Genomic DNA, 57671 nt, shown 5'->3' with positions numbered 1-57671 from the left:
GCACATACCTGTTGATCACCACGATCAGCACCGAGGCGCCGAGGTAGTTCGTCAGCCCCACCCTTCCCACCATTGCGATCTTGGACGCGACCGACCGGATAGGCGTCCGCATCACGAGTACCACGGCGATCATGTAACTGACCGCGGTCGCAACCCCTGCACCTGCCGCCAGCACCGAGTCCTCCGATACTCCGGAGCCCCATTGCCAGGCATCCAGCGCACCGGCTGTCGTCCCGAATATTCCGAGCCCCAGGAAGATGTACTTCGTGGGCAATTTCAACAGCCAGTCGATCTTACTTTCCATTGCCAGGCCGACCAGCAAGAGCCCTGGGATCAGCAGGGCACCGCCCTGAAGGGCCACGGCTGCCGCCGTTCCGGCGATCCCGAGCGCCAGCACGCCACCCGCCGGAAGGAAGGAAAGGGGCAGCACGACGAAGATTCCGATCACGCTGTACATCCGAAGTATCTCGTTCGGCTGCAGAACCTGATGCACCAGACCGAATGGCAAGAGGAAAAGCAGCCGGGAAAATAGCATGACCCGCGGATGCTGCTTCTTCTTTCTGGCGTTCCGCAAGATCATGCCGAAGCTCAGACCGAACAGAAGCGAAAAGATCGGAAAAAAGCGCTGATGGAGCAGCGTCTCGTATATCCAATATCCCGCCCCGCGCTGATGCTCTCCAGTCGGAACGGGCATGCGCGCGACACCTATCGTGTTAACGATGGTGATCCCGAACAAAGATACGCCTCGAATGGCGTCGATTTCAACGATGCGCGCGGTCCTTATGCGCTCGTCAGCAACGACCTCTGCCGCTTGCGGCGACGCCCGCACATGGCCTCCTTGTGTCCGGTAGGCCATCAAACCACATCTCATCCAACTCCGCCCGCAAAAGGTTACTCCGCACTAAGAGGTCGTGACAGAATCAGCGGACGAGGCGTCGCCGGCGGATAATGGCTGCGGCGAGGGGCATGAAGGCTTCGTGGATGTCCGTTGCGGATCTCCCAGCGGATGCGTGAGCGGCGGGGCCAGTGCAGCGGGCCGACCGTCCGTACGACAACGTAGCGTGGACGCCCAGTCCCGATCCGTGCGGGGTGCCACGGCGCGCGATGACCGGTTCGATGCCCTTGGCCCAGACCAGGCGCCGGTATTGATAACGGTCTGATCTTCGGCTAGCGGCGCAGGGGCCGCGCGCAAGGACGTCGGCCGGCTGAAGCCGCTGTCCACACGGAAGGACGATCAACGCGGTTATGGGCGAGTCAGCCGGGTGGGCGAGGGTCGGTGCGCCATTCCAGCAGCGCGCCGGGATCGTCACGCCGCGACAACCAGGTGATCAGCGTCGCCGGCCGCCATGCGCCGTCCAGACATCGGGGTGCCTGGGGCCGGGTGGCGGGCCCCGTCAGCTGGGAAGGTCTCTTCGCCGTCGCGGTGCGGCGCCGCTGCGTCGTCGGGGTCGGGCGCCGGAGGTGTCGGGCCGGGTGCGCTCTGGACAATCATGCGCCGTTCGCCGATGCCCGGTGCACGCTGTTCGATCACGGCATACCGCGCATGGGCCCGCGCGGCGAGGATCGCCTGCCCAAGCCCCCGTTCGGGCGGCAACTCACCCAGACGCGCATCCCTCACCCCGTCCGATGCACGGCAACGGGGAACAGCCGCCTGCTTCGCGTGGAGGTCCGTGGCGGGTGTTTCCAGCCGGCGACGCGCCCTACCGAGCCGAAGGCCAGGGTGATCGTCGGCGTGGCACCAGAAGGCGGCGGCGCTTCCGCACGGCCCTGCCCTCAAGGCGGCAGCGGCGGACTTCCACGCACCGGTCGGCCGCGCGGCCGGTGGGTCCAGCCCGCCGACCGTGCTGACCTGGGTGAGGTCGACATCACCGGTGACCATCCGTCCGTGCTCAAGCAGCTCCGCGCGGCGGTGGACACCCGGATCTCGGCCAGGTGCACGGCGCCGCCCTCAGGTTCCAAGGCACAAGCGCTGCGCCGACGAACCCGCTGCTGCTTTCGACCGACGTGCTGAAGGCCGATGCGATGAGCCCGGCCAAAGGCCGCCCTGTTCGGCCACGTTATGGCGCTGCTCGACACGCTGCTCCGCCCGGGCGACACCATGGAGCAGCTCCACCGGAGACTCCCTGCCCCGGTCCAGAGCCCGGCGACGCCGGGGCCGCTGATGCTGGGGCCGGTGATTCATAGTGGGTTCAGGTCGTGGCAATCTCGACAATCCGTACTTCCGCATTGGGGTGTTGTGACAGCCTAGACACGGGCTGTGCCCATGCGAGAGTACGCATTCATCAATGCTGTGATCTGCCGTCGACGCACCGAGGATGCCGATGCCCGATTTCCCTCAATCCACTGCCGGTGTCGACCGCCGTGATGTCCGGCGAACCGGCAGGCCAGCGGCCCATGGTATACACCCGCAGAGCAGAATGCGCGCCCTTCACCTATCCATTTCCCTGCTCCCGACGGCTGTGATGGGGTTTCTCGGTCTCGCCGCCGTGGCGGTTCTCTACGACGGCACCGCCGTGAGCCGGGGGATGCGGCTGGAGCTGGTCGTGGCGGCCGCGGGGGCCGTGATCACCCTCGGAGCCGCCCTCGTGGCGGCCGAGGCGGCGACCCGCCAGCTGCGGCGGCAGCGCACCGAGTCGGTCCTCCGCGATCAGGAGTACACGCAGGGGCGGCTCGGCGAGCTCGGCTTCCTGATCGTCCAGGGACGGCAGGACCTGCAACGGCTGGCCGAGCGGCTCCGCGCCGGTGGGACGGCCGCCCTGAGCGGCGAGGACTTCCCGCCCCCCGCCGGCGCCGACCCCTACCTGCAGCTCGTGCACGAGCTGCGGAAGGCGCAGAGCGCGGCCTGGAACGCCGTCGTCGGCGCCGCGAGCCGCGAAGCCGCCAGTGGAAGCAGCCAGCGGGTCGCGGTCTTCGTCAACCTGGCACGGCGGCTGCAGTCGCTGTCGCATCGGGCGATCCAGGGGCTCGACGAGCTCGAGAACCAGGTGGAGGACCCCGACCTCCTCAAGGGGCTGTTCAGAGTCGACCACCTCAGCACCCGCATGCGCCGCCAGGCCGAGAGCCTCGCGGTGATCGGCGGTGCCGCGCCGCGGCGCCGCTGGACCAAGCCGGTCACGGTGTACGAGGTGCTGCGCTCGGCCATCGCCGAGGTGGAGCACTACCACCGGGTCAAGGTGGTGCCGCCGGTCGAGGGAAGCCTGAACGGCGGCGCGGTCGCGGACGTCATCCACCTGCTGGCGGAGCTCGTCGAGAACGCCACCAAGTTCTCCCCGCCGCAGACGCAGGTGTTCATTCGCTTCGAGAGGGTCACCGCCGGCATGGCCATCGAAGTGGAGGACCGCGGCCTGGGCATCCCGCAGGAAGACCAGCGGCGGCTGAACGCGCTGCTCGCCGACCCCGAGCGGGCCGACACCGAGGAACTTCTGAAGGACGGGCGGATCGGGCTCCTGGTGGTCGCCGCGCTCGCTCACCGTCACAGGGTCCGCGTCCAGCTGCGAGGCAATGTCTACGGCGGTACGCAGGCCATCGTCGTCGTCCCGAAGGAACTGGACGGCGGGGAGGCGGAGGAGTCCGAGACAGGGCCCCAGGCGGAACCGGTGGCCGCCGCCGCGGCGCCACCGGCCGCGAGTCTCCCGAACCCGCAGCCGGCGCGTGCTTCCGGCTCCGGCCAGGGCGTCCAGTCCCGGCCGGGTCCGCCGCTGGATGGGCGCGACGCCCTCGGCGCCCCCATGCCGCCCCAGCCGGGCGCGGCCGAGAATTCCCAGCGCCGGCCCTCGCCCCCGCCCGCGTCCGGGCCGCCGGCGGCCGCGCAGGACTCCCGAACCGCGCCGGACCCCCTGACCGCGCCCGCCTTTCCGGGCGACGCCGGTGAGCGGCCGCCATTGCCGCAGCGCCAGGCCCAGGCCAGCCTGGCGCCCGAACTGCTCAATGCGCCCGCACTCGAGCAGGATGATCAAGAAGTCGAATACAATACCGGCTTCATGGCGGCGTTCAAGAAGGGTTTGCGCAGCGCCGAGGAGAATGACGGTCCTGCCGAAGACCTCGACCGTGCGAATTGACGAGAATCACCTATGACAAGGAGTATCCGTTGAGTGGCGTCTCCCCGAACCAGGTTCAAGATCTCGCTTGGCTGTTGCGAGGGCTGGGCGAGGAGGTTCCGTTGATTCGCGGCAGCGTGCTGCTGTCGTCCGACGGCATGATGAAGGCCGCCGACGGCTTCGACCGCGCCGGCGCCGAACATCTCGCCGCGCTCGCGTCCGGGCTTTTCTCCATAGCGCGCAGCGCCGGAACGAAGTTCGACGACAGCAATGAGGTGCGGCAGGTCGTCGCGGAACTCAAGTCCAGCCAGTTGTACATCTCCTGGGCAGGTTACAATTCAGTGCTCGCGGTACTGGCGGAGGAGGAGGCCGATCCGGCCGTCGTCGGTTTCGAGATGGCCCGGCTGATCAAGGCCGTCCGGCCGTTCCTGCACACCGCGGCACGGCCGGCGGCCGTGCCGAGCGACCGGAACCGAGCGTTTTGACAGCCGGAGACGACGAGGTCTGGGTCGACGACGACGCCGGGCTGCTGGTGCGGCCGTACGCGGTGACCTCCGGCCGCACCCATCCGACCGTCGATCTGAAGCTGCTGTCCTTGGTGGTGGCGGTCGGCACGCATCCAGGCGCGATGGACCCGGAGCACGCCAAAGCGCTCGAACTGTGCCGCACGCCGACCTCGGTCGCCGAGGTCGCCGCACATCTGCGGCTTCCCGTGGTGGTCACCAAGGTCCTCATCTCCGATCTGGTGGACAGCCGGGCGATGACCGCGCACGCGCCGCGAACCGCGGCCGATCCCACCGACCGAGCCCTTTTGGAGAAGCTGCTCGATGGCCTACAACAAATCTGAGGTGCTCCCCACCCAGGTCAAAATCCTCATAGCCGGCGGTTTCGGCGTGGGGAAGACGACGTTCGTCGGTGCGGTGAGCGAGATCGAGCCGCTGAGCACCGAGGAACTCATCACCTCGGCCAGCGTCGGAATCGACGACCTCGACGGGGTGGAGCACAAGTCCACCACCACCGTGGCGCTCGACTTCGGCCGGATCACCATCGGGCGGCACGGGATCGTCCTCTACCTGTTCGGGACGCCCGGGCAGCGGCGGTTCTGGTTCATGTGGGACGAACTGTGCGCCGGCGCGCTGGGCGCCGTCGTGCTCGCCGACACCCGCCGCCTGGAGGACTGCTTCGAGGCCGTCGACTTCTTCGAGAGCCGGGGAGTCCGGTTCCTCGTCGCGATCAACGAGTTCGACAACGCGTTCCGCTACGGATCCGACGAGGTGCGGGCCGCTCTCAAGCTCGACCCGCGCGTGCCGATCGTGCCGTGCGACGCGCGTGACCACGACTCCGCCGTTTCGGCGCTGCGGGCCCTGATCCGGCATCTCCTCGCGGCCGCCCCTTCTGTCTCCATCTGACAGAACCGCAGTACAAGCAGGAAGCCCGAGTCCGCGCCGAAGCCGCTTTGTCTCCGGATCCGGATTCGAATCCAGTGAATTCTCGCCCATCTTCGCACTCGGCCATATGGAGGCCCCCGTGACGTACCCGCCCAATGACCAGGCAGACGGATTCTCGGCTCGACCCTTGATGCCGGCCGATCACGAAGCGCCCCGGCGAGCGGCGCGCCTGCGAGAGCTCGGCTTGGGGCAGTCGCGGGAGCGCGAATTCGATGAGTTCGCCCGTAGAGTCGCGCTGGACGCGCAGGAGCTCGTGGGGCTTCCCGGCACACCGGTGGCCTTCGTGAACCTCGTCGGCGACGATCAGTTCATCTGCGGCGTTCACACGTCACCGGCCGACGCCGAGGTCGTGGGCGGCGTCCTCGATGCGAGAGTGCCCCTCGACGCCGGCTACTGCCCGCATGTCGTCGTCCGGCGCAAGGCCCTGATCCTGGACGATGTCCTCGACTATCCGCGTTTCGCCGGCAATCCGATCGTCGACGCGCTCATGGTCCGCAGCTACGCCGGGGCTCCGCTGACCGACCGCACGGGCACGGTTCTCGGCACGATCTGCGTCGTGGACAGCGAACCGCGCCCGTGGGGCAAGGCCGGACTGGATCTCATGAAGCGCAGGGCGGCCGACCTCGTCGACCTGATCCACCGCCGCGAGGGCCTGTCGCGCTAGCCGACGGGTCCGGTGGGAGGCCCGGGGAAACGGACCGGGGCCGATCCCGGCACCGCGCTCCAGGCCTCCCCGGCGAAGGGCCCGGTCAAAGGCTCGGGCTCTCCAAGGGAGGTTCCTGGAGGTGCCGGGGGCGGCACCGGCAGGTGAGGGTGAGCGGCGGCGGCCTCGGTGGCCGGATCTTGCGACCCGGGCTCGTCCGCGACCCCGGGTCGCGAGGCCCGATGCCCGCCCGCCGCGCCATAGGTGTCGAGTATCCCGGTGGCCAACAGGCGGAATTCCGCGGCGACACCGGCGATGTCGCTCCTGAGGAACTCGATGGCGGGCCGGACCCTTGCCGGATCGGCGCCGGTCTCGTCGGCCCACTTCAGGACCTGGGTGATCGCGAACAGGTAGGCGATGGCGCGGCCGGCGAGGACCTGCTGCGCCTGGCCCAGGCGCTGGTCGAGGAAGCTCAGGTCCGTCTCGAGCGTCGCGACCGCGGGCGCCGTGAGCGGCCACTCGGCCAGCAGTTCGCTGAGGGCCCGGCCGGACCGCCGGGTCAGGCAGTAGGCGGTGAGCTGCTGGCTGAGCATGTCGTTGTTGCCGTCGAAGATGCTGAAGACCCGCGTGTCCAGGAATGCCTGACCGGCGATGTTGGTGGGCGATCCACAGCGGTATCCCTCGGCGCCGGTCAGCTGCTGGTAGTGCTGAGCCGCGCTGATCATCCGCTCGGTGGCGACGGTCTTGAGAGCCTGCACCGCCGGAAACGCGGGGGTCATGTCGCCCTTGACGTCCAGCATCGTCTGCAGGTAATGGCTGAGCGCCTCGCAGATGGTGGCGGAGGTGTCGATGGCCGCGAGCCTGTAGTTGACGAACCCGATCTTGGACTGCGGCTTCCGCCCGATCCGGCGACCGTCCACGTACGTGTGCGCCTCCCGGCTGATGCGGCGCAGGAATCCCGACCCCGCCGCCGCCAGCAGCGCCCGCGACGCCAGGAAGACGTCCACCGAGTCCAGGTCCGCCTCCTCGGCGTCGATCCGCCGGTGCCGGGGAACGATCACATCGATGTCGTTGACGCCGTAGTCCAGCAGCTTCAGCCCGAGCGCCTCGTACAGCTCGACAGTGCGGAAACCCTCGCTGCGCTCGACGACGAAGTAGCCGTACTCGCGACGGTGTGCGTTCTTCGCAAGGACCAGCCACCAGTGTGCGGAGGAGCTGAGAGCCTGCCAGTGCTTGCGACCACGGATCCGGTAGCCTCCCTCGACCTCCTCGAAGGTGGTCGTCATGGCCGACAGGGCCGAGCCGGCGCCCGGCTCGGTCGCCGCGAGCCCGGCCATCACCGGGGCGTCGCCGGCGAACAGCGGCAGCATCTCCTGCTTGACCTCTTCACCGGCCCACTTCACCACCGGTAGGAGCGCCAGCGCCGTGTTGACGATCACATAGACGCCCAGCGCCAGGTTCCACTCGGAGGCCGTCTCGACGATCCGGCACATCTCGACGCTGCTGTCGCGCCCTCCGTACCGCCGGGGCAGAGTCGGAAGCCGGACCCCGGCCCTCACCAGGAGCGCCCAACTGTCAGGGGGGAGCTTCTGCTGCGGGAAGGTCGCGGAGTCGAACTTGGACGCGACCGCGTCGAAGCCGGCGATGAAATCGTCCGTCGACAGGGACAGCAAGTGATTCGTCGGCGGTAGATCATTCGTCATGGTGTCCGCTCTCACGGGTCGGCCTGCCAGGGGCAAGGGGGGAAGCTGCCAGGTTCCGGCGATCAAGGGCACGCTGGTGTTCGTTTCATCGCAGCAGCGGGCTTCGAACCATCTTCCGAATCATCCGGGTTTCGGGCATATGTCATGGTCATTCGGTCGAGCAACGAGTGCAAGGAACAGAATTCTCACCACAGTGCACGTGTCAATCACTCACCCCTCGCGTGAACTGCGCGAACTCGCGGATCGGCAGGGCTCGTCCTCCTCCGGCTGCGACCGGCGCCACAACACGATCGAAAGGTGCGCTTACGGCCCGGATGCAGAGGGACACCCCCGCAGGAATGCCAAGGAATCCCACCACCGACGGATCACGCACGCAAACCGACCGCAATGCTGATCAAGGTTACACGGACGCCTCTGGACCGCGATATGGCACCCTGTCCCCCTCCCATGAATGAGCCAATTCCGAACCGAGCTCATTGGTCGCAGGCCGCTTGCATCCCGCGCGACGTGGGCGTATAAGAGAGAGTTTCGTCCTGTATCTGCGGCGTCAATGCCGGCGCCGGTGGTCCGGCCATTCGGACGCCGTCGACGCCACCGACGGGGCCGGCCGGTCACCACGACAACGCTGTGGCCGCGGCTACCTGCCAGGTAATCGGCTTTGACAACCGGTCGCCCTTAGCGTCGAGGTCATCGAGGTCAACAACCCCGGAAACGGAGGACTCCGATGACCAACACGGCCACGAGCCACAACTCCGCCGGCCTGTTCGCCGATGCCGGCCGCTTGCTGCGTCTGGTGCTGCGTGCGGACGCCATCACGACCGGCGCCAACGGTCTGCTCTACCTCGCTCTTGCCGCTCCGCTTCAGGACCTGCTCGGACTCGACGCCACCACCGGACGGGCCCTGGGGGCGTTTCTCCTGGCGTACGCCGCTGCCGTATGGGCCATCTCGATGCCCGCCCGGCCCAGGCGGGTCGCTGTGGTGAGCGTGGTCGAAGCGAACTCGCTGTGGACGATCCTGAGTGTCCTCACGGTGGTCGTGGGCTGGTTCTCGCTGAGCACCGTCGGGGCCGTGTGGGCGGTGCTCCAGGCCATCGTGGTCGCCGGCTTCGCAGTGCTCCAGTACACCGCACTGCGCCGCGCCCGCTAACGGGCAGGCCGCGATCACTCGCAGGCGCGCTGGTCGGCTCCCAATGACACCCAGCCGCTGCGCCCCACGTCGTACGGACGGATGACCGCCTTCACCTTTCGGTTCGTCCCCGCTACGGTCTGGAAGGCCCTGGCGACCCGAGTCGCCAGCTCTTGCAGCGCTTCTTTGGTCCGTGCTTCGTGCTCCCACAGATCGACGTTGATCCTGGTCGTCAGGGCGTCGAACGAGTCCGGAGCCAGGACCGGGACGACGTCGATCTCGTGATCGTTTATCTGGAGTTCCGGCATGCTCGTCAGAGCGTGCCGGACAGCCTCCGCGATGTCGGGCAGCCGATCGGCTTCTTTCAGGTTGAAGATCGTTACCTGTGGCATGGGCAATCTCCGGTGCGGTGGGTGGCGGCCGCCTCGGGCACCGGCAGCGGGGATCGATAACGAGCAGTACCAGACCCCCGTCGCAGCGCCTTCCGTGCAGGTCAGACCCCGACCAGCCTCCTCGGGCGCCGGGGTCGGCATTGGTATTTCCCCGCCCTCGGTGGTCAGAAGTGTGGCTGGTCGTCGGGGAGGAGGTGCTTGAGCAACGTCTCGCTGATGTCGCCGAGTTGCTTGACCTCTTCGGGTGTCAGGACGTCGATCAGGTGGGTGCGGACGCTTTCGACGTGGCGGGGAGCCGCGGCCCGCAGGGCGGCCAGGCCGTCGTCGGTGAGGACGGCGAGCCAGCCGCGCCGGTCGGAGGCCAGGTGTTCGCGCCGCACCCATCCGGCCTTCTCCAGTTTGCCGATCGCGTGGGTGATGCGGCTGGGCTTGGAGTGGGTCCAGCGCGCCAGCTCACTCATGCGCATCGTCCGGTCGGGTGCCTCCGACAGCAGGACCAGCAGTTCGTAGTAGGTGGGCGGCATCCCCGCCGCCTCTTGCAGGTCGCGTTCCAGGCGGTCGAGCAGCAGCCGGGTGGCCAGCCCGAACGCCCGCCAGCTGCGCTGCTCCTCGGGGGCGAGCCATCGCGTCTCCGTCACGGGAAAAAGCTATCACGCTGAATAGTTGCGCACTGAATGATCTCGGGCTATCGTCCCGACCTGTTGTTCAGCACTGAAAGATCTATCGCTGAAGTAGCAAGGAGACCTACGTGCGTACCTCCCGATCCCTGGCCACGGCGGCGGCCCTCCTGGCCGCCGCGGGCATCAGCATGCCCCCTGCGCACGCGGCGGGCCCGGCGAGTTGGCGCGCCGTCTGGGGCACCGCCGCGCAGCCGGCCGTGCCGACCGCCGACTGGTACGGCGTCAACTGGTCCCAGCAGGGTTTCGCCGACGACTCGCTGCGGCAGGTGGTGCGGCTCACCGGCGGCGGCAGCAAGGTGCGCATCCGGTTGTCGAACGTCTACGGGACGAGGCCGCTGCGCATCGCCGGAGCCACGGTCGGCCGCGCCGGAACCGGTGCGGCCGTGCAGCCCGGGACGCTGCGACCGCTGCGTTTCAACGGCCGGGCCGCGACCGTGCTCGCGGCCGGCAGTGAGATCGTCAGCGACGCCGCCTCGCTGGCGTCCTCACCCCGCGACCAGTTGGCCGTGACACTCCGGCTGAACGCGCCGACCGGGCCCGCGACCTTCCACCATTTCGCGATGGCCACCTCCTACCGCGCGGCCGGCGACCACCTGGCCGACCCCCGCGCGACGCCGTTCGCCCAGCAGAGCGACTCCTGGTACTACCTGACCGGCGTCGAGGTCACCGGTCCCCACGCCGGCGGGCCTGCCCGGCGCCGCACCGTGGTCGCCTTCGGCGACTCCCTCACCGACGGGGTCGGGTCCACCAAGGGCACCGATGCCCGCTACCCCGACCGGCTGGCCGAACGGCTCCGCGCCGCGGGGCGCCGGTGGGGCGTGGTCAACGCCGGGATCGGCGGCAACCGCGTGCTGACCGATTCCCCGGTGTACGGCGAGCGGGCGGTGGCGCGTTTCACCCGCGATGTGCTGGAGCGGCCCGGTGCCCGCAGCGTGATCGTCCTGGCGGGCGTCAACGACCTGGCCGCCTGGAACGAGACCGGCCCGGTCACCGCGGCCCAGCTCATCGACGGGCACCGCACCCTGATCCGCCTGGCCCACGCCCGCGGCATCCAGGCCGTCGGCGCCACCATCATGCCGATGGGCGGCTCGGCCGCCCAGAGCCGGCGCGGCGAGCAGATCCGCCGACAGGTCAACCGCTGGATCCGCACCAGCGGCGCCTATGACGCCGTCGCCGACTTCGACCGCGTCGTCGCCGACGGAGACCACCTCAAGGCCGCCTACGACAGCGGCGACCACATCCACCTCAACGACACCGGCTACCGCGCCATCGCCGACGCCGTCGACCTCAACATGCTCTGACCCGTTCCGGACGCATCCTCAGAAAGGCCCGGCATCATGAACGAGCCCGTGAACATCGCCGTCGTCTACTACTCCGCCACCGGCACGATCGCCGACATCGCCCGCGAGATGGCCGAGACCGCCGAGAAGGCGGGCGCCCAGGTCCGGCTGCGCCGGGTCGCCGAACTGGCCTCCCAGCAGGCGATCGACGCCAACCCCGCCTGGGCCGCCAACCTGGCCGCCACCATCGACGTCCCGACGGCCGTCCCCGACGACCTGGTCTGGGCCGACGGCGTCCTGCTCGGCTCACCGACCCGCTTCGGCAACATCGCCGCCCAGCTCAAGCAGTTCCTCGACACCCTGGGACCGGTCTGGCAGCAGGGCCTGCTCGCCGACAAGGTCTACAGCGGCTTCACCTCCGCCGGGACCGGGCACGGCGGGCATGAGGCCACACTGCTGGCCTTGTCGCACACCTTCCACCACTTCGGCGGCGTCCTCGTGCCGCCCGGCTACACCGACCCTGCCAAGTTCGCCGACGGCAACCCCTACGGCACCTCCCACTTCGACCAGGGCGGCACCACTCCCGTCGACGACACCACCCGCGCCGCCGCCCGAGTCCAGGCCGAACGCGCCGTCAGGTTCGCCCGCGCCATCAAGAACGCGAACGAACCGACCGCCGCGACCGCCTGAAAAGCACATCACCCCTGGCCGCCTCGGCCGCGTGCTGGACGAAAAGCGCTCCGGGGAGATGCGCACCGTGTTCACCGATGACGCAACGGTCGGCACTGCCAGCGGATCAGCGCAGGGAATCGAGGCGCTCGCCGAGGAGGCCCGCAGAGTCCGGGCCCCACTCCGGCCGCAAGTCGATGGCCTCGTTCGGCACCGCCACCCTGGCGGTGACGACCCCGGGATTCGCCTCTTCGCCGGGACGATCCACTTCGGGAGCGGGATCGGGGCAGGCGGCAGGTCATCTGTGTGATCGCCTCCCACGCGACGTACCCCGCCACCCCGCACTGCCACGCCGCCACCGACCTGCACGCACGCTCCCGCACTGCCTACCGTGTGGCCAGGGCGGACACGGGATCGGTCCCGGGACGTCGATGCCGTGCGGGCCGCCTCGTCAGCCCGTGTCCCCGCCTCGTCAGCCCGTGTCCCCGCCTCGTCAGCCCGTGTCCTCCAGTGCTCGCCGGCGGGTGTCCCGGGGGGTCTCGCCGAAGCGGCGGCGGTATGCGGCGCTGAAGGCGCTGGACGAGGGGAAGCCCGTCCCGTGCCCGATGTCGGTGATCGGCACGTGCCGGTGGCGCGGGTCGCGCAGCCGCTCGCGGGCGAGCCGGAGCCGCTCCTCGCGGATCAGCTCGCGCGGGGTGGTGCCGGCCTGCTGCAGGGCGAGCTGGACCTGGCGCAGCGACCAGCCGAGGCCGTGCGCCACCGACGAGCCGCTGAGCTCGGGATCCGCTATGTTGCGGCGCACGTACCGGCGGATGTCCGCCTCCACCTCCGCGAGACGTCCGGCGGCGGGCGGCTGCTCGGCGCCCTGGATGAGCATGCGGACCAGTTCGGTGAGGCGGTCGCACGCCGCGTCGAACTGCGCGGCGGTGAGCTCGTCGCGCTCGTCCCGCAGGACCCCGATCATGGCGCTCACGAGCCGGCCGAGGCCCTTGGTCAGGTCGAAGAAGCAGGAGGCCGGGTACGGACCGGGCACCTCGCGTGCGGGGATCGTCAGCAGCACGGCGCGGAGCGAGCCGGACTGGGTGAACCGGCACGGCTGGGCGATCGTCAGCAGGGCGCCCGTGCCGGGCCGCACCGTCGCCTCGCTCCTGTCCGTGACCAGGCCCGCCGCGCCGTACAGCGGGATCAGGAGCCGGTAGTCCTCGTCGGGTTCGCGGCGGACCAGATCCGGCGTCCGCAGATAGTGCGTCTCGCTCGACCAGTACGAGACGAGCTGGTAGGCCCCGCTGTACTGGCGGATCATCCTGCCGTGGAAGTCCTCCGGAGAGGGGCAGCGGACGTCGAGCGCGGACTGGTAGGCGTTGGTCCGCTCCCTCCACAGCTCGACGCGCTCGTGAGGGGCGTAGTCATCGGTCGCCGTGGTGGTGACGCTGTAGCTCAAGACGGTCTCCCCCCAGGCACTCACGCTCACAACTGCTCGTCCTGCCACCTGGCACGCACAAGATTCGGCTATGCGCATCCGCGCGTACCACGGCGGCAACCGTCAGCGTACGCTCGCGCGACCGGTGGGCAAGCGCGCTCCCTGTTGCATACGGCGGCAACTTCCGTGCGCAGCGCGGCAAGCCCCCGCCCGAAGCCCCTCCTATCTTCGGTGCAAACGCGTGCTCCCATGGAGTGCCCCATCCGTGTGGTGAGCTGAAGCCCGACATGCCTGGACGGGAACATCCCAGGGAGTTTCTATGTGTGGTGCGCATTTCACTATGGAGACGGCGCCGGGTGAGGTCGTGAAGCGCGGCCCGGTCACGGGACGGGCGCTGGACGGGGACGCAGGAGGACGTGAGGTTCCCGGAGGCGCCGCGTGACGGACGAGGGTCCCGCGCGGGGGGCGGTGGTGTTGCGGGCCGGGTGGGCGGTCCGGGGTAAGCCGCCGGGTAGTTATGACGAGTATCGGGTGACCGGGTGTGGTGGTCCGGATTTCTCGGCGGCTGACTATGCGCATATTCTGCGGCATTTCGCGTTGGGGACGCCGTCGCCGGGGCGGTCGGGGCCTGCTGCGTTGCCGTGGATCACGATCAGTGAGGTGCGCGGCGGTGATGACGGCACCCGGATCGGTGTGGCGTTGGAGGACTGGACCGGTGAGGCCGACGGTGCGGGCCGCCCGATCGCCGAGACCCGGTACTTGTGCGTGCCGTATGAGGCGCTTCGTGCGGTGCCGGTGTCGTATGCGGGGTTGTTCGAGGCGTTGTCGGGGGTGACGCCACCGTTCCCGCCGGACGGGGTGGAGTTGCGGGTGGCGCCGCTGGACCCGGCAACCTTGGCGCAGGCACTGGGGCGGTTCGGAGTGCAGCGGGTCGCCGCGGCCGCGTCACTGCTGATCGACGGTCCCGTCACCGTGACCGGTGCACCGGAGTTGACCGCTGTGGAGCGGCTGGTGTTCCTGGACGCGGTCGCGGCGCTGCTGCCCTACGGGTGGCGGACCCGGTTCTCCGCGGCGACCTGGGATCAGAGCGGCAACCGCAACGTCTCGCTTGCGTTCGCCCGACAGGTTCGTGACCGCACCGCCGAACTCGACTGGCGAACACCCCGGCTCCCCGAACGCGACACACCGGGCCGCGCCTACGCCGAAATGCTCGCCGACCTGTTCGGGGATCGGGGACGCTCGCACGCCGAGGTCGTCGCGTACCTCGCACACGCCACCCCACCCCTCACCGACACCGAACCCACCGCAGCGGTCCGGATACTCGCCGGGCTCGACTGGCCCGCGACCGTGCTGCAGGCCGTGGAACGCGGAACCCACGACCCCGCCGACATCCGCGACCTGCTCACCACCGGACGCCACCGCGAGCTCAGCGACGCGGGCGCCCGAAGAATCCTCACCGCGCTGATCCAAGAACGCGTTCCTGAGGACGTGCCGCTGCTGCGCGAGCGCTGGGCCGACCTCGGGCAGGCCGATGACCTGCTCGCCTCCCTGCTCGGCCCCGCGGGTCGCGGCGAGGACGAGACCGCCCGCGCGGAGAGCGCGGCGCTGATCGTCCTCGAGATGGTCGATCTGGAGGCCGTCGCCGCCGGCGCGTCGCAGTGGCCCGCGACGCTCGGCGCGCTCGACGCGAACCCCCGCGCGGTGTGCGCCTTGATGGCGGAACTGGCGTTCGGGCCGCCGGACCGGCTCGTCGCCTGGTACAGGATGCTCTCCCACCGCCTGCCGGAGTCCCTGCTCGGCCCGTTCGGCGACGTGCTGTTCGACCCGCTGCGCTCTGTCGACCCGGATCGCCAGGCGGCGCTGGCCGGGCACGGCACCGGCTGCGTGTCGGACCTGGTCGCGCTCGGATCGGGCACCGGGCGGCTCGGCTACGTCCTGCCGGGCCTCGCCGGCTGGCTGACGGCGCTGGACCGCGTCCCCGAGGACGGGCCGCTGAAGGCCCGGCTGGCGCAGGCCGAGTCCCCGACCCCTCGCGAGCGCGGTGTGCTGGACGGGCTGCTGCTGTGGCTGGACGCGCCGCCGCAGCACATCACCGGGGTCCCCGCCAGGGGCCACGAGCGCTACTGGGACGGCTTCCGGTCGATATGGACATGTCGCATGCCTGCCAGCCACGCCGACCGGCGCCCGGAGATTCTGGAGTCCTGGGTGCGGGCTGGCGGCTGGGCCGGGTCCGCCGAGGGTGTCGACGCCGTCCTGCGGCTCGTCCGTGCGCTGTCCGCCGGGTTTCCCCGCGAAGGGCGCCTGCTGGAGCGCGCGTTGCTCACCGCCCGCACGCGCGTGCCCGGCCTCGACCGCGCCGGTCGGCGGTCCGGCCTTCACCGCACGGGCGGGCCGCCGTGACCACCGTCGTCGCGCCCGGATCCCGGCCGCCGGTGATCGACGTCACCGCCGCCGGTCCGGCGAACCCGGGAAACGGATCGGCGGCTGCGGACAATAACCGGTTGGGGGCTCCCGTCGGCCCGCCCGTGAGGAGGCGAGCTCTCAACGAGCGCTTGGTCGCCGCCGTCGCCTCCTTCGGGGGGCGGCTCCGGCGAACGGGCGCGGCGACCATACCGGCGAAAAACCGCACCGGTCCACCGGCCTTTTGCATCGTTCCATTATGACGGCCCCGATGATTTGCACGCCCCCGCCTCACCACTCCGATTCCAGCCCGCCGTCTCCCCCCTTTCCGCCGGCTACTCGAACCGTTTCCTTCTCCCCGCACGGTGATCGCATGGCCTTCCCGACCGCCCGTCCCCGCCGCCCGTCCTCGGACCGCACCGTCGACGGCCTCCGCCCCACGGCTCCCCCGACACGCCCGCCCTGCCGCCGCCGCGCTCCGGCGAGACTCCGCATGTCCGCCGCGTCGCCGGGGCGGACGGCCTGAGGGCGCCGGGCCCCGCAGGGCACGCCCGCCCGGCCTGAAGGCGCGGCGCACAGCGCGCCGCCCGCAGCACCGCTCGTCTCACGATATGAGACGAATGACCACCAGATGGAACCGATCTGTTGCAGCGCCGGGCGGTGCGCGGACGGTCGTCTGTAGCGACGCATCAGAAAGCCTCGTCCGACCTCGACTCGATCACCGCAGCGAAGACGGCCAGCAACGTTCCTGGATGCCATGCTCAACTCACCCACCACCGCAAAGCGCTCTCAGGCGTGCGTCTGTTCGCCCGCACGAATGGATCGACGAATGAAGGAGCATGATTTTGATCGGGAATAGGCGTGCCGGCGGGTCGTCCGCGCACTCCGGCGGACGCCTCATTCCCGGAGTCGAGACAATGGACGCGCGGGCCCGTCCGGCGCCCCCGGCCGCCGGAGCCGGCGCCTCCCACCACCGGGCGCGGGACGCGTTCCCCGAGGCGAGGGCCGTATGAGGCTCTCCCGGCTGGCCTCCGGCCGAACCGCGGTCTGGTTCTCCCGGCCGCCCTCGGCGACCACGTCCCTCGTGGCCTTCCTCGCCCCCCTGGGCTACTGCCTCGTCCCGTACTGGCTCGTGGCACCGGCGGGCGCCGCGGCCGTCCTGCTCGGCGAGGCCGTGCTGCTGCGCGCGAGGCGGTGGAGGATCGCGCTGGACGCGGTCGAGACCCTGCTCACCCTGGCCGTCACCGGCCTGGTGACGGCGCGCCCCGCGGGGCTGCCCAGCCGGGCGCCGAGCGTGACGCAGGTGGTCCTGCTCCTGGTGGCCGCCCTGCTGATCGTCGCGATCATGAGGCGGTCCGTGCACGCCCCGCTGATCGCGGAGGACCTGATGGAGGCGGCCTGCGCGGCCGGTTTCGCCTTCCTCGTCCTCAGGGCCCTGCGGACCGGCGACGTCACCTGGGCGTTCCTCGCCACGTTCCCGGCCGCCGTCTACTATGTCGACACCCGCGTCCTGAGGACGCGGGAGACGGCGCTCAGCACGGCCGAGCGGCTGCTGCAGCTGCCCTACGTCATGGCCCACCGGCATGCGGAGGCGGCGGACCTGGCCTCGTTCGTGGGCGACCTGCGGAAGATCACGAGATCCGGTGTGCTCTGGCTGCACACCTCCCTGCCGGCGGGCGACATCTGGATCAAGGCCTCCGCCGAGGGCATCACGCGCTACCAGCGGCGGCCGGAAGAGCTGGCCTGGCTCGAAGGGCTCCCGTCGCGGCCGCATCCGTACCTCGTCGACGAGGACGCCCTGCCCGGCGGATGGCGCGCCGGCGTGCACTTCCCGCTGGAGGCCCCCGGGGGCCGCGTCGCCGGCTACCTGCTCATGGGGTGGACCCGGATCACCGGCCTCTACCTGAGCTTCTGGGTGCTGTCCGGGGTGCTGGGCGGAGCGATCAGGGGGACGGCCCGGGCGCTCGGCGCCTACTGGGCGAACACCTGGGCGGCCCACGAGCTCGAGGTCGAACGGGCGCGGCTCAGCGCGGCCATCGACCACTCGGACGTCGCGATCCTCGTGCTCGGCGCCTCCGGCCGGGTCGAGGTGTGGAACTCCGCGATGGCGGCGCTGACGAGCATCCCCGCGGACGAGGCGCTCGGCCGCCGGAGCGAGGACCTCTTCACCCTGGTCTGCACCGACGGGTCCCCGGTCGAGCTCGCCGACGGGCTCACCGGGACGCCGCGGCTGACCACCCGGGACGGGCGCCTTCTCTGGGTGGAGGTCTCCTGCTCGGCCGCTTCCGGGCCCGGAGCGTCCGAGCTGCTCACGGCCGTGTTCGTGGACAAGTCGGCGCGGCAGCAGCTGGACCAGATGCGGCACCTGCTGCTCGCGTCGGTGCACCACGAGCTGCACGGCCCGCTCACCACGATCCGCGGGCACGCGCAGCTGCTCGAGCCCGCCGTCGCGAACGAGGAGGACGCCGAGTCGATCGGCGCGATCCTCGACTCGGTGGAGGTGATGCAGCACGTCATCGCCGACCTGATGCTCGTCATCGACGGCGACCCGTCCGCCTGGCCCGTCGCGGTCGCGGAGGACATCGAGATCTCGGGCCTGCTGCGGCGGGCGCTGCAGAGCGCGCCCTCGGTGGCCTCGCGCACGGTGGTCTCCACGCCGTCGCAGGTCGTCGTGCGCGGCGACCCCGTCCGGCTGCGGCAGTGCCTGGTGCTCGTCCTCCGCAACGCCGAGAAGTACGCCCCGGAGGGCAAGCTGACGGTGGAGACGCACCAGGAGGCGGGCCACGGCGTGCTCACGATCTGCGACGAGGGGCCCGGCATCCCCCCGGGGGAGCTCCTCGCGGCGCTCAAGCCCTATTATCGGTCGGCCTCCACGCAGGACCTCCCGGGCTCGGGGCTCGGCCTCCACATCGCCGACCTGCTCATGACCTCGATGCACGGGCGGATCGACCTGGGCACCGCTCCGTCGGGCGGGCTCAAGGTCGAACTCCGGCTTCCCCTTGCGCCGACCGACCAAGATCAGGACGATGAACCGCAGACCGGCTCTACCGAGTGAGACGGCCACCGCCGGGAAGGTGAGCGTCGACCGATGCCAGATCGGCGAGCACCCCGCGCAACTCGGCGAGATCGAAAGGCTTGGCGAGGACGCGGGTCAGCGCGCCGTCGTCCAGATGAAGTGAGGAGCGAGCAGCCGCGGTGAGGACGAGAACCGGAAGGTCGACGGTGGGGGCGTGTTCCCGAAGCCGGGTCAGGACCTCGGCACCGTCCATGTCGGGGAGCATGCGGTCGAGGATCAGCAGGTCCGGGGGGCGGGCCCGGTCCACGAGCAGCCGCCAGCCCTCCTTTCCGTTCCCCGCGAGAACCGGTTCGTGACCGTCGCGTTTCACGATCGTACGGAGCAACTGCCCGACCCCGGAGTCCTCAATGATGAGCACCCGCACACCTTGCCTCCGTTCGATTTCCCAGATGGCCGCGAGTGAGCGTATCAGCGCGGTCACGGAGTGCACGGACGAAAATGAGACAGGCGGGACCGCACCCGCCTCCGTACGGAGTTCCAACGGCGGTGGAGGAGCGGCCCGGATTGCGCCTGCGACGGCGTTCGCCGACCGCTTCCCACTCCATTCTTCCCTGACCGGCCCTTCTATCCGGATACGATGAGGTATGGCGCGGATATTGGTTGTAGACGACGATCCCCGCCTGGTGAAGGTGGTCTCCACTCTCCTGCGCAAGCATCACCACAGGGTCGAGGCGGTCCCCACCGGAGAACTCGCCCGGCAGGCGCTCCGCCGCGGGAACGTCGACATCACGCTGCTGGACGTCAACCTGCCGGACGTCAACGGCCTGTCGCTGATCCTCGAGATGCGCCAGGAGGGGAACGACGTCCCGGTGATCCTGCTGACGGTCCGGACCGAGGTCCACGACCAGACGCTCGGGCTGCGGCTCGGCGGCGACGACTACATCACCAAGCCGTTCAACCCGGAGGTGCTGCTCGCCAGGATCGAGGCCGTCCTGCGGCGCGCCCAGGGGACGGGCGTCGTCCAGCGCGACGACGAGGTGGACGACAACCTGGTGGAGATCCCGCCCATCGTGATCGACTTCGCCGCCCGGCAGGTCTTCAAGGACGGGGAGGTGGTGCGGCTGGCTCCCCTGGAGTACTCCATCCTCGAGTTCCTGGCCGCCAACCGCGGGCGGGCGGTCTCCAAGGAGGAGCTGATGCTGGACGTGTGGGGAACCAGCCGGGGCGTCTCCCGGACGCTCGCCGAGCACATCTCCCGGCTGCGCCGCAAGCTCGGCGACGGCCTGATCGTCACCCAGACCGGGTACGGGTACCTCGTCCCGGGGGCGCGCTAGGGATCGCGGAGCCAGAGGTCGGTGACGAGCGCGTCGTCGTCCTGGAGCCGGCTCCACATCTGGTGGCCGCGCACCTGCATCGCGGTGCACCAGCGGGCCAGCCCCAGCTCCTCGCCGACGCTCGCGCCCGCCTGGGAGGGCCAGGGCAGCCCGACCCGGGACCGCGCCCGCTCGAGATCGGCCCGGGTCGCGCCCGCGGCGACGGAGCGCACGCTGTGCACGGTGAACCCGGCCTCCTGCCGCACGGCGACCTGCTGGTCGGTGACGGCGCCGAGGAGCGCCAGGTGGGTGCCGGCGGTGTCGGCCACCATCCGTTCCGCGGTCTCCTCGGGCGTCTGCGCGTCCTCCAGGTCGGCCAGCAGCCGGCCGAGCCCGTCGATGGCGGAGCCGAGCAGCTCCGCGCAGTCGGCGTCCTCCCCCGAGACGGGCGCGGGCCGCTCCCCGGCGCCGAAGGTGGCGATGGTGAGCTCGCCCGCCAGCCGGTGGGCGAGGCCGCGGACGAACCTGTCGTGCCAGCCCTCCGGGGCCGGCTCCTCCTGCTCGACGACGAGCGCGCACGTGTCCGACAGCGGTATGGCGGTGCGGGAGCCGGCGGTGAACCGCGCCCGCCAGGTGAGCGCCTGGCCCGCCGCGACGAGGGAGTCGGGGTCGGCGGCGTCGTCGACGGTCAGATCCTGGACGCCGCGGGGAGGGGACTCCACCCGGGCGTGTACGAACCGAGGGTGCATCAGCCGGCAGATCCTCGGCTTCCCACCGGGGCGGACCGGCGGGCCGCGCCGGTCGTGCGGCCGGCGGCGGGGCGGCCCCTCGCCGCGCCCCGGCCGGTGCCCGTCAGCGCGGGGCGAGCCTGAGTGCCGCGCGGGAAGGCGGCACGATCAAGTGGATCTTCGGCAAACTCCAACGTCCCCTCCTCGAGCTTCGGCCCAGGCAGCTCCGTACCTGCCGGTGCGGCAGTAGGAATGGGGACCCCCGCCCCCTGAACACTGAGCTGACTTCATGCTAATCGTGCCTGCACGATAGTGGTTAGGCCGCTGCGTGAACAGCGGCCTTTGTGTAAGGTACATCGCTTCAGGAGGACGGCACAGCCCTCACACGGAAGCACGGACCTTGACGTGGTATCGGCGGCCTGCTCCCCTTTGTTCGCCGAGCTTACGGGCGTTTCTCGCGATTACCGGGGCGCCGATCGGGCCGCCCGCGCCGGCCGGGCCGTTGTCCGCATGCGAGGCGATGCCCGCCAGGTCACCCCTATCGGCGGGGCCGGACGGGGCGAGCGATGATCTTGAGTGCGGGCCGGGCCCGGGAGGGCCGACTTCCGGGCGTCCGCCCGGCCGCCCGCGAGATGTTCGTCCGGGCACCGGTATAGGACGGTCCGGCGGGCCGCCCGGCAATTCCGAGGCATATTTCAAACTCGGATTCCATGGCTTTCTCCGCGTCGGCGGGCCATCGGGAGAAGCGTCGCGGGCAGCCCCTCGCGCCGATCTCTTTTAAAATTCAACTTCCCCGCGAGGCCGGCGTCCCCGGCCGGGGAAAGACGCGCCCGCGGGGCGGTCGGCAACGCGGCCGCGTGCCGGCACGGGGGATCGACATCCTCATGTGTTCGAACCCGCACGGCTCTCCGTCCAGGTCACCGGCCGGAGAGGGGACTGTTCGAACGGCGGAGGCCGCGCGGCGCGATGGCGAGAACCACATCCCGCCCAAGGATTGTCGCGGATACATCACTATGTGAAAATATGCGAGCGGGCGGCGTCGCGAACGCCGCCACGCAAGGCGCGCGACCACGAGGCAAATGCTCTGCGAAGCGCACGTCGGATGCAGAGTTTCCAAGCCTCCGCCGCGAGCCCTGCAAGTTGCAGTTCAACTACTCCTGAAACTATCAGGACCAGTTCGCGGCGCCGAAGGAATCGCGCTCCGTGAACTGATTTCGCCGCTCCGCAGCGCGGCGCGAGCGGACCGCGGCGCCCGCGCCGGCCGCCCGCGAAGCCGGTATCGGCGCCAGGTCGGCGCCGGACGCGCGCGCCATCAACGCTTCTTCTTGAGCAACATCGTGCATCAGCGCCTCTGCAAGCGTTCTCCGAGGTTTCAACACGAATTCCAGCCGAGATCAACTCCAGATCAACGGCGGCTCGGCGCCCTCCGAACCAGCAGGACGGCCGCCGGTCGCCGATGACCGCCGCCACCTGCCAATTCTCTCTCCCGACCGCTCCGCGACGCCGCCGCCGGGCGCGCCGAACGGACGCTCCGGAGCTGCAACGAGCATGTCAACAACCCTTTTGAGGCTGCCTCTTTCTCCGAGATCGTTTCGTCTGATGGCTGCGTGAATCACGAGGTGGGGAGAGACGATGGAGACCGTGCGGCCGGCCGGCGAGGGCTCTCAGACTTCTGACCGGATCCGGACACGCAACGAGGAGCTGTTCGCCCGCCGGAGGCGACTCCAGATGACGATCGCCGAACTGCGCGCGAGCTGCGGCACCGGCGAGGCCGACGCCGACCGGGAGGCCGAGCTGCGGCAGGCCGAGCGCGAGCTCGACGATCTCACCTACGAGATCATGACGGCGAACTTCGGTCTGGTGCGCCGCTACGTCGCCGCGTTCACGTCCCGGTCGTCCGAGCACAGCGAGGACTACGAGAGCGCCGGCAAGGTGGGGCTGCTGTGGGCGATCTCGTCCTACGACCCGGCGCAGGGCCTGTTCGCGAGCTGGGCCTTCAAGCCGATCCAGCGGGAGGTGCTGCGGGCCGTCCGGGACGCCGAGCACCCGAACCTGAACCTCGGCGACTTCGAGAAGCGCCCGGCCATCCTCGCCGCCGAGCGCGCGCTGCTGGAGGAGAACGGCAAGGCGACCCCGCCCGACCCCGCCGCGATCGCCAAGCGGGCCGGCGTCACCGAGGCGCAGGTCCGCCGCGTCCTGGACGCCCCCCGGCTGGACAGCCTGCACGCCTCGGTCAGCGGCCGGGACGACGAGATGATCTCGCTCGAGGAGCGGCTGGTCGATCCGACGCAGAACCTGGAGGACAAGGTGGAGTTGCGGTCGCAGCTCCGCGCCCTCCACGACCAGGGGCTGCCGAGCCTCGACGCCCGCGAACTCCACGTGCTCACCCGCCGGTTCGGCCTGAACGGCGAACCGGGGCAGTCGCTCCGCCTCATCGGCGAGCAGCTCGGCCTTTCCCGCGAGGGCGTGCGGCAGATCCAGCAGAAGGCCCTGGCCAAGCTCGTCGAGCCGGTCGCGGGCGCGATCTGAATCGCATTCCACTACGGGATTAATGCGGTTACCGGCGAACGGCGAGCCGTTCACCCATCACTGGAAAAGGGCACCTGCTCCCTCAACTGGCGCCATTGGCAGCCAAGGGAGCAGGATTCCTTGCGGGAGACCGCCTTTACCGACCGGTACCAAGCCGGAAGGCGGCCTCGTCTATTATCGTCCGGGAACGGCGCACTTCTGCCACCACCGCGGGGAATGGATTCGCATTCGGCGGGCACCGGCCCGCCTTCCCCGCGCTTCGGCTCCTCCGGACCCGCCCGGCACGCCGCAGTGAGCCCGGCTCACCGGGGGAGGGCTCGCGGTCCGCGCCGCGAGCCCCGCCGCTCCCAGGTCAGGGACCCACCTCCGGCTCCGGGTCGAGCACGCGGGCGATCACCGCGACGCATCCGCGCACGTCGTCCACCGGGCCGATCTTCGAGCCCCACTCCCACCAGTAGCAGAGGACGTCGCCGGCCAGCGGATCCGGGTAGCACTTCACCCGCTCGCTGAACCATCCGGTCTTCGGGTTGCTCACCCTGACCCAGGCGCCCCCGGCCGTCCGCTCCACCCGGGCCCGCATCAACTGCCCGGCGTTCAATTCCGTCGCCAACTGCTCCAGAAACTCGTAGGGTCCCTCCTCCGGCCCGTCAACTTCCTCCCCCGATCGGCCACCGGTGACCAGGCTCATTTCGGTACGTGCCTCCATGTCATGAAGTCGGCCGAAGAATCGACGTCGAAGGCGAATCCAATCGTCGGGCCGGACTCTTCGCCTTCCCTTTTCAGGCCCCTCGTATAGGTACCGTCCGGACATGGCGGCCCGCCGCAACGTTCATTTTCGGGAACGCGTGAGGAGCCCGCCCCGGCCGCCCCCGGACCGCGTCCGTGACCGCCGGGGCGGGCTCCGCTCAGTGCGCCATCACCCGGGTCAGCGCGCGCATCACCATCTCGGGGGCCGCGGACCGGCCCGTGACGACGAGCCTGACGGCCGCCCGGATCTCCGACTCCGGGTTGGCGATCAGCGCTCCGACCTGGCCGGCCGACGCCATCCGCTCGGCGGTGGCGCCGGGCCGCACGCCGATCACGTAGTCGGCGTCCAGGGGTTCCGCCGCGGCCACGCAGCCCGGGGGCAGGACCGCGTGCGGTCCCTCGAAGACCCGGCTGCCCGGCGGGACGAGCGGCGCGAAGGCCCGGATGACGACCCGCGCGGCGGGCCCCGTCACGGTCACGGTCTCCAGGCGCGCGAGCGCCGCCTCGACCTGGGAGAGCAGTTCCCTGGTGACGACTCCCGACTCGAGGAGCCCGGCGATGGTCGGGCCCCGCATGGTGCGCCGGCTCACCACGACCGACTCGCCCGCGCGGGTCACGCGGGCGTCCATCCGGTCCTGCGCGGCCTCGGCGCTCTCGACGGCCCGGCGGGCGGCCTCCTCGCTCGGGAACCCCGCGACCTCGTGGACGCCGTGCTCGCCGAACACCGTCACCCGCGTGCCGCGGACGTGCACTTCCATGACCCGGGGGTCCTGCCACAACTCGCCGATGAGGTGCAGGCCGCCCATGACGTAGTAGACCTTCCGGGCCATCGCGGGATCGCCACCGGTGTGGCGGCTCAGCATGTCGAGCCACATCCGGCCGATCGACGGCCTGATCGACGCCGCGATCCGCGCGGCGGTCTCCCAGTCCTCGTCCGGCCCCGGCCCCCCACCCGCCGACTCCGCCGCAGACACCTCCTCCGAGAACGCTTCAACCGAAGGCACCTCGACCTGCGGCGCCTCGACCTGCGGCGGCTCAACCGAAGCCGACTCGGCCGATGGCACTTCGTCCCGAGGCGATTCGACCGTCGGTGGCTCGACCTGGGACGGTTCCGCAAGCGGCGCCGCACCCCGGGGCGTTTCGACCGGCGGCGCTTCGGCACGAGGCAGCTCGGCCTGAGGCGCTTCGAGCGGGGGCGGCTCGGCCGGTGGCGCTTGCTCGACCTGGGGCGGTGCGGTCTGAGGCGGCTCGGCCCGGGGCGGTTTCGCCGACGCCGCCTTGGCCTGGGGCGACTTCGCCGGAGGCGCTCCGGCTCGGGACGGTTCCGCCGGAGGCGCTTCGGCTCGGGACGTCTCGGCTGTTGGGGGCTCGGTCTGGGGTGGTTCCTCAAGTGGCGCTGCGCCACGGGGCGTTTCGACCGGTGGCGCTTCGGCACGAGGCGGCTCGGCCTGGGGTGCTTCGCGCGGGGGCGGCTCGGCCACGGACGGCTCGGCCGGTGGCGCTTGCTCGACCTGGGGCGATGCAACCGGAGGCGGGGCGGCCCGGGGTGGTTTTGCTGGTGCCGGCTCGGCCTGGGGCGGTTTCGTTGGGGTCGCGTCGGTGCGGGGCGGCGGGGGCGGGGCGGTTCGGGGTGGTTTCGGTGGGGGGACGGGGGCCGGGCCGTCCTGCTTGGGCGGGCGGGGTTGGGTCACGTGGGGGGCGGGCAGCGGCTGCTCGGCGGCGCCTGGTGGGAAGGGCGCCGGCCGCAGGGAGGAGAGCGCCGTCCGGGGCGCGCGCTCAACGGGGGCCGGTGCCCGGAGGCGGCCGGCGACACGCTTGTCGTTCTCGGTACCGAGGGTCCCCTTCTTCCGGGGTTCCCCGTCGAATTCGATGACCGACCAGAAGTCCATTCCCTCTGTGGGTTCCTGAGGCGGCGACGACATGGGCCGGTTTTCCTTTCCTGGCCGACGGAGTCGACCGCCCGGGCTCGGCACCGCACCGCGGACGCCGCCGCGGTGCGGACGCCACCGTGCCCGGGCCGGTCACGTGGTCCTGGCGGGGGGCCTCGTGGTCGAGTTGGTCCAGCGCTTGTTGGTGTCGTTGACGTCCCTCTCGACGGAGGTCAACTCCACCTTGAACGGGATGCCGGGCCGGCCGCCGACCTTGACCAGGAACCTGCCGCGCCCCGGAGGCTCGCTGTCCTCCTTCAGGTCGGGGTTCCAGGACGGCGGCGTCGACCAGTCGACGATCATGCGCTCCTCGATGGACGACAGGCGCACCACCTCGTTCACCATGGGCATCTCCGCCTGCGGCAGCCCGCCGCAGATCACCATGCCGGCGCGTTCGGCGAAGCCCTTGGCCTTCATCCGGTCGGACTCGTCCGCCAGCGCGAGCAGGTCGGCCATGGTGTGCGTGATCATCACCTGGCCCGCGCCGCGCTGGCGGTTGAGACGGGTGAGGGCGTCGACCCGGTCCACCAGGCCGCGTCCGGACCGCAGCACCCGCCACAGCTCGTCGAGGACGACGAAGAAGTGCCGCGGGGGCGCCAGGCCCTCGTCGGCCAGCGCGTGCGCGACCTCGATCGAGCCGAACCCGTCCGACCAGCACGCCAGCAGGACGGCGGCCTGGAGTTCGGCGTCGGAGTCGTCGATCCCGCTGATGTCGATGCAGACGCCCCCGGGGTTGTCCAGCTCGATGCCCGTGGTGGTGTGGCCCGCGAACGTCTCGCCCATCGGCCCGTCGAGCACCCCGAGCAGCGAGGCGTGCAGGGGGTCGACGGCCGCGCGGTACCGCGCCTCGTCACCGCGGGCGAGGGTGACGGCGCGCAGCCGCTCCGGCCCGTCGTCGATCACCTTGATGAGGTCGGGCAGGATGGGGACGCCCTTGTGGCGCTCGTCCAGCACCCGCAGGGCCGCGTTGAGGACGGTGCGCTCGGTGTCGGCGATCGGCCCGCCGCGCAGGAGCGTGAGCAGCGCGGCGACCATGTTCAGCCGGCGGCCGTGTGCGTCCGCGATCAGCTTCCGCCGCGCCTCCTCCGGGAGCTGGGCCACGGCCTTGGACGTGGCGCCGGGGTCGAGGACGTTCAGCGAACCCAGCCCGCGGCCGAGCTTGATGATCTGCCCGCCCATCGCGCGGACCAGGTCGACGTAGTCGGGCTTGAGGTCGCCGAGCACCATGGGGAACACCCCCTGGCCGACCAGTCCCACCACCATCCGGCGGATCAGGGTCGACTTGCCCAGCCCCGGCTTGCCCAGCACCAGCGCGGACGGGTTGTGGATCAGGTTCGCGCGCTGGAACCACGAGATCGGGTCGCAGCACAGCGCGGCGCCGGTGGTCAGCTCCCGGCCGAGCGGCACACCGATCATGGGGGTTCCCGATCCCGCCCCGAACGGCCACAGCCCGCAGACCTGGACCGTGGTCCCGCGCCACTCCGGCGGCGCCTCGACGTAGGAGGCGCGGCCCCCGCCCCGGCGGCTGAAGCCCCTGAACCCGGGTTTGAGCTCGGGCTTTCCGGTCTTCTTCTTGTCCTTCTTGGCCTTCTTGCCCTTCCGGTCGCCGTCCGCGGCGGGCGGCTCTCCGGGCGGGCCGGCGGGGATCGCTTCCAGGGGACCGTTCACAGCGACTCCCTCACCAGCGCGGGAACCTGCAGGTGGTGCGGCAGGACGATGCCGAGCGGCAGGGCCGCCGCGAACGCCGACGCCTGCGACCCGTACATCCGGCGCAGCCGCAGACGTGCCGGGGCCGAGAGCGTGTCGATGGCCGCCGCCGCGACCGGCAGTTCGTCCGACGAGCGGACGGTGGCGGTGACGAGGATGGTGAACCGGGTGACCCCCGCTCCCCTGGCCTCCTCAAGGGCCGACTGGTCGCTCTTGATGACGTCGATCTCGTTCCGGGCCGCGGCGGTGGACCCGTCGAGGCGGAACCGCGTGTCCCTGCGGTCCCGTTCCACGATCCGGGTGGCGGAAGCCGGGTCGTGCGGCCGGTAGAGGAAGGTGACGCGCTTGCGCGCGATGTCGTGGTGCGGCGCCACCAGCCCGGTCATCACGTTGGACAGCACCTCGCCGCGCGGCGCCTCCGACATGCCCCAGGTGATGGAGTGGCCGCTGTCGTGGACGTAGTGGTCCCAGGATTCCTGCGACGAGACCGGCCCGGCGTCGTCCCAGCGCAGTTCCTGGCCCTCGGCGGCCTCTATGGTCGACTGGGCGTCCGGGTCGTAGGCGATCCGCACGGCGCGGGCGAGCTGCTCCGCGGTCATCGGGCGGGCGGACCCGGCACCGGTCATCGAGAGTCCGGAGATCAGCCCGGGGATCCGCATCCCGATCTCCCGGACCATGGCCTCCTGGTCCCGGCGCTTGCCGCCGATCTGCGGAAGGGCGGCGTAGGTGACCGCGACGCGGGTCGACACCCGCGCGCTGCCGACCGGGTAGTTCCAGACGATCTCCTCCAGCGCGGCCCGGGCGAGCTCCGGAGCGTTCGGATCGGTGTGGGCGTGGATCTCCTCCCGGAGGCGGGTCCCGCTGTCGGGGGCGGTCTCGATGGTCACGCTCGCGGCGACGAGGCCCGGCTCGTAGGCCAGCGAGGCCAGCCACTGCCCCCAGTGGGACACCCACGTGTCGATCTGGGTCTGGTCGACCAGCGCCGCGCCTTCGGCGTTGCAGTCGAACACCACCGTGTAGTGCTTCGTGGACGGGATCATGACCAGGGCGAACGGGCGGCCGTAGGAGTCGCGGCCCTCCACCAGCCGGGACTGCGCGAGCAGCCCGGGAAGCCGGCACACGCCGTGCGGGACGACGCTCAGCGGCCCCGAGCGGTAGAGGTGCCATCCCTGGGACCGGCCGGACCACCAGCTGAACCGGGCCGTGAGCGACTGGAGCGCGGTCCGCCCGTGCACGTCCTGGATGACCAGCGGCAGCATCACCACCGCCAGGACCACGGCACCGAACAGCGCGACCATCAGCGACGCCATCGCGAGCAGGGTGACGATGATCATCCCGACCATGAGGATCAGGGTCCCGGCCAGTCCCAGCTTCCCGATCCCCGGAGACACCGGCTTGCGCCAGTTCCCGTACGTCGGTTCTTGATAGTCGGTTGCCACTCCAGCTCACCTCATTTCTTGACCATGCGTTACCGGACTACCTGCTGCCGCTGGGCCCGCTGCTTCCGCTGTTGCCGCCTCCGCTCGAGCCCCGTCCCGAACCGCCACTACCGCCACCCGACCCTCCGCCCCCGGAGGAACCGGGAGGCGGGGGCGTGTAGGGAGGGATGTAGGGCGCGGGCGGGGGCGTGTAAGGCGGAGGCTGGTACGGCGGTACCGAGGACGACCCCGATCCTCCAGAGGGCGGAGTGTAAGAAGTGGAATTACCACCTGTACTACCCCCTGTATTGGCACCCGAGTTACTCGAGGCGCCGGAGCCACCGCTGGGCGAACGGCCGCCCGAACCGGTTGATCCCGTGGAACCGGTCGATCCCGCGGCATTGTTCGAGCCGTTACCGCCGTACAAATAGGCGTCGTTATCATCAGATGTGGAGGCCCCGGAGGCCCCTCCACCTCTCCGCCCGATCTGCTGCGAAACGGTGGTCGTCACGGTGGTCGTCCTGCGGCCACCACCACCGCCACCGCCACCGCCGCCACCGCCGCCACCGCCACCACCGCCGCGGGCTCCACCCGGACCGCCGCCCGAGCTGCCGCGCCATCCGCCACCGCCGGGCATGAACATGCCGAGCAGGGAGAGCCCCCGGCTCCTCATGGTCACGGACGTGCCGCCGTACGCGAAGTGGCCGACCTGGCGGATGCCGAAGAAGCTCTGCCCCTGAGTGGCCGCGGGCATCACGGCGCGCAGGGTCGCGGGCATGGCCAGCACCGAGCCCGCGACGAGGGCCAGACCGAAGAGGCGATCAGCCTCGTAATCGGACGTCATCAGTTTCAAGGCCGCGCCATCGATGGTCGCGATGAGCGGCTTGACGAGGACGAACGAGACCAGCAGTCCGATGCACTGCCGGTAGGCGGCCTGCCCATAAGAAGTGAACCTCGACGCCGCCACCGCCGGGAGGATCCCCACGACAACTATCAGGGCGCCGTTCCGGAAGAGCATCAACACGAACTGAATACACGACGAGAGTGCCGCCGCAGCGGCAAAGAAGGCGAGAACGAACGATACATCATCCTTGTCGCCGCCGCGGATCAACTGGACTCCGTCTTGCCACTTCTGCTGCCACTGGTCGTCCTTCGGCTTCATATGCTCGATGATCATTTTGGAATATTGATCTCCGGCCATATTCGCCAAATTAACGATTGTAGCCACAGTGAGGATGATCAGCGCCAGTTCAAAGAACTGGACCATCGCGTCCCGGAAAGGCGCACCCTTGCGTTGGATCGCGATGCGGAAGGCCGCGACGAGGAACCCGGCGAACGCGAACGCCGCGGTCAGCCAGTTCGTGTACAGCCGGAGATCATAGAGCACCCCGCCCTTTTCCCCGGTCAGTTGCACGTTATAGGCGGTGCCACTGCCGGCGATCCACCAGGTCAGGAACTGTTCGAAGCTTCCCAGTGCCCAGTCGAGCAGCTTCTGGACGAGCCAGGCCCACGCTTCGTTGAGAACGTCGTTCACCGGGTGCCCCCCGGACGACATCGCGCAGGAGGCGCGCAGTTGTTTGACTCAGACACGGCGGTCCCCCGATTCAGAACGGATCGACCAGGAGGGAGACGAAGCCGATGGCCAGCCCGGAGCCCGCGACGAAGCAGGCGAGCACCACCCATCCCACTTCGGTGGCGTTCGCGCCGAACTCGCCCCGCTTGTGCCTGATCGTCATTCTCCCCCCGACGATCACGAAACCTGCCACACAGCCGCCCAGGACCGTCCAGACCAGCCAACGCAACAAGATCGCCACAGGCTTGGTGATCTTGTCCACGTCACCCGGCTGGCTCCGTGGCAGCGACAGGTCGGGCCTGGCATTGATGTCCGGCTTCCTCCCTACGGGAAGCTTGGGTATGGGGACGCTGAGATCCGGCCCTCGGAGAGCGTCCCTCCACTTTTCATATTTTTTCTTGTCACCGTCATCGAAGCCGAAGAGCTTTCTCCCGTTGTGGCAGTTGTCCTCTGCCCCTTTACCCGTCCACGAGTAACACGGGTCCGGCCCTCCCCTGTCCGCCTTGGGCCAGTGCTGATTGTCGCTGCTGTCGCAGTACGAGTCATCATCCTTGTCACTGCCGGCCAGACAGACCTTGAAGATGTACAGCTTCTTCGGATCGTAATGCGGGATGGTGGCCACGTCCTCGCTGGGATTTCCGGCCGCCCTCAGACGGACCACCAGGGTGCCGTCCAAAGCGACGCCACCGCGCACGAGGTGACCGTCCTTCTCGGTATCGCTGATTCTCACCTGGTGAGTGCAGGGATTGAATTGGAACTTGCCACCAGGGTCCGGGTCACTGGTACGAATGTTATCCATATCGTCCCAGTTGTCGGACTTCGAGCCCCTGCAATCGGAAGGCGCCGGTTTCGCCGCGAGACCGGCGGTCGCCACCCGGCCCGGTGCCAGCGCGGCGACCGGCGTCGCCCTCTCCGTCCCTGCTCCGGCCTCCCCCGTGCCGATCACGATCGAGGGGGCACCGCCCGTCGCCGTCGCGTTGCCCGCACCGGAGTACGGGTCTCCGGCGGCGCCCGCCGTACCCGCGAGGACGGCCAGGGCGAGCGCGGCCGCGCCGGACGCGGCGAGCCGGAAGAGCGCTCCTCGCAGATGCGCGCCCTTTCGCCGGACGGCGGTCCGGAGGGCCGCGCCGACCTTTCCGATGAAGCTCATCGCGGCATTCGATCCAGGCACGGTGGACCCCCGATCTCAGAGCGGATCGACCAGAAGAGCGGCGAAGGCGGCGGCCGGCCCGGAGCCCGCGCCGCCGAGGGCGGGGCTCCGCGGCACCGCGGGCCGGCGGCCGGCCGGCGCGGGCACGGTGCGAGGGCCGCGCATGGTGCGGCATGCCGGGTCACAGAAGGCCCCGCCAGCCGTTTGGGATCGTTCCAACGGGCCGACCGCTCCCCGGATCCCACGAGGCGCCGCCGAAGCGCGGATCGGGAGCGGGACGTTCGCGCACCGGGGCCGCGGGACTCGCTTGCGGCAGCGCCTTCCCCGTTCCGGGAAGACCTGCCGAAGCTCCATCAGGTCGTTCCCACGAGTCCGGTGACGATCGCGGTCGCGCTCACGATGACGATGCAGCCGAATCCCACGATGATCAGGCTGCTCATGTGATTCCCTCCCTCGCCTCGCTTGTGCTGGATCGCCATCCTGCCGCCGATGATCACGAACCCCGCCACCCCGGCCCCGAGGGCGAAGTACACCCCCCACCTGAGCACCGTCACGAACGGCCCCGCAAAGGGCGGCGCCTCGCCCTGGCCGGGATCCGGGATGCCCGGTGCCGCCAGGATCAAGCTGGTCACGTGGTGGACCAGGGCGACCGTCCACGTGGTCATCGCATTAAGCATGTGCGTCCTCCGAGATGAGGCGACCGAACCTTCGATCGACCATGCGTAGGAGGGCGGCGATCCGCCCAGTTGCGAGGGGCCCCCGGAGCACAGAGGCCGGAAGGCAGGACCGGTGTGACCGGGTTGCGTCCGCCGATTGCACGAGTGATGACCCCCTCCCAGAAGGGGGTCGCGCCGGTCAACACCGATCCGGCGAGACGAACACCTCCCGAGCACCGTTCTGCTCTACGTTCAGGACGGTCCGCGAGCCGGGGCGATCGGCAACCCCCGGCGGGCATATATCCGGCGAAAAATTCGACGCCGACGGGGACCGTCCCCGCGAGGGGTGCCGCCGGGCGGGCGGAGACGGCCGAGTACGTGCCGGCGGAAGGTCCGCGGCACAGCGGTCGGCACCGGCTCGGGCCGCCGGGCCGACCGTTCCCTCACCCTGCGATCAACCCGTTCACCTCATGGATCATGCGTGCGTAGGCCGAGGGCGGTTTCATCTTGTCCGGCGGATCGCCGAGGCGGAACGCCTCCACCCAGGGCAGCTCCCAGAGCCGGGGGACACCGCCGGCGATCAGGCGGACGAGGTCGGACAGCGGCTTCGGGCGCTTCCCGGGGGCGTCGGCGACCACCACCAGGCCGAGGAGCTGCACGCCCGGGAGCACGCCCGAGGCCCACTGGGCCACCGCGCCCTGGGCGGCCAGCAGCCCGGCCGCGTGGCTGCGCGCGACCAGCAGCACCCGGGAGCGGCCGGGCGGTGCGGGCACCGGCCAGTAGCGTCCCGCGCTCGCGCTGTTGGTGAGGAGAGCCGCCAGCGTGGACGTGCCGGCTCCGCCATGGCAGGAGGAGAGCCAGACGTCCGGGCCTTGGCCGCTGTAGGTGACCAGCCCGAGAGCGCTCTGCGGCGCAGGCGCTCGATCCGCGGGTATGACCGCCTGCGCGACGAAACCTCCGCTGGGCGGTGGCGCCTGCTGCACGTACCCCTGCGGTGGCGCCTGCTGCACGTACCCCTGCGGTGGCGCCTGCTGACCGTGTCCCTGCGGTGGCGCCGCCTGCTGGCCGTATGCCTGCGTTGGTGCCGTCTCCTGCCCGTACGCCTGTGGCGGCGCCGGCTGCTGCCCGTACGTCTGCGGTTGCGCGCCCGCCATGGCCGGTGGGGCCTCGCTGCCGATCCCCTCGTACGCCTGGGCGCCGCTCGGTGATGGCGGCATTCCCATGGCCTCCTCCGGAGTGAAGTCACAAGCGACTTTGCGCGTACGGGTTCGACCGTCCGTGGTTCGCCGCCAACTTCAACCTCGAGATACGCCCGTCTCTGCGGATTTCGACGCTGCGCGACGACTCGGTCACCCTACCGGCCGGTCAGGGGCGGTCCCCGGGGCGAGGCCGCCGGAGGCACCTTGCGTATCCGTCCGATGACCACACTGTCTTGGTCTGTGGGCGCACTGTCGTGGCCGGTGGGCGCAGGGAGGTGGCACATGCCCGGAGAGCGGGCCGACGGCGAGGGTCCGCGCTCCGCCGTCCGGAACGGACGGCGATGTCACCGCCGCCCTCGCCCACGTCATTGACTGCCCGAAGGATAGTTCACCGATGAGGAAATACAGCCTGATGAACCTCATAGCCTATTCAGGCTGCCTGGGCGTATTGCTCATCGTCGTGATGTTCGTCGCCGTCCTGAGCGTGGCCAGCCAGAAGCTCCTCTCACCTTTCCAGGCCGCCTGCGCGCCGGCGAACGGCCCGGGCCCGGAGCAACTGAGCAACGCGCCGAAGCCGAGCCCCAAGACGACGGGCCCGAGCGCTTATCCCGCCGCGTACACCTATCCCGCCGCGTCCACCGTGAGCCCCGCTTCCCGGCCGTCCGGTGGCGAGACCGTGCAGAACGTCGCCCTGACCCGCGCCGACGCCGCGAACAGCATCCCCACGGACTATGTCGCCTACTACAAGGCCGCGGGCGCGAAGTACGGCATCCCCTGGTCCGTGCTCGCCGGAGTCGGGAAGATCGAGACCGATCACGGCCGTTCCACCCTGCCGGGCGTCAAGTCGGGAGAGAACTACGCCCACGCGGGCGGCCCGATGCAGTTCATCCCGGGCACGTGGAACGCGTACGGAGTCGACGGGCCGGAATACGACGCCAATGCCCCCGGCGACCACATGGGCAAGCCAGACGGGAAGAAGAGCCGCTACGATCCGGCTGACGCCATTCCCGCCGCCGCCAGATACCTGAAGGCGCTCGGCGCGGCGACCAATCCCAGAAAAGCGCTCTGGCAGTACAACGGTGCCGCCAACAGCTCCTGGGGCTACGCGGACAACGTGCTGTCGTGGGCCAGACGCTACGACAAGAACTTGTCCCTCAGCCCCGCGAACCCGTCCCAGGCGTCCTGCGGCGGCGGCGGGTTCGGCGCGGGCGGCAGCTACGCGCCCGGATCGGTCTGCCACGACGCCGCGGGGTTCGTCGCGGGCCACATCACGAAGCGGATGGCCTGCGTACGGGACCAGATCAAGGCCAAGTTCACGGTGCCGCGCGGGATCGGCTGCTACCGCGCCGACGGCGGCATCGCCGGCGGCGGCGAGCACCCCCTCGGCCGCGCCTGCGACTTCATGATCAGCTCCGGGTCGCCCAAACCCGACGAGGTCAAGCTCGGCTACGACATCGCCAACTGGGCGAAGGCCAACGCCAAGCGCCTCGGGATCGACTACATCATCTACCGCCAGCACATCTGGAACCCCGCCCGGGCCAAGGAGGGCTGGCGGCAGATGGAGGACCGCGGCGGGCTGACGGCCAACCACTACGACCACGTCCACATCTCCGTGCTGGCGGGCGACACGTTCAACGCCTGACCCCCGCAGCACGCCTTGCGCACGAACTTCAGGAGGTGCCCATGACCGCCCCCGGCCGCCCGCCGCGCGTCGCTCTCCTCGCCGCGCTCGCCTGCGCCGTGAGCGCCTGCGGCGTGGGGCACCGGGCCGCACCGGAGGCCACCAGCGCCTCCCCCACCGCCGCGATCTCCTCGCCCGCGCCCGCGACCACGTCCTCGGCGGTGCCCCGCGGCCTGCCCGACCTCTCCCGGCTCGACGAGCGTGACGCCACCGCGGTGTCCAAGGCGGCGCTCACCCTGATGTGGACCGTCGACTCGGCCATCGACCACGGCCAGCAGGACGCCTACCAGCGGGCGACCCCCCTCTTGGACAGCGTCTACAAGGCCGTCATCGCCGACGAGGGCGGCGGCGGCATTCCGGGGCAATGGAGCCGCCACCGTGCCTACGCCAAGGTCCGCCTCACCCGGCAGATCGTCCAAGGCGACGTCCCCGCCGAGACGCCCAAGCTGGCGCACCGGCTATGGCGGATCGAGGTCACGCCCACCGGCCGGGACGGGTGGAAGGACGCCCCCGTCCACGTCACCGCGTTCGTCACCCTCCGCCGCGACGGGCCGGACGACCCGTGGCGTGTGTCGGCCGTGGGAACCACCTGAGCGCCGGGAGGGCACCGCATGACGAGGGCACGGCCGGTCGGCGCGCGGCGGATCCGGCGTCCGCCGCGGCCCGAGAACAGGCACATCCGGACCCAACGATCGAGGAGGTTCTGTGGCCGGTAATGACGACGACGACGTGTACACGCTCTTCTTCGGCATCGGTCTGCTGGTCGCGCTGCTGGGCGGAGCGGGCAGTTTCCTGACCTGGCTGGCGGGGCAGCTGTCCGGTGTCATCGCGGGCGGCGGGTGGCCGGACTCCGATCCGACGGACTGCCTTCCCATCGCCTTCAGGTTGGTGAGCCATCCGAGCGACCCGCGAAGCGCGTGGCCGCCCGCCGCCGCGGCGGCTCTCGGGTCCGGACCGGTCTTCTTCTCCTTGCTCGCCGTGTTCCTCACGGTGGCGGCGGTGGGGACCTACTTTGCGGTACGGCTGTTCCTCAACTTCCGGCGCCGCAGGACGGTCCGCCGGTTCCGCCTCGGGTACGCCTCCGGCTGGGAGGTCCGCAAGCTGCTGAGCGCCCGGACCGTGCAGAACAAGGCCTGGCAGGCCCGCCCGTCGACGCACGGCCAGAACGTCCGGAAGATCAAACCCGAGGAGGTCGGCTTCTACATCGGACGGGACATCAGGTCCCGGCGCAAGCTGTACGCGTCCATCGAGGACATGGCGATCATCATCTCCGCGCCGCGGCAGGGCAAGGACGTGCACTTCGTCACGCCGTTCACCATCGACGCCCCGGGCCCCGTCATCGTCACCTCCAGCCGGCGGGAGACGTTCGTCAACACCGCCATGGTGCGGGCCCAGTACGGCGAGGTCTATGTGTTCGACCCGTGGAACTGGACCGGATGGCCGAACCGCATGCGCTGGTCACCGCTGCAGGGGTGCGAGGACCCGAACGTGTGCGCTGTCCGGTCCGGCACGCTCGTGGAGGCGAGCGGTTTCTCGATCGGGCGGGAAGGCGGCATCGTGCTCAGCGGTGTCATCACCATCATCCGGTGCCTGCTGCACGCCGGCGCGATCGGCAGGGTCAGTTTCCGGGAGGTGATGCGCTGGATCTACGAGGCGAACGGGGAGGAGCCGCTCGAGATCCTGCGGCAGGGCGAACGGGAAGGCCGGACCGCCCCGGGGTACACGGGGCAGCTGGAGTTCAACATGCGGGACGAGCGCCTGTGGTCCGGGGTGATGCAGGTCATGCACGCCTTCTCGCATCCCCTCGTCCTGGAGGACTGCTCGCCGGAACCTGGAGAGGAGTTCGACTTCGCCAAGTTCCTCAAGGGCCGGAACACCCTGTACTTCGTCGCGAAGAGGCAGCCCGACTGGGGCGGCATCGCCCCGGTCGTCACCACGATCCTCGAACAGTACTTCCGGTCGGCGCGCGGTGTGGCGATGAAGAACCCGACGGGTCGCCTCGACCCGCCGCTGACCTTCGAACTCAACCAGGTCGCCGACGTCTTCGTGTCGGGCGGCCTGCCGACCTACATGGGCGAGTCCGGTGGATACTCCATCTCCGTGCACGTCTACCTGACGTCACTGGCGGAGGCCCGCGCCAAGTGGGGCGCGGACCGCACCGCGGCCCTGCTGGACAACGCCACCATGAAGATCATCTCGGGCGGCGCTGGGACGATCAAGGACATCTCCGACCTCTCCGACCTCGTGGGCAAGCACGAGGGGAAGCAGATCCTGACCCCCGAGGAGCTGCGGACCATGCGCTTCGGCCGCGCCGTCGTCGTCGCCGGCACCGCGCGTCCCGTCGAGATGTGGCTGACCCCCTGGTGGAAGCGCAAGGACCGGGAGGCCATCGTCCGCAGCAAGGAGGCGGTCGAAGCGATGATCCGCCAGAAGGACTCACCGCCGCCGTACGCGCCGCCGCCGGCCGGCCCGGCACCGGCCGCCCTTCCGCCCCACGACCCGCCGCCGGACGCCCCGCCGACCGACACCCGGCCGACCGACACCCGCCCGACCGACGACCCGCCGCCCCGGCCGACCGACACCTGGTCGAACGACGCCCGCCCGAGCGACGACCGGACGAGCGACACCCGGACGAGCGACGACACGTCGGCCGACGAACGAGCGACCACCAGAGCAGCGGCCGACGAACGAGCGACCGACCGGCGAGCGACCACCAGAACGGCGACCGACGAACGAGCGGCCGACGAGCGGGTGACCGCCAGAACGGCGGCCGGCAGGCGAACGGCCGACGGATCGGCGGACGCCGGTGCCGTCCCGGCGCCCGCGGCCTCCGGGACGGGCGACGATGACGACGATGAGTCGATCGTGTGGTGAGGAGGCCGTCCGGGGTTGCGGCGAAGGCCGCCCGCCGGACGGTCCGTCTGTGGGCCTGACGTGCGGCGGCCGGTCCGGGCGGCCGGTGCCGCACCCGGCCGGAGCGCCGACCGGACCACAGAACCTCGCCGCCGACCCGATCACCTGGCAGGCGGCCGGACGCGGAAGGGCACCGTGACTCCCACCTCGCGGATCAAAGAAGAGTTCTACCTCCGGCGGACGGTCGGCGACGATGTCCCGCTGTTCGTGGACGCCACCCGGTACGCCCGGGACCGGACGCCCTACCCGCTGAGCGCCAAGCGGGCGCTGAAGGCCACCTGCGCCGTGCGGACGGACGACGAGGTGGTCGCCTTCAGCCTGCGCGACTACACCGCGCGGCAGGCCGAGCGGGAGGTCGAGCAGGTCGAGAACACCGTCGGCACGACGACGGTGACCCGGAGCACCGTGCTGCGGCCCCGGATGCCCCGCGCGACGCTGCGGGAGCTGGCCGAGGCGGCGCGCGCGTTCTCGGCGGTCCTCGGCGACGAGCTGATCGTCGAGCTGGAGGGCGACCTGTACGTCCTGGCGGTCACGGACGGGCGGGACGGGGCGGGCCTGGACCTCGTCGGCAGGCTCGCCGGGACGGTCGGCGGAGGGCACGCCCGGACGGCCGCCGCCGACACCGACGCCGAGTTCAAGATCCCGACGTCGGGGGTCCGGTTGCGCGTCTTCCTGCGCTCCCCGGTACGGCGGCGGCTCGTCGCCTACGCCTTCAGCGGCTACCTCGCCCGCAGGCCCGGCGAGCTCGAGACGCTGACCCGCGCCACGGCGCTGGCCCTCAACAGCGCCCATGAGCTGGCGGCCTTCCGCCTGCTGTCCGGGCTCGGCCGCTTCGAGACGCCGCCCGCGCCGGGGCACGTCGCGGGCGAGCCGGGCCCGTCGTCCGGCGGCGTCGCGTTCCCGGTGCCGGTCCGCCTGGCCACCGGCGACGGGACCCCCGCGGCCCGGGGCGACGTCGTCGCGGAGATCGATCTGGACCGGCTCGACCCGGTGACCGGCGGGCTGCTCATCCACCTGCGCGACGAGCTGACGTGGAATCCGGCGGTCGTCGGCTCCGTCCGGTTCGAGTCCTACCGGCAGGTGCTCCGCGAGGCCATCGGCGGGCTGATCGACGCGTCGTTCGGCGCCGGGGCCGTGCGGGACATCGCCTACGACATCATGCTGGGCGATGTCGACCGCGTCGCCGTCGCGGGCCTGCGCGCCGCCACGGCCGGCCTCCCGGTCCTGGAGGGCACGCCCGAGCGGGTCGAGGTGCGGCCCCCGCAGCCGGAGACCGGCCGCCCGGAGACCGCCCGCCCGGAGGCCGTCCGCCCGGCCTCCTCACGTACGGACGCCGAGATCGCGGGAGCACTGAGGAAACTGTGATGGCAACTGCGCCCAACGTCATCGTGGCGGGGCATCCGGACCTCGCGCGGAAGCTGCGGAACACCGGCCGGTTCCCGGCGGTGTTCGACGTCGCGTCCGCGACCGCGCTGCGGGAGCTGTCCCAGAGCGGCAGGGTCGCCGCTCCGGCCACGTTCATGTTCGGCCCGGACTTCGACGAGGACCTCCCCGACGCGGGGGTGGCGGTCCTCGCCAACGGGTTGGCGGCGAGCGGGTTCGCCGTGCTCGTCCACTCCGTCTTCAGCGAGCGCGGCGACGTCTTCGACCCGCGGGTCATGGCGGACACCGGACCGCTGACCATGGCGCAGCTGCTGGACCTGCTCTCCGGGACGGGCGCTCCGCCGGCGCCTCAGCAGAGGCGCCCGTCCGAGCCGCCGCCTCCTCCCCGGCGCGAGCTCATCTACGAGCCGCCGCCGGCCGCGTGGGCCACTCCCGCGCCGATGCACGCCGAGCCCGTCCCCGCTCCGCACGTGCCCGCTCCGCCCGTGGCCGCCCAGCCCCAGCCGCAGGCCGCGCCCGCCGAAGAGCCGCCTCCCGTCCACGACGCCGACGAGGACGACCCGGACGACCTGCCGGAGTACGAGGCACCGGAAGACGACGCGGAGTACGAATACGAGTACGAGGACGACGAGGACGCTTCGGACGACGAGGAGCGCGAAGAATACGAGGAGCACGGAGAATACGAGGAGCACGAAGAGCACGAAGAACGCGAGGAGGACGAGGGCTTCCAGGACGTCCTCGTCGCCGGCGAGCAGGGCCCGCCGGAGAGCCGCGAGCAGGAAGCCCTGCCCGAGTACGAGCACGGGCACGACCACCGGGACGTCGCCGAGACCCGCGCCGAGCCGCTCCCCTTCGTGGCGGCCGAGACCCGCGCCGAGCCGTTCTCACCCGACCCGGCGGAGACCGTCGCCGAGCCTTACTCCCCCGGCCCCGCCGAGCCGTACTCCCCCAGCCCCGCCGAGAACTACTCCCCGAGCCAGGCCGAGAACTACTCCCCGGGCCAGGCGGAGAGCTACTCCCCCGGTCCGGCGGAGACCCGCGCCGAGCCGCAGGGTGCCACCGACTGGATGTGGAAGGAGACGGCGCCGGAGCCCGACCACTACGCCGGCCCTCAGCCGGAAGCCGACCACTATGCGGCCATGCCGCCGGGGCCCGGATGGCAGGGCGGGCCGCCGCCGGTACCGCCCGCGCCCGTCCCGGCGCAGGGAGCGGCGGCGCCGGCGGGCTCGCGAGGCCGCGGCAGGATCGTGCTGATGGCCGGGGCGGTGTTCGTGCTCGTCGCGGGGCTGATGGCCGCGGCCGTGCTGGCGGTCGGGCCGGGGAAGGAGAAGGGGCGCCCGGAGGCGGCCACGTCCCCCGCGTCCTCGCCCGATTCACCCGCTCCCACGTCTCCGGGCGCCAAGTCTCCGGCCCCCACGTCCTCTGGCGGCGCGTCCCAGGCCCCGACGTCCAAGCCCACGGCGGTCCGGCCGGCCGAGCAGTACAAGCCGACCGGGGTGCGCATCGTCGACAGCCGGATCTCGATCGAGGTCAGCTGGAAGGACGCCAGCGGCGGCAAGGCCGCGTTCTACGTGGTCGGCGGCCCGGCGGGGCAGCGGCCCTCGACCCTGGCCAACACCCAGCAGGGGGCCACGAAGGTCGTGGTCGCCGCCCTGAACCCGAGCGTGGAGTACTGCCTGACGGTCGTCGCCGTCGTGGACGTCGACCGGGTCGCCTACGCAAAGCCCATCTGCACTCACCGCGGCAAGCGGGAGGGCTGAGCCGCCCAGAGCGGTGCGCGCGGGTCCCACCACCAGGTCAGGCGGCGCGGGAGCGGCCGGGAGCGCCGCAGCCCGGCGGCCAGGGAGCGGACCTCCGCGACCGCGAACGCCGCGTCGTCCGGGGTGACCGCCCCGCCGAACCCGGCGGCGTCCACCAGCCCGGCCATCCTGCGCAGCCGCGCTGGGTCGGCGTTCGGCAGCTCCCGGGCGAGCCGCTCCGACATCTCGGGGGCGGTGGCGGACGCGGGCACGGTCAGGCCCGCGATGCGCATCGCCACCAGCAGCTCGGTCCACGCCGCCAGGATCCGGCCGGGCGCGGGGCCCCGGCGCAGCCGCCGGAACCGGATCGCCCGCAGCGACGGGACGCCCAGCAGCACGGCCAGCAGGGCGACCAGCAGGATCCCGGGGAGGACGAGCAGGAGCGTCCCGCCCGCGCCGCCCGACCGCGACCGTCCGTGCCGGCCCGCGCCGTCGCCGGCGGCGTCCTGGCTGGGGGCCGCGCTCGGGTGGGCGCGGTCGCCCTCCGCCTGGGCGACGGAGCGCGGCTTCGTGGCCGCCTGCGAGCGCGTGCGCGGGTTCGGGTCGAACGGCACCCAGCCCAGGCCCTCGAAGCGGATCTCGCCCCAGGCCACCGCGTCGCCGGTGCGGACCACCCGGTCGTCGCCGCCGCTGCCCGGCCCGAACCCGACGACCACCCGGCTCGGGAGCCCGGCCTCCCGCGCGAGCACGGCGAACGCGCTGGCGAACTGCTCGGACGTCGCGCCGCCGCCCTTCTTGCCCGGTGCCACCAGCAGCCGGGAGAGCTCCTTGTAGCCGTGCCCGCTCGGGGCGCCCGGCTCGAAGGTGTAGGACTTGCGCAGGTACTCGGCGAGGCGGGACGCGCGCTGGTACGCGGTGCCGTCCCCGGCGGCGGCGAGGGCGATGTCGGCCAGCTTCGGCGGCGCGCCGGGCGGCAGCCGGAGGTAGCGGTCGTACCCGGAGCCGGAGGCCGCGGACGCGTGGTCCGCCTGCCGGCCGCTCCAGTCCGGGACGTCGCCGGTCGCCGAGTACGTCCGCCCGGCGACCGGGCCGTCCGAGGACAGCAGCGTGCCGGACTCCTCGTCGGCGCCGACGCCGATGCCGTTCACGCGGGTGGCGGTGCCGGGGACCGGCACCCACTGGCCGGGCAGGCCGCTGACCGAGACGCGGACCGTGGTCCGCACCGTCTTCGGGGGCGTGCCCGCCGCGGGCGGCAGGACGGACCCGCCGGGGCGGTACGTGCTATCGGGCAGCCAGACCGGTCCGGTGAACTCGCCGAGCGCGACCCATCGCAGGTTCGTCCGCGGACCCTTCACCTGCATCAGGGGCGCGTCGGGCTGGGCGGACCAGGACGACAGGTAGGAGAGCGGGTTGCGGAGCTCGACCGGCGTCTCCGGAGCGGCGGCCTTGCGCGGGTCCTCCGCCCGTGCGGGCCAGCCGTCCAGCGCCCCGGACGCGGCGGCCGCGTAGACGGCGCCGGGCAGCGCCACCACGCACGCCGCGGCGGCGGCCACGGCACCGATGCGCGCGCGCCACCGGCGCTTCCCGGCCGCGGGTTCCATGCCGGGCAGCGGCACGGCGAGCCCGGCGCTGGCGGTGTCCGGACGCGCCTGCGGAGCGGTCAGCAGCAGCACGGCCGCGGCGACGGCGGCCAGGGCGGCCGACCAGTAGCCCGGCCCGCCCGCTCGGGGGTTGAGCGCCGCGGCACCGCACAGGACCACCGCGCCGGGCAGCAGCGCCGGCAGGACGCGGCCGTCGCGGCGCAGCACCGTCGCGATCGCGCCGGCCAGCCAGACCGCCGCCACCGGGAACGCCAGCAGGTCCACGGTCGCCGGGGCGTGCGGCGCGGTGGTGAGGATGCGTGCGCCGGAGTGCAGCACCGCGTCGACGGCGGCGGGCACCGGGCCCTTGACGGGTCCGGGCGCCCAGGCGGCGAGCGCGACGAGCCAGACCGCGGCCGCCGGCAGCCCGGCCGGGATCGCGGCGGGTCCGATCCCGCGCGTCAGCCGGTGCACCGCCGACGTCACCGCGACGGCCAGGACCGCGGTGGCGGCCAGCACCGCGAACGCCGGGAGCGGCCGGTCGTAGCCCGCGGCCAGCAGCGGCGCCGAGGCGGCGGCGGCCAGCGCGACCGCGGCGGACGCCAGCACGCCGCGGGAGGCGACGCTCACCGCGCCCACCAGCGGCTCTCGTTCCACTGCGCGGCGAAGCCGGCCGCGTCGGGGGCGCGCAGGAGCCGCGCTCCCGCGTACGGCGCGGGCATCCCGTCGCCGGGACCGCCGGGTCCGATCAGGCCGACCAGCGAGAGGGTGCGCCGCGCGGCGAGCACCCGCATCGCGGCGGCGACGTCCTCGGCCGCCGCCCGGGTGGACAGCAGGACGACCGCCGGTCCGGACGGCGCGGACCGCAGCCCGGCGCAGGCGGCCGGGAAGTCGGCCCCGGGCCGGGCCCTGGCCTCGGCGAGCACGTCGAGGTGCGCGGTCGTCCCCGCCGTCGCGGGCGACCGCGCGCCGCCGGCCAGCCGCAGCTCGACGGGGACGTCCGGGGCGGACGCCACGATCGAGGCCGCGGCCTCCGCGAGGGCGTCCAGCTCGGCGGGCCCGTACCGGTCGTCGACCAGCACGGTCATGCCGGGGCTGGCGGAGTCCATATGCTCGCGGACCATCAGCCGCCCGCGCCGCGCCGAGGTGCGCCAGTGGATCTGGCGGACGTCGTCGCCGGGCACGTGCTCGCGCAGCCCGGCGAAGGCCCCCTCGGAGGCGCGGACCGACGCCGACGAGGTGTCCCGCCCGCCGCCGCCCGCGGCGGGCACGACGGCGAGGCGGTAGTGGCGCGGGTGCACCAGCAGCCGGACCGGCACGTCGTCGGCCGCCCGGACCGCGCGCACCAGGCCCAGCGGGTCGGTGCGGACCAGGCTGAGCGGACCGGCCTCGACCGCGCCGCGCCGCGGCGCCGACAGCAGGTACCGGATCCGGGGGCGGGCGGTGCCGAGCGGCAGGACGACCGCCGGGCCGGGGCCGGCGACGCGTTCGGCGACGGCGCTGCGGCCGTCGCCGCCCGGCTCGATGTCCAGGACGACGGTGACGGCCGAGCCGGCGCGGACCCGCGAGGCCGTGGCCCGGCGGCGGACCCGCGCGGCCGGCGGCCGTCCGGCGACGGGCACCGCCAGCACGACGGCGAGGACGGCGAGGGCGCCCAGCACGCCCGGGACCAGGTAGCCCAGGCCGAGGCCGCCGCCGCACAGTACGGCTCCGGACGCGAGCAGCCCCCAGCCGCGGGCCGTGGGGCGGGGAGTGCCGCCTGCCATGCTCCTAGCGCCCGTTCCCCTGCGGAACCGGGACGGGGACCTCGGCCAGGATGCCGTCCAGCAGCTCCGCGGCCTCGGCGGCGGTCGTGGCGCCCGACATCGGCACCAGCCGGTGCGCCCACACCGGCCCCGCCAGGGTCTTGACGTCGTCGGGCGTGACGTAGCTGCGGCCGTGCGCCAGCGCGTACATCCGCGCCGCCCCGCACAGCGCGATCGACGCCCGCAGCGACACCCCGGCCCGCAGGTGCGGATGCCGCCGGGTGCGCTGGGCCAGGCGCAGCACGTACTCGTAGACGGGGTCGGCGAACGCGACGCTGTCGGCGGTCGGGCCGAGCCACGCCATCGCCTCGGTGTCGAGCACCGGGGTCAGGTCCTCGGGGACGGTCAGGGCCGAGCCGCGCAGCAGCGCCATCTCCGCGTCCTCGCCGGGGTATCCGAGCGACAGGCGCATCAGGAAGCGGTCGAGCTGGGCCTCGGGCAGCGGGAAGGTCCCCTCCAGGTCGACCGGGTTCTGCGTCGCCACCACGAGGAACGGGCGCGGTACCGGGTGCGCCTTCCCGTCCACCGTGACCTGCTCCTCCTGCATGACCTCCAGGAGCGCCGACTGCGTCTTGGGCGAGGTCCGGTTGATCTCGTCCACGATGACGACGTTGGCGAACACCGGGCCGGGGTGGAACTCGAACTCCCGGGTGCTCTCGTTGAAGATCGTCACGCCGGTGATGTCGGAGGGCAGCAGGTCGGGGGTGCACTGCACGCGGCCGACCGTCCCGCCGGTCACCGCCGCGAGCGCGCGGGCCAGCGTCGTCTTGCCCATGCCGGGCAGGTCCTCCAGCAGGATGTGCCCGCCCGCGGCGAACGCGGTGAGGATCAGGCGCACCGTGGCGGGATCGCAGCGTGCCGCCTTCTGGACGCCCTCGGCCATCCGGTCGAAGGCGTCGGCCACCCGCAGCGCCCCCTCCGGGGGGATCGCGGGCGTAGCGGTCATGGTGCTCACTGGGTACCCCTTCTAGCCGCAGTTGGCCCAGCCGGACGAGGCGCTCGCGCCGGACGCGCCGCCCGAGTAGCGGACGCAGATGCCGGGCGCGTGGACGAAGACCGGCCCGGCGTAGTACTTGAAGGTGCCGCTGTCGCTCGCGACCTTGCCGGTCTGGCTCTGCAGGCGGACCCAGACGCTGGTGCCCTTGCCGATGTTCGTGGTCTTCATCGTGACCGCGCAGTTGTTCTTCGTGGTGGCGCTGTAGAGCTGGTAGATCCGCCCGCCCGCGAACGGCGTCGACCGCTGGATCTTGTAGTTGCCGCCCGCGGACGCGTTGCAGACCTGCTGCGGCGTGTACGGGTTCCTGGTCTGCGTGGGCTTCGGCTTCGGCTTGGACGTCGTCGGCCTGCTCGACGGCTTGGACGTCGTGGGCGTGCTCGACGGCTTGCTCGTCGTCGGCCTGCTCGACGGCTTGGAGGTCGTCGGCCTGCTCGACGGCTTCGAACCGGTGGACGGCGCGGACGGGGTCGTGCCCGTGGACGGCGACGACGGTGACGTCGAGGGGCCCCGCGTGGGCAGCGGAAGCGACGGGGCGGGTCCGCTGGGCCTCGCCGGTGTCGGGGACGGGTCCGCGGGTTCGGTCGGAGCGTGCTTCCACGGCTTGCCGGGCTTGGTGGGCAACGGCAGCTCGGGCGTCTGCCGCGGCTGGCCCGGGTCGAACGGGTTCGGGAACACCGGATCGGCGGGCGGGACCGGCACCTGGGGCGGGCTGCTCTCGCCGCCGCCGGGCGTGTCCGGGCCGTCTCCGCCGTGCCCGGATCCGCCCGGGTACTTGCCGATCGTGCGGGCCACCCCGTCGTCGCCGACGACCAGGGCGTCCGTGCTCCCCGGCGCGTTCACGAACAGGTTGCCCTCGCGGACCTGCACCTCCAGGTCGCCGCGCCCGGACGGCATGTTCAGCACGCCGGTCTGCCGCCCCGTCGGCTCGAACACCCGGACCTGCCCCGTGTTCCGGACGGGGAGGTACACCTTGCCGGCGAACGGGACGGCGGGCTCCTGGACGGGGTCGCTCAGCGGGAACGACCGGACCGGGCCGCCCTTGCGGACGTCGCCGAGCGTGACCACCGAGCCCGCGGCGGGCACGGTGACCGCGGCGAGCGCGCCGTGCGTGCGGTCCGGCACCATCGCGCCGTCGAGCGGCACGGACACCGCGACCTTGCGGGTGCCGTCGCCCGTCGCGACCACCAGGGCCCGCCCGCCGCGGTCCACCACGAGCGCGCCGCGGTCCAGCACGGTCACCGCCAGGTCGTGGCCGGGGTCGGCGACCCCGGCCGTGTGGACGATGCTGGCGCCCTTGTCGGTGACCTTCAGGGCGACGGCGGTGCCCTGCCCGGGCACCGCCACCCACAGCAGCCCGGCGTCGTCGAACTCGCCGCCGACGAGCGGACCGGGCAGTTGCAGCACCGGGCCCACGGGACGCAGCGTGGACGGGTCGAGCGCGCGCACCGCACCGGAGGTGCGCTCGATCAGCGCGGCGGACGCACCGCCCATCGCCAGGTGCGGATCGCCGCGGGTGCCGATGTCCAGCTTCCCCGAGAAGCCCAGCCCGTTGAGGTTGAGCGACGACACGCGGCCGGTGTCCAGGTCGTGGATGAGCAGGTACCGGTCGTTCTGCGTGACCTGCACCCGGTGGCCGCGGGCGTCGGTCACCTGGCGGCGCTGCTCGACCTTGCCGCTGTCGGGGTTGACCCGGTCCACCTCGCCCGCCGTCCGGCTCCACAGCCAGGCGCTGCCGTCGGAGGCCGCGATGGCGAGGCCGGACCGGCCCCCGCCCAGCAGGGTGGCCACCAGCGCGGCGCTGAGCACCAGGGCCGCGGCCCACCAGCCGGCCCGCGCGCGCATCGCGGCGGCGACCTTCTTCCGCCCCATCACAGCCATCCCCTCGTTGCGTGCCCCCACCGCCGCTGCACCGGCTCCTCGGAGGGCATGTCGACAGCCATCACGGCAGGTCTTCTCCACAGATCAGAGGTGCGTGCTGAACCGGTCGGTGGACGGCCGGCCGCGCTATAGACCGACTGTCCGGAGGACGGGGGTTTCGGCAACCGCCGGACCGCCCGTCCCCGTCACCCCGGAGCAGCGGAGATCAGTCGTCTTCCAGGAAGTACCGTCCGAGGACCTCGCTGAAGCGGTACTCCCGGGCCTCCAGGATCCGCACCGCCCGGTCGGTGAGCACCCCGCCGGGCCGTCCGGGATTCGCCTCGGCGAGCATCCCCTTCTTCCGGGCCAGCCGGATCCAGTTCGCCACACCCCGCCAGCTGCACCCGGTGACCTCCTCCACCTTGCGCACCGGGTCGGAGTAGCCGAGGTCGACGTACCAGGAGTAGATGGCGGCGACGATCGCGAAGAACTCGTCCGGCCGGCCCGCCCTCCCGGGGCGCCGCACCGAGCGCGCCGAGCGGTTGATGTGGCGGGCCATCCTGTCGATGGTCTCGGAGAAGCAGTCCTCGCGGGCCATCCTCTGCACCATGCTCGCCTGGGCCTTCGCCACCCTGGAGATCCGCGCCAGCGGGATCGTGCGCAGGACGTCGACCGTGATGCCCTGGTCGGTCTCCTCGGCGGCGGCTCCCGGCGCGGCCTTGATCACCATCTCGGCCGGGCCGGCGGCGGCCGGCACGGCCCAGCGCATCGTCACCTCCCAGGCCCCGGTGACGAACCGGTGCTCGACGCCGCTTCCCGGTTCCGCGAACTCGTCGCCGGCCATGCCGGACTCGCTGACCTCGAAGAGGTCCGGGGAGATGATGATCTCCGACTTCTGCTGCTGCGTGATGCTCATGTTCCCTCAAGAAGTCGCGGGCGCGGGCAGCGGGCGCCCTGTCGTGGTGGATGACCGGGACCGCGCCGGCCGGATGCCTCGCCCCGTCTCATCCGGGGGCGCCGGCCGTCGCGGCGTGCGCTCGCAGGACCGCGAGCATGGCCTGGTTCTGCCGGTAGGTGCCGATGCTGATGCGCACGGAGTCCCCGACGCCGGGGACGGCGCTGCAGTCGAGGATCCGGATGCCGGCCTCCCGCATCCGGTGCGTGAGCTCCTCCGGCCGGGCGACGTCGACCAGCAGGAAGTTGGCGTCACTGGGGTGGACGCGGACGCCGGGCAGCGCGGCCAGCGCGTCCTCGACCCGCCGGCGCTCGCCGAGCACGCGGCCGATGTTGGCGCGCGCGTACTCGATCCCGGCCGGGCTGACGGCGGCCGCGACGGTGGCGATCGTCGACTGGGTCAGGGGGCGCGGGATGGCGATCCGCCCGAGGATGCCCACCACCGCCGGATGGGCGATGGCGATCCCCACCTGCTCGCCCGCGAGGCTGTACTCCTTCGACAGCGTCCGCAGCACGACGAGGTTGGGATGCGCGTCGATCTCGCGGGACAGCGGCGCGTCCCCCGAGTACTCGACATAGGTCTGGTCGGCGACGACCAGCGCCTTCCCGAGCAGGCGCGAGGAGAGCTCCAGCACGTCCGCCCGCCGGACCAGGTTCCCCGTCGGGTCGTTGGGCGTGCAGAGGAACAGCACCTTCAGCCCCGGATCGGACCGGTGCACGGCCAGGATCCGCTCGGGGTCGAGTTCGAAGCCGGCGTCCTTGCGCAGCGGCACCTCATGGATCGCGACGGACTGGAGCCGGGCGGAGACCGCGTGCCGGCCGAAGACGGGCGGGCAGACCAGGATGGCGTCCCGCCCGGCCGTGCAGAAGGCGCGGACCAGCAGGTCCGTCGCCTCGTCGACGCCCCGGGTGATCAGCATGCGGTCCCGGGGGGTGCCGAAGCAGTCGGCGAAGCGGTCGAGCAGGTGCCCCGGCTGCGCCTCCGGGTAGCGGTTGTGCGGCAGGGCGTCCACGCCGGCGGGGAACGGGGGGTACGGGTTCTCGTTGGCGTCGAGCCGGGTGTGGACGTCGCCCTCCCGCTGCGCCGTCCGCCCCGGTCCGGAGGAGGCCATCTCGAGGATCTCCGGCCGCGCCAGCCTGGTGATCTCCTCCATCGCGTCCTGCCTTCGCGCCGGCGGGGCATCCCCGGTGACACCGAGTTCCGACATGGGTTCCTTACTCTCTCCGACGCGTCGACCCGACCGGCACGACCGCCGTCCCTGTAGAACCGTTCGGCGGTGGCGGAGAACCGCAACCCCCCGTCGCAGATGCCCGCGCCGCCGGGTGCGCCGGCGCGGAACGGGATCGTCCCTGGTCACCGCCACCGCACGGGCGCCCCGGCGGTGAGGAAGACGGAGGTGGCGCCGCCGTTCTCCGGTCCGGCGGACCGGCCGGAGTCCGAGGCCGGGCGCGCCGCCTCACGTTCCCGGACACTGCGTTGTCGGACCGGTGGGATCCCGCGGCGGGATCCGGACGGCGACGGAGAAGGAGAGTTCGATGAACGTGTTCTTGTGGATCGTGCAGGCGGTCCTGGCCGCCCTGTTCGCGATGTCCGGCCTGGCCAAGGTCGCTCAGCCGAAGGCCAAGCTGGTCGGCAGGTACCAGTGGATGGAGGACTTCTCCCAGGCGGCGGTGTGGTTCATCGGCGTGGTGGAGCTGCTGGGGGCGCTCGGGCTGATCCTGCCGGGCGCCACCGGGATCGCGCCCGTGCTGACACCGGTCGCCGCGTCGGGGTTCGCGGTGCTGCTGGTCCTGGCGGCGGCCCTGCACATCCGGCGCAAGGAGCCGTCGGCGCTGGGGATCACCGGCTTCCTGCTGGTCCTCTCCGTCCTCGCCGCCTGGGGCCGCTTCGGCCCGTACCACTGGTAGCGCTCCCCCGCCGAAAACCGGCACCCGGCACAGGCTTCAAATTCCCGGTCACCTGTTTTCGGCGGACGCGTCCCGACCACACCCGGCCATGCACGCACCCGAATGTCGCCGCGCGGAAAGGTCTCGCGGAGAGGCAGGGCGAGGACACTTCATAAGGCCGGTCGTACATAGGGGGTTCCGGTGCAACAGATCACGATCAAGAACAAGTCCGCGAGCCTGAGCGAGAACGGGCACTATATCGTCGCGCAGTACGAGCCGCTGCGCCTGTACGTCCACCCGAAGAACGCCGAACAGCCTCACTACTGCACCGCCGAACTGGACTCCGTGCAGTACAACGGGACCAAGTACGTCCAGTACCAGCCGGTCCGGCGGTTCCTGCGGGACTGCCTGCACACGGCCGAGGAGATCATCTACGACGGGCCGCTCGACCTGGGCGGCGACTACACGCACGTCGAGGGCCTTCTGTTCGGCAAGAGCGAGGCCGGCAACATCCGGATCGCGGAAGCGCGCCGGGGACAGGAGAGGACGGACGGGAAGGCACACCCCGACTACAACGAGGCGTACGTGATCGTGTCGACCGTGGCGGGATCGGTGTACCCGTACCATGCGGCGGCGGTGGTGGCCATCGACGGCGACGACACCGTCACCTTGGAGGTCTTCGCTCGCGGAACCGACGCCAGGCAGAACGACCGCTCCGCCGCCGGCCGGTTCGAAATGTACTCCTCCAAGGGCGGCACCACCTTCCACTCCGTCTGGAGCAACAACGTGAACTTCGCCGGAACGAATCCGGTCACGATGGTCCTGAGCCGCTATTACTGACCCCCTCAAAAGGCCGGCAAGAGCGGACGGAATCGGCCGGACGACGATGCGCGGCCCCTTCACTTTCACCCCTGGCACACCATCCACGGCCGCCCCCGATAAGCATTCAGATTGAAGCGAGCGAGCGGTTCCTCGGTGCCGTGAGCGTCGACGCGGTGCGGTCGACCGATCAAGGCTTGCGGCATGAGCCGATGGGGCCCGCCCTTCGCGCGGCCGGAGCCGCCGTTGGCGCGCGTCGCTGCTGGGAGGCCGTGGTGGGGGCGTTAAGGGGTTGGGGGGTGGGGGGTTTGTTTGGCTGTTAGGGCTTGGATGCGGTGGGGGATCTGGAGTGGCTGGTCGGGGAAGCGGTCGTGCAGGAGCCGGGCGAGGTCGGCGTCGAAGGCGCTGATCCGGTCGGGCGGCAGGGTGGCGCCGATGCCGCTGGCGCTGCGCATGCGTCCCCGCCACGCCTCGTGGGTGAAGGAGACCATGGTGTCGAAGGCGAAGCCGTGCAGGTCGTCGAACCCGGCCGCGGTCAGTTCGTCGCGCCAGTGCGGGTTCTCGGCGAGGCCGCCGACCTCCGGCCAGTCGGGGTTGTAGGCGCAGGCCAGTTCGAGGCTCGCGGCGGCGACGGTGCCGGGCTCGGTCGAGAAGTCGCGGTAGCAGATGACCAGCGCACCACCCGTGGTGAGGAGGCGGCGGGCCTCGGCGATGGCGCGCGGGCGGTCGAACCAGTGCCAGCACTGGCCCGCGCTCACCACGTCCCAGGCTCCGGCGGGCAGGCCGGTGTCCTCCGCCGGGGCGCGGTGGTAGGACACCGCGGCCTCGCCTGCGCCGCGCCGTTCCGCCTCCGCGAGGAGTTCGGGGGCGACGTCCACTCCGGTCACCGTGCAGCCGGCGGCGGCGAAGGCGCGCGACAGGACGCCCGTCCCCGTGCCCAGGTCGACGACGCGCTGGCCGGGCAGCCCCACTCCGGACGCGGCCAGCCGGTCGAACAACTCGGGCGGGAACCCCGTCCGGTACCTCGCGTAGTCGTGGGCCGTCGGGCCGAAGTTCACCGCCACATCGCTCATTGTCCGTCAAGGACGGCGAGGAGGTCGTCGAGGGCCCTGCCGAGGGCTTCGGAGTTGGCCGGGGTGAACCAGGTGGTGCGGATGCGCTCGTTGTTGCCCTTCGGGGTCTCGTGGTCGGCGGCGAGCCGGTGCAGGGTGCGGGTCTCGTCGCCCAGGGAACGGCCGACGCCCTGGAAGAGGCTCCGGACGTAGGCGTCCGCGGCGCCGGGGGCGATGCCGTGGCCGGCGGCCCAGGACGTGAGCGCGGCGAGATACGAGTAGTGGGTGGTCAGCGTCCCGGTGAGGGCGGAGAAGACGTTGAAGGACGCCTCGTCCTCGACGGGGAGCGCCCCGCCCAGGCGCTCGAAGAGGGCGTCCACCACCGGATGGGACGGGCAGGTCACCGTGACGGAGCGGCGTTCGCGGACGGCGGGCAGGGGGATCGCCCGCACCAGCGCGGCGCCGGTGCCGAGCGTCCGGCGCAGGTCGTCGTTGCCGACCCCCGCCATCACGTTGATCACGATCTTGCCGCCGTCCACGGTGAGGCCGGCGAGCGCGTCGTGCCGGTCCTGGCCCCGGACGGCGATGATCACGATGTCGGAGCGGTCCACCACGGCCTGGTTGCCGGTGCAGACCCGGACGGTCTCGTAGCGTTCGGCCAGCTCGGCGGCCGTGCGGGCGCCGCGCGGGGACAGGAGCACCTCGGGCGGTCGCTCGGCTCCGTCGCACAGGCCCTCCGTGATGGCCCGGCCGATCTCGCCCACTCCGATGATGCCGATGCTCCTCATTGCGTCCTCCCTGGTGGGCGTGGTTCTCCCCGCCGACGCTATTCGAACGTCCGCTCGACGCGATTGAGGATTCTCGCGTGCGGACGCAAGGATTTCGCGCGATCGGCGAGCGCCGGCGCGGCCGGGCCGGCGGGAGCACCTCGGCGCCGGGGGCGGCGGCGCCGTGACCGGGCGAGATGTTGTCCGGTTGGACCGTTTTCCGGTGATCGGTGGTTCTAGGCTGTCCGGCGTGACCTCTGGGCAGACGGTGATCGACGGGCGCTTCGAGCTGCGAGGACGGCTCGGCAGCGGCGGGATGGGGACGGTCTGGCGCGCGTTCGACCTCGCCCTGCACCGCGAGGTCGCGCTGAAGGAGGTGCGGCTCGCCGGAGCCGACCCGTCCGAGGGCGATCCGGCGGTCGCGGAGATGATGCGCGAGCGGGTGATGCGCGAGGCGCGCGCGCTGGCCCGGCTCCACCACCCGAACGTGGTGACCATCCACCACATCGTGGACTCGCCCGACATGCCGCACCCGTGGCTCGTAATGGAGCTCGTCCCTGGGCGGTCGCTCCAGGACCGGCTCGCGGAGGGGCCGCTGCCGCCCGCGGAGGCGGCGGCGATCGGGCGCGGGATCCTGGCGGCCCTGCGCGCCGCGCACGAGGCGGGCATCTGCCACCGGGACGTGAAGCCCGCGAACGTCCTGCTGCGCACGGACGGCACGGCGGTCCTGACCGACTTCGGCATCGCGGTGCTGGAGGAGGCGTCGCGGGTCACGGCCACCGGCGGGCTCGTGGGCTCGCCGGAGTACATCGCGCCGGAGCGGCTGCACGGCCGCGAGGGCGATCCGGCCTCGGACCTGTGGTCGCTCGGCCTGCTGCTGTACGTGGCGGTCGAGGGCCGGAACCCGCTGCGCCGGCCGACGGCGGTGGCGACGCTGGCGGCGGTGATGGCCGCCCGGATCCCGCCGCCGCAGCAGGCCGGTCCGCTCGCGCGCGCACTGCAGGCGCTGCTGGTGGCCGACCCCGCCGCCCGGCCTACGGCGGCCGAACTGGACCAGATGCTGGCCCAGGCGGAGGACGCCCGGCAGACCGCGGCGCCGCCTCCGCCGTCCCCGCCGCTTCCTCCGCCCGTCCAGCACACCGGACCCGGCACGGACCCGGGCGCGTTCCCGGGGACGGTCCCCGCGCGCCCGCCGGGGCAGCGGCGGCGGACGGGCCTCGTCATCGGCGCGATCGTCGTGCCGCTGGCCTGCGCGGCGGCGGTGCTGCTCGTGGCGGCCGTCGTCTTCGTCCCCAAGCTGCTCGACGAGACCCGCGACGCGGCGAACGGCGCGGGCCTCCCGACCGGTCCGGTGGACGCCGGCGGCGACCCGGGCCCCGCGACGGCGGCCGCCGGGCCGAAGACCCTGCTCACCCCGGCCGCCATCCGTGGCGTGATCAAGAAGTTCGAGGCGGCGTCGGGCTCCCGGCAGTTCGCGGAGATGACGGTCTACGAGGGCCGCGCGACCGCCGACGCGCCGGTCCGCGGCCGGCGCGGCGCGTTCGACAACTACACCTACGAGAAGGGCGCCGACGCCGCCGTCAAGGGCGGTCCCAGCGTCGGCATCACCGATAACGCCAAAGTGAACCTGAGCGCATTCAACTGGAATGCCCTACCGGGACTCATGACCCGGGCCGCGCGCACACTGAAGGTGCCGAAGCCGACGAACAAATACGTGATCGTCAAGGCGTCCTGGACCTTCAACGGCGACCGTCCGACCATGATGGTCTACTTCACCGACGACTACGGCGGCGGCTACCTCGCGGCGAACGCCCAGGGGAAGGTCGTCACGACCGTCCCGTCCGACTCCTGACGGTTCTTCAGGGAGCGAGGCGGATCGTGGACGGCGCCCCCTGCCGGGTCATTTTCACGTAGGGGCAGAGTCCGGCCGCTTTCGCCAGCAATTCGGCGGCCGTCGAACGGTCGACCTCGGGCCATTCCACGAGCAATTCGGTGCGCAGCAGGTAACCGCCGTCGGCGGGGTCGCGGCCGAAAGACACGGACGCGTCCACCCGGATCGGCGCGGGGTCGAGCGCGTGCCGCCGGGCGAGCAGGCTGAGCGCGCCGTGCAGGCAGGCGGCGACGGCCGTCGCGAAGAGCTGCTCGGGGTTGGGGCCCGCCGCGTCGCCGCCCAGTTCCCGTGGCGGGTGCAGCTCCAGGTCGAGGGCGCCGTCGGACGAGCGGGCCCGGCCGGTCGCGCGGCCGTGGGCGGAGGCGCCGCCGCTCACGCCGACCCGGGCGGTGTAGATCGGCGCGAACGCGGCGCCGTCGTAGTCGTCGTCCGGAGAGAGGGCCGGGACGGGGCTCGGGTCGCTCATCCGACCCCCCGGTCCCGTCCGGAAGCGGCGGAGCCGGGCGGAGCGTCGTGCTCGGGACGGTGCCAGCGCCGCAGCTTGTCGGGGTTCAGCGTGATCCAGACGGCGGTGACCGCCGTGCCGGCGGTGCTCACGCCGACCACCGCCACGGTGCGGCCCGCACGGTGCAGGACGAGCCCGGTGCGGCCGTTGACGGACCGGACGGTCACGACGGTCCGGGGCCGTCCGGCGAGCAGGGCCGTCATGAAGCGGGCGACGGCGTCCGCGCCGTGCGCGGGGTGGGCGGCGGCGCGCACCTTCCCGCCGCCGTCGCTGACCACGATCGCGTCGGCGCCGAGGACGGACGTCAGCGCCGCCGTGTCCCCGGTGCCGCACGCTGCGGCGAACCGGCGCACCACGCCGTCGTGCCTCGCGAGCAGGGCCTCGCCGGCGTGGTCCCGCTCGGGATGGCGCCGCAGCCAGGCGGTGACGGGATCGATCGCGGGCCCGGGCCGGCGGACCTCCTCCCCGCGCACGGCAAAGTCGCGGCCTTCGCCATGGCCGCCGGCGGCGAGGAGGTCCAGGCAGATGCCGCCCGCGACCCGCGTCAGCCACGCCCGGGGCACGGCGATGCCCGCGCGCTCGTCGTCGTCGAGCGCGTACCAGCGGCGGTACGTCTCGTGGACGATCCGGTCGGCGGCGTCCGCGCCGAACATCCACTCGGCGATGTCCAGCAGGTGCCGCCGCTCGTCGAGCATCTCCGCCAGCGACACGGTGCCGCCCGGGCCGGTCACCGGCGGCCGCCCTCGCGGCCGGGCGGGGGCGCCGGGAGGCGGGGCGCGCCCGGGTCTGCGGAGCGGCCGCCGGCCGCCGGGATCGTCCGCACGTTCGTCCTCACTTCGCTCGGTCGCCGGCGGATATGCCGCCGGTCGGACGTCGCCAGTTAAGACAGGACGGAGGCCCCCGTTGTGACCGAGGCCGCGCGCCGGTCGGGCGGCGCCGGTCAGGCGGCGCCGGACACCGCGGCGATCTTGGCGGGGTTCATCATCCACATGATCCGGCCGATGCCGCGGTCGGAGGCGTCGACGGTGAGGACGGTGAAGACCTCGCCGTCGCGCCGGAGCAGGGCGGCCGCCTGCCCGTTGACGGTGGCCCATTCCACGTCGACGCCCTCCCAGAACCGGGACGCGAACGCCCTGACGTACTTGGCGACGCGGACCGCGCCCACCACGGGGAATCGGGAGGCGCGCGCCGCGCCGCCGCCGTCGGAGTAGCTGACCGCGTCCGCGGCGAGGAGCTCCTCCAACGCGGCGAGGTCGCCGGCGCGGGCGGCGGCGACGAAGGCGGTCAGCAGCCGGCGCTGCTCGGCCCCGGTCACCGGCGCCCGCCGCCCGGACCGCAGGTGCTTGCGGGCCCGGCTGACGAGCTGCCGGGCCGCCGCCTCGCCGACCTGCACGATCGCGGCGATCTGCGGGTACGGGTAGTCGAACGCCTCGCGCAGGACGTAGGCGGCGCGCTCGGTCGGCGAGAGCCGCTCCAGCAGCATCAGCACCGCGAGGTTGAGCGCCTCGCCGCGTTCGGCGCCGAGGTGCGGGTCGGCGCCGGTGTCGACGGGTTCGGGCAGCCAGGGCCCGACGTAGGTCTCCCGGCGGACGCGCGCGGACTTCAGGACGTTGATCGCCAGCCGCGTGGTCGTCGTCGCGAGGAACGCCGCGGGGTCGGCCACGGCGGCGCGGTCGTAGGTCTGCCACCGCAGCCAGACGTCCTGCACCAGGTCCTCGGCCTCGGCGGCGCTGCCCAGCATCCGGTAGGCGATGCCGAACAGGCGCGGCCGCACCTCGCCGAAGACCGCGCTGGCGTGGTCGAGATCGCCCGCCGCCCCCGAGTCGCCCGCCCCCGAGTCGCCCGCCCTCGGGTCGCCCGCCGCCGGGTCGCCGTCCGGTCCGCCGTCCGCCGCCATGATCGCCCCCCGTTCCGGATCGCGGGCCGGGTCCGGTCGCACCCGCCCTCGCACAGCTCAGACAAGGCGGCCCCGCGTTCTGTGACAGCCGCCCGCCGCCGGCCCGCCGTCCGCCCGACCCCGCGCGCGGGGGGGGGGGGGGGGGCCGCGCGGGCCCGGGGGGGGCCGGGGGGGCCGCGGGG

The 57671-nt window shown here is 72.0% G+C and carries 48 protein-coding genes (1 of these 48 running past the window's edge); 20 read left to right on the top strand and 28 right to left on the bottom strand.

The window, feature by feature from the left end; all coding sequences use genetic code 11:
• A protein-coding gene (locus tag ABT299_RS24020; RefSeq protein WP_500252049.1) for a DUF418 domain-containing protein crosses the window boundary here: on the bottom strand, positions 1 to 829 show its 5' portion. Its footprint begins 203 nt before the window's first position; the window shows 829 of its 1032 coding nt (coding positions 1-829); the start codon lies at positions 827 to 829; its stop codon lies off the left edge, out of view.
• A gap of 477 nt (positions 830 to 1306) precedes the next feature.
• On the bottom strand, positions 1307 to 1879 hold the full coding sequence (locus ABT299_RS24015) for a hypothetical protein (protein ID WP_500252048.1): 573 nt from the start codon (positions 1877 to 1879) through the stop codon (positions 1307 to 1309).
• Positions 1880 to 2417: 538 nt separating this feature from the next.
• On the opposite strand from ABT299_RS24015, the gene ABT299_RS24010 reads away from it, so the two are divergent.
• From ABT299_RS24010 to ABT299_RS23990, 5 genes are all read left to right on the top strand, one after another.
• Positions 2418 to 4058 carry a sensor histidine kinase gene (locus tag ABT299_RS24010; protein WP_500252047.1) on the top strand — a complete coding sequence of 547 codons (1641 nt, stop codon included), beginning with the start codon at positions 2418 to 2420 and terminating at the stop codon, positions 4056 to 4058.
• Between the two features lie 29 nt (positions 4059 to 4087).
• Entirely contained in the window at positions 4088 to 4522 is a 435-nt protein-coding gene (locus tag ABT299_RS24005; protein WP_190856836.1) for a roadblock/LC7 domain-containing protein, read from the top strand.
• Positions 4519 to 4884, top strand: coding sequence for a DUF742 domain-containing protein (locus ABT299_RS24000; RefSeq protein WP_190856837.1), 366 nt, complete (start codon positions 4519 to 4521; stop codon positions 4882 to 4884). The genes ABT299_RS24005 and ABT299_RS24000 overlap by 4 nt, the downstream gene beginning before the upstream one ends.
• Positions 4865 to 5446: a GTP-binding protein gene (locus ABT299_RS23995; protein ID WP_190856838.1), complete on the top strand. Its 582-nt coding sequence runs from the start codon at positions 4865 to 4867 to the stop codon at positions 5444 to 5446. The genes ABT299_RS24000 and ABT299_RS23995 overlap by 20 nt, the downstream gene beginning before the upstream one ends.
• A 118-nt stretch (positions 5447 to 5564) precedes the next feature.
• Positions 5565 to 6149: a GAF domain-containing protein gene (locus tag ABT299_RS23990; protein ID WP_347256709.1), complete on the top strand. Its 585-nt coding sequence runs from the start codon at positions 5565 to 5567 to the stop codon at positions 6147 to 6149.
• Here ABT299_RS23990 and ABT299_RS23985 read toward each other — a convergent pair.
• Complete coding sequence (locus ABT299_RS23985; protein WP_500252046.1) at positions 6146 to 7831, bottom strand: acyl-CoA dehydrogenase family protein; 1686 nt, start codon at positions 7829 to 7831, stop codon at positions 6146 to 6148. The two genes, ABT299_RS23990 and ABT299_RS23985, sit on opposite strands and share 4 nt — an antisense overlap.
• A gap of 724 nt (positions 7832 to 8555) precedes the next feature.
• Between ABT299_RS23985 and ABT299_RS23980 the strand changes: the two genes are divergently transcribed.
• The gene (locus ABT299_RS23980) at positions 8556 to 8978 is read left to right on the top strand and encodes a hypothetical protein (protein WP_190856840.1); all 423 of its coding nucleotides are present in this window, start codon (positions 8556 to 8558) and stop codon (positions 8976 to 8978) included.
• A gap of 14 nt (positions 8979 to 8992) precedes the next feature.
• On the opposite strand, the gene ABT299_RS23975 is transcribed toward ABT299_RS23980, so the two are convergent.
• Together ABT299_RS23975 and ABT299_RS23970 are read right to left on the bottom strand one after the other, a co-directional pair.
• Positions 8993 to 9349 carry a hypothetical protein gene (locus tag ABT299_RS23975; RefSeq protein ID WP_190856841.1) on the bottom strand — a complete coding sequence of 119 codons (357 nt, stop codon included), beginning with the start codon at positions 9347 to 9349 and terminating at the stop codon, positions 8993 to 8995.
• 164 nt (positions 9350 to 9513) lie between these two features.
• Positions 9514 to 9987 carry a MarR family transcriptional regulator gene (locus tag ABT299_RS23970; RefSeq protein ID WP_190856842.1) on the bottom strand — a complete coding sequence of 158 codons (474 nt, stop codon included), beginning with the start codon at positions 9985 to 9987 and terminating at the stop codon, positions 9514 to 9516.
• A gap of 110 nt (positions 9988 to 10097) precedes the next feature.
• Here ABT299_RS23970 and ABT299_RS23965 point away from each other — a divergent pair, with 110 nt between their 5' ends.
• Positions 10098 to 11330, top strand: coding sequence for an SGNH/GDSL hydrolase family protein (locus ABT299_RS23965; RefSeq protein ID WP_500252045.1), 1233 nt, complete (start codon positions 10098 to 10100; stop codon positions 11328 to 11330).
• Positions 11331 to 11366: 36 nt separating this feature from the next.
• Positions 11367 to 11999, top strand: a complete 633-nt coding sequence (wrbA, locus tag ABT299_RS23960) for an NAD(P)H:quinone oxidoreductase (RefSeq protein ID WP_190856843.1) — start codon at positions 11367 to 11369, stop codon at positions 11997 to 11999.
• Between the two features lie 472 nt (positions 12000 to 12471).
• Here wrbA and ABT299_RS23955 read toward each other — a convergent pair whose 3' ends face one another.
• Positions 12472 to 13419 carry a helix-turn-helix domain-containing protein gene (locus ABT299_RS23955; protein ID WP_206699967.1) on the bottom strand — a complete coding sequence of 316 codons (948 nt, stop codon included), beginning with the start codon at positions 13417 to 13419 and terminating at the stop codon, positions 12472 to 12474.
• Positions 13420 to 14058: 639 nt separating this feature from the next.
• On the opposite strand from ABT299_RS23955, the gene ABT299_RS23950 reads away from it, so the two are divergent.
• Positions 14059 to 15798 (top strand): hypothetical protein, encoded by a 1740-nt coding sequence (locus tag ABT299_RS23950; RefSeq protein ID WP_500252044.1) that lies wholly within the window; start codon positions 14059 to 14061, stop codon positions 15796 to 15798.
• A gap of 1009 nt (positions 15799 to 16807) precedes the next feature.
• The gene (locus tag ABT299_RS23945) at positions 16808 to 18853 is read left to right on the top strand and encodes a PAS domain-containing sensor histidine kinase (protein WP_500252043.1); all 2046 of its coding nucleotides are present in this window, start codon (positions 16808 to 16810) and stop codon (positions 18851 to 18853) included.
• Here ABT299_RS23945 and ABT299_RS23940 read toward each other — a convergent pair.
• Positions 18843 to 19304 carry a response regulator gene (locus tag ABT299_RS23940; RefSeq protein WP_190856847.1) on the bottom strand — a complete coding sequence of 154 codons (462 nt, stop codon included), beginning with the start codon at positions 19302 to 19304 and terminating at the stop codon, positions 18843 to 18845. The genes ABT299_RS23945 and ABT299_RS23940 overlap by 11 nt on opposite strands.
• 154 nt (positions 19305 to 19458) lie before the next feature.
• Between ABT299_RS23940 and ABT299_RS23935 the strand changes: the two genes are divergently transcribed.
• A complete protein-coding gene (locus ABT299_RS23935; RefSeq protein ID WP_190856848.1) occupies positions 19459 to 20148 on the top strand; it encodes a response regulator transcription factor in 690 nt (229 codons plus the stop codon).
• On the opposite strand, the gene ABT299_RS23930 is transcribed toward ABT299_RS23935, so the two are convergent.
• Positions 20145 to 20876, bottom strand: coding sequence for a hypothetical protein (locus ABT299_RS23930; protein ID WP_190856862.1), 732 nt, complete (start codon positions 20874 to 20876; stop codon positions 20145 to 20147). The genes ABT299_RS23935 and ABT299_RS23930 overlap by 4 nt on opposite strands.
• Positions 20877 to 22021: 1145 nt before the next feature.
• Positions 22022 to 22198 (bottom strand): hypothetical protein, encoded by a 177-nt coding sequence (locus tag ABT299_RS23925; RefSeq protein ID WP_190856863.1) that lies wholly within the window; start codon positions 22196 to 22198, stop codon positions 22022 to 22024.
• 289 nt (positions 22199 to 22487) lie between these two features.
• On the opposite strand from ABT299_RS23925, the gene ABT299_RS23920 reads away from it, so the two are divergent.
• Positions 22488 to 23384 carry a sigma-70 family RNA polymerase sigma factor gene (locus tag ABT299_RS23920; protein WP_190856864.1) on the top strand — a complete coding sequence of 299 codons (897 nt, stop codon included), beginning with the start codon at positions 22488 to 22490 and terminating at the stop codon, positions 23382 to 23384.
• A 352-nt stretch (positions 23385 to 23736) separates the two neighbouring features.
• On the opposite strand, the gene ABT299_RS23915 is transcribed toward ABT299_RS23920, so the two are convergent.
• From ABT299_RS23915 to ABT299_RS23880, 8 genes are all read right to left on the bottom strand, one after another.
• Complete coding sequence (locus ABT299_RS23915; protein ID WP_190856865.1) at positions 23737 to 24072, bottom strand: hypothetical protein; 336 nt, start codon at positions 24070 to 24072, stop codon at positions 23737 to 23739.
• Between the two features lie 217 nt (positions 24073 to 24289).
• A complete protein-coding gene (locus ABT299_RS23910) occupies positions 24290 to 25105 on the bottom strand; it encodes a hypothetical protein (RefSeq protein WP_500252042.1) in 816 nt (271 codons plus the stop codon).
• A 1047-nt stretch (positions 25106 to 26152) separates the two neighbouring features.
• A complete protein-coding gene (locus ABT299_RS23905) occupies positions 26153 to 27727 on the bottom strand; it encodes a putative type IV secretion/conjugal transfer ATPase (RefSeq protein ID WP_387031742.1) in 1575 nt (524 codons plus the stop codon).
• Positions 27724 to 29205 carry an SCO6880 family protein gene (locus ABT299_RS23900; RefSeq protein ID WP_387031744.1) on the bottom strand — a complete coding sequence of 494 codons (1482 nt, stop codon included), beginning with the start codon at positions 29203 to 29205 and terminating at the stop codon, positions 27724 to 27726. The genes ABT299_RS23905 and ABT299_RS23900 overlap by 4 nt, the downstream gene beginning before the upstream one ends.
• A 37-nt stretch (positions 29206 to 29242) precedes the next feature.
• Positions 29243 to 30718 (bottom strand): hypothetical protein, encoded by a 1476-nt coding sequence (locus ABT299_RS23895; RefSeq protein ID WP_500252041.1) that lies wholly within the window; start codon positions 30716 to 30718, stop codon positions 29243 to 29245.
• 70 nt (positions 30719 to 30788) lie between these two features.
• Positions 30789 to 31907: a hypothetical protein gene (locus ABT299_RS23890; protein ID WP_500252040.1), complete on the bottom strand. Its 1119-nt coding sequence runs from the start codon at positions 31905 to 31907 to the stop codon at positions 30789 to 30791.
• A gap of 353 nt (positions 31908 to 32260) precedes the next feature.
• The gene (locus tag ABT299_RS23885) at positions 32261 to 32572 is read right to left on the bottom strand and encodes a hypothetical protein (protein ID WP_387031752.1); all 312 of its coding nucleotides are present in this window, start codon (positions 32570 to 32572) and stop codon (positions 32261 to 32263) included.
• 434 nt (positions 32573 to 33006) lie between these two features.
• Entirely contained in the window at positions 33007 to 33780 is a 774-nt protein-coding gene (locus ABT299_RS23880) for a DUF6668 family protein (RefSeq protein ID WP_500252039.1), read from the bottom strand.
• A gap of 376 nt (positions 33781 to 34156) precedes the next feature.
• Between ABT299_RS23880 and ABT299_RS23875 the strand changes: the two genes are divergently transcribed.
• The 5 genes from ABT299_RS23875 to ABT299_RS23855 all read left to right on the top strand — a co-directional run bounded on the left by ABT299_RS23875 (position 34157) and on the right by ABT299_RS23855 (position 41499).
• Positions 34157 to 35404, top strand: a complete 1248-nt coding sequence (locus ABT299_RS23875) for a lytic transglycosylase domain-containing protein (protein ID WP_500252038.1) — start codon at positions 34157 to 34159, stop codon at positions 35402 to 35404.
• A 41-nt stretch (positions 35405 to 35445) separates the two neighbouring features.
• Positions 35446 to 36036, top strand: coding sequence for a hypothetical protein (locus ABT299_RS23870; protein ID WP_500252037.1), 591 nt, complete (start codon positions 35446 to 35448; stop codon positions 36034 to 36036).
• Positions 36037 to 36148: 112 nt separating this feature from the next.
• On the top strand, positions 36149 to 38317 hold the full coding sequence (locus tag ABT299_RS23865) for a type IV secretory system conjugative DNA transfer family protein (protein ID WP_500252036.1): 2169 nt from the start codon (positions 36149 to 36151) through the stop codon (positions 38315 to 38317).
• 174 nt (positions 38318 to 38491) lie between these two features.
• The gene (locus tag ABT299_RS23860) at positions 38492 to 39721 is read left to right on the top strand and encodes a hypothetical protein (protein ID WP_500252035.1); all 1230 of its coding nucleotides are present in this window, start codon (positions 38492 to 38494) and stop codon (positions 39719 to 39721) included.
• Positions 39721 to 41499, top strand: coding sequence for a hypothetical protein (locus ABT299_RS23855; protein WP_500252034.1), 1779 nt, complete (start codon positions 39721 to 39723; stop codon positions 41497 to 41499). The genes ABT299_RS23860 and ABT299_RS23855 overlap by 1 nt, the downstream gene beginning before the upstream one ends.
• Here ABT299_RS23855 and ABT299_RS23850 read toward each other — a convergent pair.
• The 6 genes from ABT299_RS23850 to ABT299_RS23825 form a co-directional block, all read right to left on the bottom strand.
• Positions 41475 to 43688: a transglutaminase-like domain-containing protein gene (locus ABT299_RS23850; RefSeq protein ID WP_500252033.1), complete on the bottom strand. Its 2214-nt coding sequence runs from the start codon at positions 43686 to 43688 to the stop codon at positions 41475 to 41477. The genes ABT299_RS23855 and ABT299_RS23850 overlap by 25 nt on opposite strands.
• Positions 43685 to 44824, bottom strand: a complete 1140-nt coding sequence (locus ABT299_RS23845) for a DUF58 domain-containing protein (protein ID WP_190856879.1) — start codon at positions 44822 to 44824, stop codon at positions 43685 to 43687. The genes ABT299_RS23850 and ABT299_RS23845 overlap by 4 nt, the downstream gene beginning before the upstream one ends.
• A 4-nt stretch (positions 44825 to 44828) precedes the next feature.
• A complete protein-coding gene (locus ABT299_RS23840) occupies positions 44829 to 45809 on the bottom strand; it encodes an AAA family ATPase (RefSeq protein ID WP_190856915.1) in 981 nt (326 codons plus the stop codon).
• Positions 45810 to 45830: 21 nt separating this feature from the next.
• Complete coding sequence (locus tag ABT299_RS23835) at positions 45831 to 47729, bottom strand: hypothetical protein (RefSeq protein WP_387031766.1); 1899 nt, start codon at positions 47727 to 47729, stop codon at positions 45831 to 45833.
• A gap of 214 nt (positions 47730 to 47943) precedes the next feature.
• The gene (locus ABT299_RS23830; RefSeq protein WP_387031768.1) at positions 47944 to 48633 is read right to left on the bottom strand and encodes a hypothetical protein; all 690 of its coding nucleotides are present in this window, start codon (positions 48631 to 48633) and stop codon (positions 47944 to 47946) included.
• An 88-nt stretch (positions 48634 to 48721) separates the two neighbouring features.
• The gene (locus tag ABT299_RS23825; RefSeq protein WP_500195626.1) at positions 48722 to 49879 is read right to left on the bottom strand and encodes an aminotransferase class I/II-fold pyridoxal phosphate-dependent enzyme; all 1158 of its coding nucleotides are present in this window, start codon (positions 49877 to 49879) and stop codon (positions 48722 to 48724) included.
• A 328-nt stretch (positions 49880 to 50207) separates the two neighbouring features.
• On the opposite strand from ABT299_RS23825, the gene ABT299_RS23820 reads away from it, so the two are divergent.
• Positions 50208 to 50579 (top strand): DoxX family protein, encoded by a 372-nt coding sequence (locus tag ABT299_RS23820; protein ID WP_387031773.1) that lies wholly within the window; start codon positions 50208 to 50210, stop codon positions 50577 to 50579.
• 180 nt (positions 50580 to 50759) lie between these two features.
• Positions 50760 to 51398 carry a hypothetical protein gene (locus ABT299_RS23815; RefSeq protein ID WP_500252032.1) on the top strand — a complete coding sequence of 213 codons (639 nt, stop codon included), beginning with the start codon at positions 50760 to 50762 and terminating at the stop codon, positions 51396 to 51398.
• A gap of 263 nt (positions 51399 to 51661) precedes the next feature.
• On the opposite strand, the gene ABT299_RS23810 is transcribed toward ABT299_RS23815, so the two are convergent.
• Both ABT299_RS23810 and ABT299_RS23805 read right to left on the bottom strand, forming a co-directional pair.
• Positions 51662 to 52441 (bottom strand): class I SAM-dependent methyltransferase, encoded by a 780-nt coding sequence (locus ABT299_RS23810; protein ID WP_500252031.1) that lies wholly within the window; start codon positions 52439 to 52441, stop codon positions 51662 to 51664.
• A 5-nt stretch (positions 52442 to 52446) separates the two neighbouring features.
• Positions 52447 to 53217: an NAD(P)-binding domain-containing protein gene (locus ABT299_RS23805; protein WP_500252030.1), complete on the bottom strand. Its 771-nt coding sequence runs from the start codon at positions 53215 to 53217 to the stop codon at positions 52447 to 52449.
• 229 nt (positions 53218 to 53446) lie between these two features.
• Here ABT299_RS23805 and ABT299_RS23800 point away from each other — a divergent pair, with 229 nt between their 5' ends.
• Positions 53447 to 55048, top strand: coding sequence for a serine/threonine-protein kinase (locus tag ABT299_RS23800; RefSeq protein WP_500252029.1), 1602 nt, complete (start codon positions 53447 to 53449; stop codon positions 55046 to 55048).
• 7 nt (positions 55049 to 55055) lie between these two features.
• Here the strand turns inward: ABT299_RS23800 and ABT299_RS23795 are convergent, their stop codons facing one another.
• The 3 genes from ABT299_RS23795 to ABT299_RS23785 form a co-directional block, all read right to left on the bottom strand.
• Complete coding sequence (locus ABT299_RS23795) at positions 55056 to 55553, bottom strand: Ohr family peroxiredoxin (RefSeq protein WP_190856889.1); 498 nt, start codon at positions 55551 to 55553, stop codon at positions 55056 to 55058.
• Entirely contained in the window at positions 55550 to 56323 is a 774-nt protein-coding gene (locus tag ABT299_RS23790; protein ID WP_500252028.1) for a sigma-70 family RNA polymerase sigma factor family protein, read from the bottom strand. Before ABT299_RS23790 ends, ABT299_RS23795 begins: the two co-directional genes overlap by 4 nt.
• A gap of 209 nt (positions 56324 to 56532) precedes the next feature.
• The gene (locus ABT299_RS23785; protein ID WP_500252027.1) at positions 56533 to 57489 is read right to left on the bottom strand and encodes an RNA polymerase sigma-70 factor; all 957 of its coding nucleotides are present in this window, start codon (positions 57487 to 57489) and stop codon (positions 56533 to 56535) included.
• Between the last annotated feature and the right edge of the window lie 182 nt (positions 57490 to 57671).

The organism is Spirillospora sp. NPDC000708 (genome assembly GCF_040299565.1).
Lineage (GTDB): Bacteria > Actinomycetota > Actinomycetes > Streptosporangiales > Streptosporangiaceae > Spirillospora.
The sequence above is the reverse complement of the archived record's forward strand: the minus strand, read 5'-3'. Positions and strand labels throughout refer to the sequence as shown.

Coding starts and splice junctions, on each gene's coding strand:
- wrbA (WP_190856843.1), top strand. CDS start 11,367: ATGAACGAGCCCGTGAACATCGCCGTCGTCTACTACTCCGCCACCGGC.
- ABT299_RS23855 (WP_500252034.1), top strand. CDS start 39,721: ATGGCAACTGCGCCCAACGTCATCGTGGCGGGGCATCCGGACCTCGCG.
- ABT299_RS23835 (WP_387031766.1), bottom strand. CDS start 47,729: ATGGGGCGGAAGAAGGTCGCCGCCGCGATGCGCGCGCGGGCCGGCTGG.
- ABT299_RS23935 (WP_190856848.1), top strand. CDS start 19,459: ATGGCGCGGATATTGGTTGTAGACGACGATCCCCGCCTGGTGAAGGTG.
- ABT299_RS23870 (WP_500252037.1), top strand. CDS start 35,446: ATGACCGCCCCCGGCCGCCCGCCGCGCGTCGCTCTCCTCGCCGCGCTC.
- ABT299_RS23925 (WP_190856863.1), bottom strand. CDS start 22,198: ATGCACGATGTTGCTCAAGAAGAAGCGTTGATGGCGCGCGCGTCCGGC.
- ABT299_RS23845 (WP_190856879.1), bottom strand. CDS start 44,824: ATGGCAGGCGGCACTCCCCGCCCCACGGCCCGCGGCTGGGGGCTGCTC.
- ABT299_RS23805 (WP_500252030.1), bottom strand. CDS start 53,217: ATGAGGAGCATCGGCATCATCGGAGTGGGCGAGATCGGCCGGGCCATC.
- ABT299_RS23985 (WP_500252046.1), bottom strand. CDS start 7,831: ATGACGAATGATCTACCGCCGACGAATCACTTGCTGTCCCTGTCGACG.
- ABT299_RS23820 (WP_387031773.1), top strand. CDS start 50,208: ATGAACGTGTTCTTGTGGATCGTGCAGGCGGTCCTGGCCGCCCTGTTC.
- ABT299_RS23980 (WP_190856840.1), top strand. CDS start 8,556: ATGACCAACACGGCCACGAGCCACAACTCCGCCGGCCTGTTCGCCGAT.
- ABT299_RS23885 (WP_387031752.1), bottom strand. CDS start 32,572: ATGACCACGTGGACGGTCGCCCTGGTCCACCACGTGACCAGCTTGATC.
- ABT299_RS23880 (WP_500252039.1), bottom strand. CDS start 33,780: ATGCCGCCATCACCGAGCGGCGCCCAGGCGTACGAGGGGATCGGCAGC.
- ABT299_RS23915 (WP_190856865.1), bottom strand. CDS start 24,072: ATGAGCCTGGTCACCGGTGGCCGATCGGGGGAGGAAGTTGACGGGCCG.
- ABT299_RS24010 (WP_500252047.1), top strand. CDS start 2,418: ATGCGCGCCCTTCACCTATCCATTTCCCTGCTCCCGACGGCTGTGATG.
- ABT299_RS23975 (WP_190856841.1), bottom strand. CDS start 9,349: ATGCCACAGGTAACGATCTTCAACCTGAAAGAAGCCGATCGGCTGCCC.
- ABT299_RS23840 (WP_190856915.1), bottom strand. CDS start 45,809: ATGACCGCTACGCCCGCGATCCCCCCGGAGGGGGCGCTGCGGGTGGCC.
- ABT299_RS23920 (WP_190856864.1), top strand. CDS start 22,488: ATGGAGACCGTGCGGCCGGCCGGCGAGGGCTCTCAGACTTCTGACCGG.
- ABT299_RS23785 (WP_500252027.1), bottom strand. CDS start 57,489: ATGGCGGCGGACGGCGGACCGGACGGCGACCCGGCGGCGGGCGACCCG.
- ABT299_RS23890 (WP_500252040.1), bottom strand. CDS start 31,907: ATGAGCTTCATCGGAAAGGTCGGCGCGGCCCTCCGGACCGCCGTCCGG.
- ABT299_RS23995 (WP_190856838.1), top strand. CDS start 4,865: ATGGCCTACAACAAATCTGAGGTGCTCCCCACCCAGGTCAAAATCCTC.
- ABT299_RS23930 (WP_190856862.1), bottom strand. CDS start 20,876: ATGCACCCTCGGTTCGTACACGCCCGGGTGGAGTCCCCTCCCCGCGGC.
- ABT299_RS23875 (WP_500252038.1), top strand. CDS start 34,157: ATGAGGAAATACAGCCTGATGAACCTCATAGCCTATTCAGGCTGCCTG.
- ABT299_RS24015 (WP_500252048.1), bottom strand. CDS start 1,879: ATGGTCACCGGTGATGTCGACCTCACCCAGGTCAGCACGGTCGGCGGG.
- ABT299_RS23830 (WP_387031768.1), bottom strand. CDS start 48,633: ATGAGCATCACGCAGCAGCAGAAGTCGGAGATCATCATCTCCCCGGAC.
- ABT299_RS23795 (WP_190856889.1), bottom strand. CDS start 55,553: ATGAGCGACCCGAGCCCCGTCCCGGCCCTCTCTCCGGACGACGACTAC.
- ABT299_RS23945 (WP_500252043.1), top strand. CDS start 16,808: ATGAGGCTCTCCCGGCTGGCCTCCGGCCGAACCGCGGTCTGGTTCTCC.
- ABT299_RS23825 (WP_500195626.1), bottom strand. CDS start 49,879: ATGTCGGAACTCGGTGTCACCGGGGATGCCCCGCCGGCGCGAAGGCAG.